This is a genomic window from Mucilaginibacter sp. SG564 (assembly GCF_013149275.1).
Taxonomy (GTDB): Bacteria; Bacteroidota; Bacteroidia; order Sphingobacteriales; family Sphingobacteriaceae; genus Mucilaginibacter.
This window is the reverse complement of sequence record NZ_JABGNA010000007.1, coordinates 128,448-186,118: the sequence shown is the minus strand read 5'-3', so window position 1 is coordinate 186,118 and position 57,671 is coordinate 128,448. Positions and strand designations below refer to the sequence as shown.

51 protein-coding genes (1 of these 51 only partly in view) are annotated in these 57,671 nt (G+C 43.9%); 19 read left to right on the top strand and 32 right to left on the bottom strand.

Features of this window, described 5'->3' with window-relative positions:
* A protein-coding gene (gene gpmI, locus FHW89_RS17345) for a 2,3-bisphosphoglycerate-independent phosphoglycerate mutase (protein WP_172336318.1) crosses the window boundary here: on the bottom strand, positions 1 to 1,444 show its 5' portion. The gene continues 80 nt to the left of window position 1, outside the view; the window shows 1,444 of its 1,524 coding nt (coding positions 1-1,444); it begins with the start codon at positions 1,442 to 1,444; its stop codon lies beyond the left edge, outside the window.
* Between the two features lie 188 nt (positions 1,445 to 1,632).
* Here gpmI and FHW89_RS17340 point away from each other — a divergent pair, with 188 nt between their 5' ends.
* The 5 genes from FHW89_RS17340 (at position 1,633) to FHW89_RS17320 (ending at position 5,368) form a co-directional block, all read left to right on the top strand.
* Positions 1,633 to 2,028, top strand: a complete 396-nt coding sequence (locus FHW89_RS17340) for a DUF4783 domain-containing protein (protein WP_172336317.1) — start codon at positions 1,633 to 1,635, stop codon at positions 2,026 to 2,028.
* Between the two features lie 130 nt (positions 2,029 to 2,158).
* Positions 2,159 to 3,001 carry a carboxylating nicotinate-nucleotide diphosphorylase gene (gene nadC / locus FHW89_RS17335; protein WP_172336316.1) on the top strand — a complete coding sequence of 281 codons (843 nt, stop codon included), beginning with the start codon at positions 2,159 to 2,161 and terminating at the stop codon, positions 2,999 to 3,001.
* Between the two features lie 105 nt (positions 3,002 to 3,106).
* Complete coding sequence (gene plsY / locus FHW89_RS17330) at positions 3,107 to 3,754, top strand: glycerol-3-phosphate 1-O-acyltransferase PlsY (protein WP_076374174.1); 648 nt, start codon at positions 3,107 to 3,109, stop codon at positions 3,752 to 3,754.
* A gap of 5 nt (positions 3,755 to 3,759) precedes the next feature.
* Positions 3,760 to 4,560: a M48 family metallopeptidase gene (locus tag FHW89_RS17325; RefSeq protein ID WP_172336315.1), complete on the top strand. Its 801-nt coding sequence runs from the start codon at positions 3,760 to 3,762 to the stop codon at positions 4,558 to 4,560.
* Positions 4,561 to 4,642: 82 nt separating this feature from the next.
* On the top strand, positions 4,643 to 5,368 hold the full coding sequence (locus tag FHW89_RS17320; protein ID WP_172336314.1) for a YqjF family protein: 726 nt from the start codon (positions 4,643 to 4,645) through the stop codon (positions 5,366 to 5,368).
* Between the two features lie 186 nt (positions 5,369 to 5,554).
* Here the strand turns inward: FHW89_RS17320 and FHW89_RS17315 are convergent, their stop codons facing one another.
* The 4 genes from FHW89_RS17315 to FHW89_RS17300 form a co-directional block, all read right to left on the bottom strand.
* Complete coding sequence (locus FHW89_RS17315) at positions 5,555 to 6,823, bottom strand: anthranilate synthase component I family protein (protein WP_371742463.1); 1,269 nt, start codon at positions 6,821 to 6,823, stop codon at positions 5,555 to 5,557.
* Between the two features lie 68 nt (positions 6,824 to 6,891).
* Positions 6,892 to 8,169, bottom strand: a complete 1,278-nt coding sequence (locus tag FHW89_RS17310; RefSeq protein ID WP_172336312.1) for an adenylosuccinate synthase — start codon at positions 8,167 to 8,169, stop codon at positions 6,892 to 6,894.
* A 43-nt stretch (positions 8,170 to 8,212) separates the two neighbouring features.
* Positions 8,213 to 8,680 (bottom strand): Fur family transcriptional regulator, encoded by a 468-nt coding sequence (locus FHW89_RS17305; RefSeq protein WP_166089835.1) that lies wholly within the window; start codon positions 8,678 to 8,680, stop codon positions 8,213 to 8,215.
* A gap of 152 nt (positions 8,681 to 8,832) precedes the next feature.
* Positions 8,833 to 11,055, bottom strand: coding sequence for a bifunctional (p)ppGpp synthetase/guanosine-3',5'-bis(diphosphate) 3'-pyrophosphohydrolase (locus FHW89_RS17300; protein ID WP_172336311.1), 2,223 nt, complete (start codon positions 11,053 to 11,055; stop codon positions 8,833 to 8,835).
* Between the two features lie 108 nt (positions 11,056 to 11,163).
* On the opposite strand from FHW89_RS17300, the gene FHW89_RS17295 reads away from it, so the two are divergent.
* Genes FHW89_RS17295 through bshB1 form a run of 3 tightly spaced genes read left to right on the top strand, consistent with a single transcriptional unit; the run spans position 11,164 to position 13,024 of the window.
* Positions 11,164 to 11,781: a DUF4294 domain-containing protein gene (locus FHW89_RS17295; protein ID WP_172336310.1), complete on the top strand. Its 618-nt coding sequence runs from the start codon at positions 11,164 to 11,166 to the stop codon at positions 11,779 to 11,781.
* A gap of 2 nt (positions 11,782 to 11,783) precedes the next feature.
* Positions 11,784 to 12,284 (top strand): glutathione peroxidase, encoded by a 501-nt coding sequence (locus FHW89_RS17290; RefSeq protein ID WP_172336309.1) that lies wholly within the window; start codon positions 11,784 to 11,786, stop codon positions 12,282 to 12,284.
* 14 nt (positions 12,285 to 12,298) lie between these two features.
* Complete coding sequence (bshB1, locus tag FHW89_RS17285; protein WP_172336308.1) at positions 12,299 to 13,024, top strand: bacillithiol biosynthesis deacetylase BshB1; 726 nt, start codon at positions 12,299 to 12,301, stop codon at positions 13,022 to 13,024.
* Positions 13,025 to 13,104: 80 nt separating this feature from the next.
* On the opposite strand, the gene FHW89_RS17280 is transcribed toward bshB1, so the two are convergent.
* Together FHW89_RS17280 and lat are read right to left on the bottom strand one after the other, a co-directional pair.
* Positions 13,105 to 13,542, bottom strand: coding sequence for a hypothetical protein (locus FHW89_RS17280; RefSeq protein ID WP_172336307.1), 438 nt, complete (start codon positions 13,540 to 13,542; stop codon positions 13,105 to 13,107).
* A gap of 237 nt (positions 13,543 to 13,779) precedes the next feature.
* A complete protein-coding gene (gene lat / locus FHW89_RS17275; protein ID WP_172336306.1) occupies positions 13,780 to 15,111 on the bottom strand; it encodes an L-lysine 6-transaminase in 1,332 nt (443 codons plus the stop codon).
* Positions 15,112 to 15,412: 301 nt separating this feature from the next.
* On the opposite strand from lat, the gene FHW89_RS17270 reads away from it, so the two are divergent.
* Complete coding sequence (locus FHW89_RS17270) at positions 15,413 to 16,036, top strand: hypothetical protein (protein ID WP_172336305.1); 624 nt, start codon at positions 15,413 to 15,415, stop codon at positions 16,034 to 16,036.
* Positions 16,037 to 16,254: 218 nt separating this feature from the next.
* Here FHW89_RS17270 and FHW89_RS17265 read toward each other — a convergent pair whose 3' ends face one another.
* Positions 16,255 to 17,490, bottom strand: a complete 1,236-nt coding sequence (locus FHW89_RS17265) for a serine hydrolase (RefSeq protein ID WP_172336304.1) — start codon at positions 17,488 to 17,490, stop codon at positions 16,255 to 16,257.
* A gap of 107 nt (positions 17,491 to 17,597) precedes the next feature.
* Here FHW89_RS17265 and FHW89_RS17260 point away from each other — a divergent pair, with 107 nt between their 5' ends.
* Positions 17,598 to 18,179, top strand: a complete 582-nt coding sequence (locus FHW89_RS17260; RefSeq protein WP_172336303.1) for a helix-turn-helix domain-containing protein — start codon at positions 17,598 to 17,600, stop codon at positions 18,177 to 18,179.
* 187 nt (positions 18,180 to 18,366) lie between these two features.
* On the opposite strand, the gene FHW89_RS17255 is transcribed toward FHW89_RS17260, so the two are convergent.
* The 12 genes from FHW89_RS17255 to FHW89_RS17200 all read right to left on the bottom strand — a co-directional run bounded on the left by FHW89_RS17255 (position 18,367) and on the right by FHW89_RS17200 (position 32,884).
* Positions 18,367 to 19,251: an SDR family oxidoreductase gene (locus FHW89_RS17255; protein WP_253952259.1), complete on the bottom strand. Its 885-nt coding sequence runs from the start codon at positions 19,249 to 19,251 to the stop codon at positions 18,367 to 18,369.
* A gap of 116 nt (positions 19,252 to 19,367) precedes the next feature.
* On the bottom strand, positions 19,368 to 20,138 hold the full coding sequence (locus tag FHW89_RS17250; protein WP_172336302.1) for an enoyl-CoA hydratase/isomerase family protein: 771 nt from the start codon (positions 20,136 to 20,138) through the stop codon (positions 19,368 to 19,370).
* Positions 20,139 to 20,265: 127 nt separating this feature from the next.
* Positions 20,266 to 22,077, bottom strand: a complete 1,812-nt coding sequence (locus FHW89_RS17245; protein WP_172336301.1) for a long-chain fatty acid--CoA ligase — start codon at positions 22,075 to 22,077, stop codon at positions 20,266 to 20,268.
* A gap of 134 nt (positions 22,078 to 22,211) precedes the next feature.
* The gene (locus FHW89_RS17240) at positions 22,212 to 23,387 is read right to left on the bottom strand and encodes an acetyl-CoA C-acyltransferase (RefSeq protein WP_172336300.1); all 1,176 of its coding nucleotides are present in this window, start codon (positions 23,385 to 23,387) and stop codon (positions 22,212 to 22,214) included.
* Between the two features lie 103 nt (positions 23,388 to 23,490).
* A complete protein-coding gene (locus FHW89_RS17235; protein WP_172336299.1) occupies positions 23,491 to 25,866 on the bottom strand; it encodes a 3-hydroxyacyl-CoA dehydrogenase/enoyl-CoA hydratase family protein in 2,376 nt (791 codons plus the stop codon).
* A gap of 111 nt (positions 25,867 to 25,977) precedes the next feature.
* Entirely contained in the window at positions 25,978 to 26,430 is a 453-nt protein-coding gene (locus tag FHW89_RS17230; protein WP_172336298.1) for a DUF2147 domain-containing protein, read from the bottom strand.
* A 397-nt stretch (positions 26,431 to 26,827) separates the two neighbouring features.
* Complete coding sequence (locus FHW89_RS17225) at positions 26,828 to 27,088, bottom strand: acyl-CoA-binding protein (RefSeq protein WP_172336297.1); 261 nt, start codon at positions 27,086 to 27,088, stop codon at positions 26,828 to 26,830.
* A 5-nt stretch (positions 27,089 to 27,093) separates the two neighbouring features.
* A complete protein-coding gene (locus tag FHW89_RS17220) occupies positions 27,094 to 27,552 on the bottom strand; it encodes a thioesterase family protein (protein WP_216650606.1) in 459 nt (152 codons plus the stop codon).
* 95 nt (positions 27,553 to 27,647) lie between these two features.
* Complete coding sequence (locus FHW89_RS17215; RefSeq protein WP_172336296.1) at positions 27,648 to 28,625, bottom strand: electron transfer flavoprotein subunit alpha/FixB family protein; 978 nt, start codon at positions 28,623 to 28,625, stop codon at positions 27,648 to 27,650.
* A 203-nt stretch (positions 28,626 to 28,828) separates the two neighbouring features.
* Complete coding sequence (locus FHW89_RS17210) at positions 28,829 to 29,572, bottom strand: electron transfer flavoprotein subunit beta/FixA family protein (protein WP_172336295.1); 744 nt, start codon at positions 29,570 to 29,572, stop codon at positions 28,829 to 28,831.
* 255 nt (positions 29,573 to 29,827) lie between these two features.
* Entirely contained in the window at positions 29,828 to 31,624 is a 1,797-nt protein-coding gene (locus FHW89_RS17205) for an acyl-CoA dehydrogenase family protein (RefSeq protein WP_172336294.1), read from the bottom strand.
* 351 nt (positions 31,625 to 31,975) lie between these two features.
* Positions 31,976 to 32,884 carry an AraC family transcriptional regulator gene (locus tag FHW89_RS17200; protein ID WP_172336293.1) on the bottom strand — a complete coding sequence of 303 codons (909 nt, stop codon included), beginning with the start codon at positions 32,882 to 32,884 and terminating at the stop codon, positions 31,976 to 31,978.
* 241 nt (positions 32,885 to 33,125) lie between these two features.
* Between FHW89_RS17200 and FHW89_RS17195 the strand changes: the two genes are divergently transcribed.
* The 5 genes from FHW89_RS17195 to FHW89_RS17175 all read left to right on the top strand — a co-directional run bounded on the left by FHW89_RS17195 (position 33,126) and on the right by FHW89_RS17175 (position 40,502).
* The gene (locus FHW89_RS17195; RefSeq protein WP_172336292.1) at positions 33,126 to 34,349 is read left to right on the top strand and encodes an OmpP1/FadL family transporter; all 1,224 of its coding nucleotides are present in this window, start codon (positions 33,126 to 33,128) and stop codon (positions 34,347 to 34,349) included.
* A 19-nt stretch (positions 34,350 to 34,368) separates the two neighbouring features.
* On the top strand, positions 34,369 to 35,700 hold the full coding sequence (locus FHW89_RS17190; protein WP_172336291.1) for a G-D-S-L family lipolytic protein: 1,332 nt from the start codon (positions 34,369 to 34,371) through the stop codon (positions 35,698 to 35,700).
* Positions 35,701 to 35,827: 127 nt separating this feature from the next.
* The gene (locus FHW89_RS17185) at positions 35,828 to 36,904 is read left to right on the top strand and encodes a matrixin family metalloprotease (protein ID WP_172336290.1); all 1,077 of its coding nucleotides are present in this window, start codon (positions 35,828 to 35,830) and stop codon (positions 36,902 to 36,904) included.
* A 705-nt stretch (positions 36,905 to 37,609) separates the two neighbouring features.
* Entirely contained in the window at positions 37,610 to 39,025 is a 1,416-nt protein-coding gene (locus tag FHW89_RS17180; protein ID WP_172336289.1) for a glycosyl hydrolase family 18 protein, read from the top strand.
* Positions 39,026 to 39,110: 85 nt separating this feature from the next.
* On the top strand, positions 39,111 to 40,502 hold the full coding sequence (locus tag FHW89_RS17175; protein WP_216650605.1) for a glycosyl hydrolase family 18 protein: 1,392 nt from the start codon (positions 39,111 to 39,113) through the stop codon (positions 40,500 to 40,502).
* A gap of 60 nt (positions 40,503 to 40,562) precedes the next feature.
* On the opposite strand, the gene FHW89_RS17170 is transcribed toward FHW89_RS17175, so the two are convergent.
* Positions 40,563 to 41,450 (bottom strand): 1-aminocyclopropane-1-carboxylate deaminase/D-cysteine desulfhydrase, encoded by an 888-nt coding sequence (locus tag FHW89_RS17170; protein WP_172336288.1) that lies wholly within the window; start codon positions 41,448 to 41,450, stop codon positions 40,563 to 40,565.
* A 248-nt stretch (positions 41,451 to 41,698) separates the two neighbouring features.
* On the opposite strand from FHW89_RS17170, the gene FHW89_RS17165 reads away from it, so the two are divergent.
* Both FHW89_RS17165 and FHW89_RS17160 read left to right on the top strand, forming a co-directional pair.
* Positions 41,699 to 42,757, top strand: coding sequence for an RluA family pseudouridine synthase (locus FHW89_RS17165; protein WP_172336287.1), 1,059 nt, complete (start codon positions 41,699 to 41,701; stop codon positions 42,755 to 42,757).
* 145 nt (positions 42,758 to 42,902) lie between these two features.
* The gene (locus tag FHW89_RS17160) at positions 42,903 to 43,739 is read left to right on the top strand and encodes an aminotransferase class IV (RefSeq protein WP_172336286.1); all 837 of its coding nucleotides are present in this window, start codon (positions 42,903 to 42,905) and stop codon (positions 43,737 to 43,739) included.
* Positions 43,740 to 43,858: 119 nt separating this feature from the next.
* Here FHW89_RS17160 and FHW89_RS17155 read toward each other — a convergent pair whose 3' ends face one another.
* The 4 genes from FHW89_RS17155 to FHW89_RS17140 all read right to left on the bottom strand — a co-directional run bounded on the left by FHW89_RS17155 (position 43,859) and on the right by FHW89_RS17140 (position 48,719).
* Positions 43,859 to 44,692, bottom strand: a complete 834-nt coding sequence (locus FHW89_RS17155) for a DUF3050 domain-containing protein (protein ID WP_253952258.1) — start codon at positions 44,690 to 44,692, stop codon at positions 43,859 to 43,861.
* Positions 44,693 to 45,382: 690 nt separating this feature from the next.
* The gene (gene tnpA, locus FHW89_RS17150) at positions 45,383 to 45,844 is read right to left on the bottom strand and encodes an IS200/IS605 family transposase (RefSeq protein ID WP_172336285.1); all 462 of its coding nucleotides are present in this window, start codon (positions 45,842 to 45,844) and stop codon (positions 45,383 to 45,385) included.
* A gap of 588 nt (positions 45,845 to 46,432) precedes the next feature.
* Positions 46,433 to 47,350, bottom strand: coding sequence for a methionyl-tRNA formyltransferase (fmt, locus tag FHW89_RS17145; RefSeq protein ID WP_172336284.1), 918 nt, complete (start codon positions 47,348 to 47,350; stop codon positions 46,433 to 46,435).
* Positions 47,351 to 47,468: 118 nt separating this feature from the next.
* The gene (locus tag FHW89_RS17140) at positions 47,469 to 48,719 is read right to left on the bottom strand and encodes an exo-beta-N-acetylmuramidase NamZ domain-containing protein (RefSeq protein ID WP_172336283.1); all 1,251 of its coding nucleotides are present in this window, start codon (positions 48,717 to 48,719) and stop codon (positions 47,469 to 47,471) included.
* Positions 48,720 to 48,804: 85 nt separating this feature from the next.
* Here FHW89_RS17140 and FHW89_RS17135 point away from each other — a divergent pair, with 85 nt between their 5' ends.
* Positions 48,805 to 50,025 carry an FtsX-like permease family protein gene (locus FHW89_RS17135; RefSeq protein ID WP_172336282.1) on the top strand — a complete coding sequence of 407 codons (1,221 nt, stop codon included), beginning with the start codon at positions 48,805 to 48,807 and terminating at the stop codon, positions 50,023 to 50,025.
* A 141-nt stretch (positions 50,026 to 50,166) separates the two neighbouring features.
* Here the strand turns inward: FHW89_RS17135 and FHW89_RS17130 are convergent, their stop codons facing one another.
* The 6 genes from FHW89_RS17130 to FHW89_RS17105 all read right to left on the bottom strand — a co-directional run bounded on the left by FHW89_RS17130 (position 50,167) and on the right by FHW89_RS17105 (position 56,082).
* Entirely contained in the window at positions 50,167 to 51,660 is a 1,494-nt protein-coding gene (locus FHW89_RS17130) for an outer membrane beta-barrel protein (protein ID WP_172336281.1), read from the bottom strand.
* Positions 51,653 to 52,207 carry an RNA polymerase sigma factor gene (locus tag FHW89_RS17125; protein WP_172336280.1) on the bottom strand — a complete coding sequence of 185 codons (555 nt, stop codon included), beginning with the start codon at positions 52,205 to 52,207 and terminating at the stop codon, positions 51,653 to 51,655. The genes FHW89_RS17130 and FHW89_RS17125 overlap by 8 nt, the downstream gene beginning before the upstream one ends.
* Before the next feature lie 235 nt (positions 52,208 to 52,442).
* On the bottom strand, positions 52,443 to 52,919 hold the full coding sequence (locus FHW89_RS17120; protein WP_172336279.1) for a hypothetical protein: 477 nt from the start codon (positions 52,917 to 52,919) through the stop codon (positions 52,443 to 52,445).
* A gap of 43 nt (positions 52,920 to 52,962) precedes the next feature.
* On the bottom strand, positions 52,963 to 53,766 hold the full coding sequence (mazG, locus tag FHW89_RS17115) for a nucleoside triphosphate pyrophosphohydrolase (RefSeq protein ID WP_172336278.1): 804 nt from the start codon (positions 53,764 to 53,766) through the stop codon (positions 52,963 to 52,965).
* Between the two features lie 185 nt (positions 53,767 to 53,951).
* Complete coding sequence (mnmD, locus tag FHW89_RS17110; protein ID WP_172336277.1) at positions 53,952 to 54,632, bottom strand: tRNA (5-methylaminomethyl-2-thiouridine)(34)-methyltransferase MnmD; 681 nt, start codon at positions 54,630 to 54,632, stop codon at positions 53,952 to 53,954.
* A 115-nt stretch (positions 54,633 to 54,747) separates the two neighbouring features.
* Positions 54,748 to 56,082: a rhodanese-like domain-containing protein gene (locus tag FHW89_RS17105; RefSeq protein ID WP_172336276.1), complete on the bottom strand. Its 1,335-nt coding sequence runs from the start codon at positions 56,080 to 56,082 to the stop codon at positions 54,748 to 54,750.
* A 196-nt stretch (positions 56,083 to 56,278) separates the two neighbouring features.
* Here FHW89_RS17105 and FHW89_RS17100 point away from each other — a divergent pair, with 196 nt between their 5' ends.
* Positions 56,279 to 56,590, top strand: coding sequence for a hypothetical protein (locus FHW89_RS17100; RefSeq protein WP_172336275.1), 312 nt, complete (start codon positions 56,279 to 56,281; stop codon positions 56,588 to 56,590).
* 190 nt (positions 56,591 to 56,780) lie between these two features.
* Here the strand turns inward: FHW89_RS17100 and FHW89_RS17095 are convergent, their stop codons facing one another.
* On the bottom strand, positions 56,781 to 57,134 hold the full coding sequence (locus FHW89_RS17095) for a DUF2200 domain-containing protein (RefSeq protein WP_172336274.1): 354 nt from the start codon (positions 57,132 to 57,134) through the stop codon (positions 56,781 to 56,783).
* Positions 57,135 to 57,671 lie beyond the last annotated feature (537 nt).

Sequence of the window (57,671 nt, the reverse complement as noted above, 5' to 3'; positions counted from 1 at the left end):
GTTTACCATCCTTTACCTGTTTTACATCTTTATCAATAATAATACAAGGCACCAGGTTGGTGGTATGCGCTGTATTTGGCGAACCATCTTCGTTGATCATATAATCGGCATTGCCATGATCGGCCAGGATGATGAAGGAATAGCCATTGGCCAAACCTGCTTCAACCACCGCTTTGGTGCAGGCATCGGCGGTTTCGGCGGCTTTAACCACAGCGCTGAAAACACCGGTATGGCCCACCATATCGGTATTGGCAAAATTAAGACAAACAAAATCGGGCCAGCCGCTTTCCAGTTCAGGAATGATAGCGTCACGGATACCTGCGGCGTTCATTTCGGGCTGCAGATCATAAGTGGCTACCTTTGGCGATGGGGCCAGTAAGCGCTTTTCGTTATCAAATTCTTTTTCGCGACCGCCAGAAAAGAAGAAGGTTACGTGCGGATATTTCTCCGTTTCGGCTATCCTGATCTGTGTTTTGCCTGCATTTTGCAAAATCTCGCCCAGGGTTTTGGTCAGGTCCTCTTTGTTAAACACCACCTGTACGTTCTTAAAGGTTTCGTCGTACGGGGTCATAGTGATATAACGGATAGCCAGCGGGTGCAGATTATATTCTGGGAACGATTTCTGCGTTAATGCTATACTGATCTCGCGACCCCTGTCTGTACGGAAATTGAAGCAGATCACCACATCACCCTCTTTTATAACGGCCAATGGTTTGCCATCGGCATCAACACGTACAATTGGTTTTATAAATTCATCGGTTACACCTTCTTCGTATGATTTTTTGATCAGGTCTGTAATGTGCTGGGTTGCTTCTCCCTCGCCGTTAACCAGCAGGTCATAGGCCAGTTTTACCCTTTCCCAACGATTATCGCGGTCCATGGCATAATACCTGCCAATAGCAGATGCAATCTTTGCATCAGATCCATCGATATATTGCTCCAGATCGGTAACAAAGCCTAATCCCGATTTAGGATCAGTATCGCGGCCATCTAAAAAAGCATGGATGTATACATTTTTAACATCCAATTGCTTCGCGGCATCGCACAAACCTTTTACATGCCTGATATGGGAGTGAACCCCACCATCAGAAACCAGGCCGATGAAATGTACATCGCGGTTGTTTTGTTTGGCATATTCAAAAGCATCTTTCAGTACCGGGATGGTTGGCAGTTCATTATCGTCAACCGCTTTATGTATGCGCCCCAACTCCTGGTAAACTATGCGACCAGCGCCCAGGTTCATGTGCCCAACTTCTGAGTTGCCCATTTGCCCTGCGGGTAAACCTACAGCGGTTCCGGATGCTTCGAGTTTTGAATTTGGATATTGCTGCAGCAAACTATCAACAAAAGGAGTGTTTGCGGCAAGTATAGCGTTCGACTGGTCGTTACGGCCATAACCCCAGCCATCAAGAATAATTAATGCGAGTTTTTTTTGATTTTCCACATCGCAAATATAAAGGCAACGCTGTACTTTATATGATTATTTTTTTAATTTCGGTTTACGGAATATACTATTCATGATTTGATAATAATTGTCTGTAAAAACAGTTATATCTTATTTGAAGGTCAATAGCCCCGTTGATTCTAATTAATAATCCGTATTGTTTAAAATTCTGTTTATTAAATAATTATATGAAGCTGGTTTGTCTGTCCTCGTTTATTATGCTGTTTCTTTTGCCTGGCTTTACACCAGCCGATCCGATAGATGATGTAGCCAACCTTTTAAAGTTGGGTAATACCAGGGAATTGGCTAAATCATTTGCCTCCAGCGTTGAAATCACATTAATGGCCGAGGAGAATATTTACTCCCAGGCGCAAGCTACCCTAATACTGGATAAATTTTTCTCCAAAAATAAACCCAAAAGCATCAAATTACTGCATAAAGTAAACTCAAGCGCTAATTATCGTTTTGGGGTATTTATTTTAACTACCGATACCGGCTTGTACCGGGTTGCCTTTACCCTGAAGGATGTAGGTGGCAAAATGTCAATCATTGAACTCCGGATTGAGAATGAGAAGGTGAAGTGATTTTTAGTCGATTGTCCATGGTTAACTCATGAACAATAAACATTATTTACTATGGACTATAGACCATCGACCATGGACATCAAAAAAATCTGCAAAATGTTGTTACTTTTGAGGTTTAAATTGAATACTCTTGGATAAGGAACTAATACACCATTTTATAATTGAAGCTTTAAAGGAAGATGTTGGTGATGGCGACCATACTTCTTTATCAACCATACCTGCCGATAGCACCGGTAAAGCAAAACTTTTGGTGAAAGACGAAGGCATACTGGCCGGAGTTGAACTGGCACTGGAGATTTTTAAAATAGTTGATGCCGACCTGAAAGTAAATGTGTTTTTGAATGATGGGGCTGCTATAAAACCCCAGGACGTGGCTTTTGAGGTAGAAGGCAATTCGCAAAGTATTTTAAAAGCCGAACGTTTGGTATTGAACTGTATGCAGCGCATGTCGGGCATCGCCACTAAAACACGGCAGATAGTTGACCTGTTAAAAGATACCAATACCAAAGTACTGGATACCCGTAAAACGACCCCAGGCCTGCGCTATCTTGAAAAGTGGGCGGTACGGATCGGGGGCGGTGTTAACCACCGTTTTGGTTTGTATGATATGATCCTGATCAAAGATAATCACGTTGATTATGCCGGAGGTATAAGACAAGCCATTGAAAGGGCCAATCAATACCTTATCGACAACAACAAAAAACTGGCTATTGAAATAGAAGTGCGTAATCTGGATGAGCTTGGTCAGGTTTTACAAACGGGCCATGTAAACCGTATTTTGTTAGATAACTTTAACTTTGCCAACCTAAAGCAAGCTGTTAATATTATTCAGGGCCGTTTTATTACCGAAGCATCGGGTGGGATAACCATTGATAATATACGTGGTTATGCAGAGTGCGGGGTTGATTATATATCGGTAGGAGCCCTAACTCACTCCATTAAAAGTCTTGACCTGAGTCTTAAAGCTATCTGATTTTCGCATTTAGAAATCAGTATTCGCAATTTAGGGTTTAACGTTAAGCGTTTAAATGATGATAAAAAATTTAGTACCGTATCAATTTCGTAATATTGCAGGGAAATGATAACCGTTTATTCAGTTTCAGCGCTCATTCTGGCTTATCTCTGCGGGTCTATACCTACAGCCGTTTGGATAGGGCTGGCTTTTTATGATATTGATGTTCGTGAGTATGGCAGCGGAAACGCCGGTGCAACCAATACTTTCAGGGTGTTGGGTAAAAAGGCCGGTATACCTGTAATGCTGCTGGATATTTTAAAAGGATGGACAGCAACTAACCTGGCCTACTTTATTGGGGTATCAACCACCGGTCCGTCTAACTCTATAGCTTATACCAATTACGCGCTTGCTTTGGGCATAGCCGCGGTAATGGGCCATCTGTTCCCGATTTTTGCGGGTTTTCGAGGTGGTAAAGGTGTAGCTACCTTATTTGGAATGATTTTGGCTATTCATTTACATGCCGCTTTATTATGTGTTTTGGTATTTGTGATAGTGTTGTTAACTACCAGGTATGTTTCGCTTAGCTCTATTGCCGCTGCGTTTACATATCCTATCGGAGTTTCGTTTATTTTTCCAACGTCAATCCGGTCGGTAGTTATTTATGGTATGTGCATATGCTTGCTCATATTGGTAACGCACCAGAAAAATATCGAACGCTTATTAAAAGGCACAGAGTCGAAAGTTAATTTTTTAAAGAAGAAAACTACCTGATCATCATGAAAAAATTCAGACCTGCCCTTGCTCTGATATTTATCATTGCATTGAATTCCTGTTCAACAGTGCCGTTAACCGGTCGCCGGCAGCTAAGCCTGGTAGGCGATGCCGAAGTAAACCAATCGGCGGCAGCCAGCTACAAACAATTATTAACAGATCCTAAAACCAAGGTTGTTGGCAGTGGTGCCGATGCTCAGCGGGTTAAACGGATTGGCAGCAATCTGGCTGCTTCCATTGAGCAATACCTGCAACAGAATGGTTATGCCAATCAATATAACTTTCAGTGGGAGTTTAACCTCATACAAAGCAGCGAGGTAAATGCCTGGTGTATGCCGGGTGGTAAAGTAGCCGTATATAGCGGTTTATTACCTGTTGCTAATACTGATGCATATCTGGCCGTTGTAATGGGGCATGAGATTGGTCATGCGATAGCCAGGCACTCTGCCGAACGTATATCCCAGCAAACCCTGGCCCAGTTTGGCGGTTCATTGGCCGGTATAGCTGTAGCCAAACAGTCGCAGGTAATGCAGGGGCTTTTTAGCCAGGCGTATGGTGTCGGTACGCAGGTTGTTTTATTAAAATATTCCCGTGATCAGGAATCAGAAGCCGACCGATTAGGACTTACCTTTATGGCCATGGCAGGATATGATCCGCATGAAGCTGTAGGTTTTTGGCAGCGTATGGCTGCTCAGAATAAAGGTGGCGCTCCACCAGAGTTGCTCAGTACACACCCTTCTGATGCTACACGTATAGCTAATATCCAGCGCCTTATACCTGAGGCCATGAAATATTATAAAAAATAATGCAAATAATAAAAGGTCTCATTTTCAATGGGACCTTTTATTATACTACTCTTCGGTTGTATTGGCATTTTACATTCGCAACATGGCTAAACGTCAATTTTTACAGGCACAGTGGAAAAACCTGGTGATGATCAATTACGAGGTTGATCCGCAAATATTAGATGCGTATTTACCGCCTGGTACCGAACTTGACCTTTGGCAGGGAAAGGCACTGGTAAGTATGGTGGGTTTTGTATTTGCCAATACGCGTGTGCTGGGTATCAAATGGCCTGGGCATGTAAATTTTGAAGAGGTAAATCTGCGTTTTTATGTAAGGTATTATAACGGGAGTGAATGGAAGCGCGGTGCTGTTTTTGTAAGCGAGATAGTACCCAAAAATATGATAGCCCTTATTGCCAATAACCTATATAAAGAGCATTACAGCGCGATGCCCATGCGAAGTTCAATTGTTCTTACCGGGGATGGACATACGGAGTTTTTATATGAATGGAAATTCAAAGGCAAGTGGAACAAATTGGGCGCCACTGCGAATAATCAATTAGTGGATATTGCACCCGGCAGCGCCGAAGAATTTATCCTGGAACATTACTGGGGTTACAATAAATTATCCGATTTCAGCACAATGGAATACCAGGTTGAGCATATCTCCTGGCAAACCGGTTCGGTTAAAGATCACGTGTTTGAGGCAGAAGTTGCCGGACTTTATGGGGAGGCCTTTGAACCTTATCTGAAAAAAGAGCCTGTGTCGGTATTTTTTGCAGCAGGGTCTGATATTAAAGTGAGGATGGGGGATAAGATAACTATATAGCCTGGGACTTAATAAAATAAACGCGTCATTGCGAGGAACGAAGCAATCCCTACACAAGCAGGTAAATTATACATATCCACTCTGTATAGCATAGAGATTATTAATGTTGTGTTTGTTTTTATTAGTATTAATGAACTCCGGTCTGTTGTCTTCGTTCCTCGCAATGACGTGAAGATGGACATTATCTTACCTCGTCACTCCCAGAACTTCCATTACCGCCTGTGCTTTGAGCAGGCATTCCTCATATTCTTTTTCCGGATCGGCATGGTAAGTGATCGCGCTACCGGCATGGAACGATAGGTATTGGTTTGCCGAATTGTACAAGAGCGTACGAATAACCACATTCAGATCAAAATCATTATCCGGACTTAAATAACCGATAGCTCCTGAGTATACCCCCCTTTTACTGCGCTCATATTGCTCCATGAGTTGCATGGCGCTTATCTTAGGAGCGCCGGTCATGCTACCCATAGGAAAAGTGTTTTTGATAGCTTGTATGGCCGATAAGCCCTCCTGAAGCTCGCATACCACGGTTGATATCATTTGATGCACATATTCAAAACTATGTATACCAAATAGCTCTTCGGTTTTAACGGTGCCCTGTTTGGCAGATCGGGTCAGATCGTTCCGCACCAGGTCAACTATCATCACGTTTTCCTGGAGTTCTTTGGGGTGGTTGCGTAGTTGTTGTTTGATCTGTTCGTCAACCTGCACATCTATGTGGCGTTTGGCGGTACCTTTTATAGGTTGTGATATTAATTTATTGCCACGTTTGGCCAGGAAACGCTCTGGCGATGCGCCCAATATATAGTTGTCTTTCCACTTGAAAAAGGTGCTGAACGGATTTGGCGAAACCTCGTTAAGCTGTATAAATATACCCAGTGGATCTATCTGTGCATATTCAGCAAAAAACTCCTGGCAAAAATTGGTTACATAAATATCACCACGGCTGATGTGCTCCTGGATACCCTTTACGGCATCAATATATTCTTGCCTGCTAAAGCGGGATTTTAACACTATAGCTAGTTGTTCAGTATACATGATCAATTCCTGTTGATCAATCAGCTTAAAAATCTGTTCAGACTCATCGCTGATGATCTCTGTTTTGCCATCCTTAATGATAATAAGATGTAAGGGCGCGAAAAAATAAAGATCAGGGAATTCTAATCCATCCGGGTTAGCCGACAATAAGCGCTCTGTTTCATTCTTTAAATCATAACCGAAGAATCCGGTTATCCAGCCTGGGTTATTTTGGCGAAAGGTTTCCAGTTGATCAAAAGCGTGCCCGGCATGTGTGGTCACTTCGTCTTTTGTCCCAATAGCTATTAGTGTATCAAATTTGCTGTAAGGATCATTAAAACCGTTGGATTCCAGGTAGCAAACCGCATCAAATGACGAGGCCCATTGCAAGGCCTTTTGTTTAAACAGGGGAAGATTTTTAATTGGGGCAATCACAAGGCAAAAATAAAAACAAAAAGACCGCATAAAGCGGCCTTTTATAAATAATATAAGGCAATGAATTCTTAGTGCATTACCAGGGTTTGTTTCCTGTCGGGCCCTACGGATAGGTATTTAACAGGAACACCTAACTCTGCTTCTAAATAATCAATGTATGATTGCAGTTTGGCAGGAATCTCAGATAGTTCGGTAATACCGGTCAGGTCTTCGTTCCAGCCATCAATTTCTTTCAAAATTGGCTCTGGGCTTACCGAACAGATATCGTAAGGCATGTAGTCAATTTTTTCGCCCAGGTAGTTGTAATGGGTGCAGGCATATATTTTATCAAAACCGCTTAATACATCGGCTTTGGTCATTACCAGTTGGGTAACGCCATTCAGCATGATGGCGTATTTTAAAGCCGGCAGATCAATCCATCCGGTACGGCGTGGCCTTCCAGTGGTCGCGCCAAATTCATGGCCTGTCTGGCGTAATTCTTCGCCTGTTTCATTCTCCAGTTCGGTAGGGAAAGGGCCACCACCAACACGGGTGCAATAAGCTTTAAAAATACCTATTACCTCGCCAATTTGTTGCGGCGCTATACCTAAACCTGTACAGGCCCCGGCGGCGGTTGTATTTGATGAAGTAACAAAAGGATATGAACCAAAGTCGATATCGAGCATAGCTCCCTGCGCGCCTTCGGCCAGTACTTTTTTACCTTGTTTAATGTAGTTGTTTACCAGATGCTCAGAATCAACCAGTGGGAACTGACGCAGCAGATCAAGCGCTTCAAAAAACGCTGCTTCGCGTTCCGAAAAATCGGCCACTTCGCCATATAATGCTTGCAGCATGGATACATGCTTATCAACCAGTTTCTGGTAACGTTCTTTAAAATCGGGCAGGGTGATATCTCCTATACGCAAACCGTTACGACCGGTTTTGTCCATATAAGTAGGGCCAATACCTTTTAAGGTAGAACCAATTTTGCCATCACCCATCTTTTTTTCATTAGCGGCATCAAGCAACTGGTGTGTTGGTAATATAAGGTGAGCCTTTTTAGCTATCAGCAAATTCTTTTTTGCTAAGAGGTCATGCCCGGCATCTTTCAGTTTTTCTAATTCTTTTTTCAGCGTGATCGGGTCGATCACCACACCATTACCTATCAGGTTCATGGTATTCTCAAAAAATATACCTGAAGGAATGGTATTTAAAACGAATTTTTTACCGTCAAATTCCAAAGTATGCCCGGCATTGGGGCCGCCCTGGAAACGTGCTATCAGGTCATAACCTGCACTAAGCACATCAACAATTTTTCCTTTACCTTCATCGCCCCATTGGAGGCCTAATAATACGTCAACAGCCATTTATGTTATGTAAATTCAGAGTATGATATTAAGGGGGGCAAAGTTATGCTTTTCTGTCACAATTACCGTCTCTTAATTTAGTGCAATTGCCATAAAGATTAAGAGAGTGGTGTTTGATATCGAATTTCAGGATGTCGCCCATCATGCTTTGTATCTGCTGTATGCGCGGGTCGCAAAATTCAACCACCTTGCCGCAGTCAATACAAATGATATGATCATGCTGCTTATAGCCGTATGATTTTTCAAATTGGGCCATGTTTTTACCAAACTGGTGTTTGGTCACCAGGTCGCATGATACCAGAAGCTCCAGTGTATTATATACTGTTGCACGGCTTACACGGTATTTTTTATTTTTCATGTGGATGTATAATGACTCCACATCAAAGTGATCGGTACGTGAATAAATTTCTTCTAGTATAGCAAAACGCTCGGGCGTTTTACGCAGGTTTTTGTTTTCAAGATAAGCTTCGAAAATTTTTTTAACCAGCGCTATTGTATCCTGTTGAGGCATAGTTATCTATTAAAGAGTCAAAGTTATTAATAATTTGCAAGTTATTAAGGGAATCAAGAGACAAGAGTCAAGAAACAAGAATAAAAATTGTGAAAAATGTTTCTGTGCTGATAATTAAGCTCTTGTTTCCTGATTCTTATTTCTTACCTCTTTTATGATGCTTTTTCAATGGCCGAATCAAAGCGGTTTACGGCAGTGATACCCTTAACCAGTTTCAGGTTTTTGATCAGGTTATCTAAGTGCTCGGTATCATTTACGTATACCATAAGTGAGCCTTCAAAAATGCCGTTATCGCTATCAACCGTAATAGAGCGGATATTCACTTTAAAGTCTTGCGATATTACTGTAGTGAGTTTATTGATCAAACCCACATCATCAATACCGGTAATACGCAAACCTGTTAAAAATGCCAATTCCTGCTGATTTGTCCAGCGGGCCTTCACTATCCGGTAGCCGTAATTGGCCATCAGTTTGGCGGCATTGGGGCAATTGGTGCGGTGGATTTTGATACCATCACTTACGGTCACAAAACCAAATACATCATCGCCGGGGATAGGGTTGCAGCAATTGGCTAGCTTATAGTCAATTTTTTGCATATCCTCGCCAATAAGCAGTATGTCGCTATCCTTGGCTTTGATGTTGCGTAGCAGGCTGTGTACCTGTTCCTGTTCAATTTTATCCTGTGGTTTGTTTTCGATTACTTTTTCTGATGCCTGGTAATCTTTCAGGTCCTTCATATCAATAATGCCTTTAGCAATATTGTAAAACAGGTCCTGGGTTGTTTGCAGTTTAAAAAAGTAACTCAGCTTATGTATGTTTTCGGAGTTGTAGGTGATCTTGAGCGATTTTAGTTTGCGCTCCAAAATCTCCTTGCCATCTTCGGCGATTTTCCGTTTTTCTTCTTTTAACGCCGATTTTATTTTGGCTTTAGCCTTAGCGGTAACCACAAAGTTAAGCCAGTCTTCCTTAGGTGTCTGCTTGCTTGAGGTAATGATCTCCACCTGGTCGCCGTTTTGCAGTTTATAGCTTAGCGGCACCAGTTTATGGTTCACTTTAGCGCCGATACAACTGGCACCTACGTCGGTATGGATCTCGAAGGCAAAATCAAGTGCGGTTGCGTTTAAAGGTAATTGTATCAAGGCGCCTTTGGGGGTAAAAATGAAGATCTCATCGCTGAAAAGGTTCATTTTAAAATCATCCAGGAAATCTAGCGCGTTGGAGTCGGGGTTTTTAAGCATATCCCTCACCTTTTGTACCCATTGATCAAGCCCGCTATCGGTAGTTGATTCTTTATATTTCCAGTGCGCGGCAAAACCTTTTTCGGCAATCTCATTCATCCGCTTGGTACGGATCTGCACTTCAACCCACTGCCCGCGAGGGCCCATCACCGTGGTGTGTAATGATTCGTAACCATTAGCTTTGGGCGATGATATCCAATCGCGCAGCCTGTCGGGATTAGGGCGATAAAGATCGGTAACAATGGAATAGGCCTTCCAGCAGTCGGCCTTTTCATTTTCGGGGGCGCTATCCAGGATAACCCTGATGGCAAAAAGATCATAAACCTCTTCAAAAGGTATCGACTTTTTCTTCATCTTATTCCAGATGGAGTGGATGGATTTTGGTCGACCAAAAATATCCGCCTCCAGGCCTTGACCTAGTAATACTTTTTTTACCGGCTCAATAAAATCACGGATAAATTTTTCACGTTCGGCCTTTTTCTCGTTGAGCTTAACTTTTAAAAACTGGTAGGTTTCCCGCTCCATGTATTTCATAGAGAGATCTTCCAGTTCGGATTTTATGGTATATAAACCCAAGCGGTGTGCCAGTGGGGCATACAGGTAAACGGTTTCTGATGATAGTTTAAGCTGCTTATCGCGGGGCATAAACTCCATGGTGCGCATATTATGCAGGCGATCGGCCAGTTTGATCAATATCACCCGAACATCATCGGCCAGGGTAAGCAGCATCTTGCGGAAATTCTCGGCCTGTAACGAGCTGTTGGTATCAAATACACCCGATATTTTGGTGAGGCCGTCAATGATCTTGGCTACCTTTTTGCCAAACTCCATCTCAATATCGTCCAGCGTCATGTTGGTATCTTCAACCACGTCATGCAGCAGGGCACACACAATTGAGGTAGTACCCAGGCCTATTTCTTCGGCCGCTATCTGCGCTACGGCAATAGGGTGGTATATATATGGCTCACCGCTTTTGCGGCGCATGTCTTTATGGCTTTCCAGGGCCATATCAAATGCTTTACGGATCATGCGCTTATCGCCCTTTTGCAGGGTTGATTTACAGGCACGCAGCAAAGCCCGATATCTTTTTAATATCTCATTTTTTTCCGCTTCCAGGTCAATCACTAACTCTTTCATATGCTGATATTAATGGTATTACTTGATAAACTTGTAATTATAAATTATTATTACACATTATATGGGAATACCACAAAAAATTGCTTTAATTTTGTATTAAGTAAAATTATGAAATTTATTGGTTTTCTGTTCTTATTTTGTTTCGGCATCGTGGGCGCGCTAAAAGCTCAGACAGATAAACCAGCACCCGTAACTTTAGGCAAAAATGATACCATCAAAACGGCCATGACCGATCTTGACGGTGAACTGGTGCCCTGGATAGTTACTCCCGAAGTAAAAATTGTTGATACACGTATATTTGCCAGTGAAGCCGACCGCATGGCTTATAACCGGTTAAGGTATAATGTGTTCAAAGTGTTGCCTTACGCGCGTTTTGCGGGGCAGCGCTACCGCCAGTTGCAACGCGATCTGGCACTCACAGGTGATAAGCACAAACAAAAGGAATTAGTATCAACCTGTGAAACCGAAATAAAAACATTGTTTAACAAGGAAATAAAAAATCTGACAATTAGTCAGGGTGAGGTTTTGATCAAGCTGATCAACCGTGAATCGGGGCTAACCAGTTATGCTATGGTGAAGGATCTGAAAGGTGGTTTTAAAGCCTTTATGTTTCAATCAGTAGCCAGTATATTTGGCCATAACCTCAAAGAAACCTACGACCCTGAGGAGCAGAAAGATATCGAGGCCATATTGAAACAGGCCGGATATAATTCCACTAACAATTAATAATGGATAACAATAGTATCTACAAGTTTAATGTGGAAACATTAAACGGGGAAGAGATTAGCCTGTCGGCCTATAAAAATAAAGTTCTTTTAGTAGTTAACACCGCCTCTCAATGCGGTTTTACCCCTCAGCTTAAAGATCTTGCCAACCTGAAAGATCAGTTTAAGGACGCAGATTTTGAGATTCTGGCATTCCCGTCGAATGATTTTGGCAGACAGGAGCCCCTGGAAGGGGAAGCAATTGCTTTTTTTTGTGTAGACGCCGGAGCTAATTACCCGGTGTTTGACAAGATCAGGGTGCGTGGGCCATATGCACATCCATTATACCAGTTTTTTGCTAATAAAAAAGATAACGGCAAGCTGAAATCTGTTCCACGGTGGAACTTTCATAAATTTTTGGTCGACCGTGCGGGTCATGTAACCGATTTTTATTATCCGTTTACCAAGCCCACATCTTCAAAGATCAGGAAAAAGATCGAACGCCTTTTACAGGCCTCTATATAATTCAACACATATTTATGCTTAAATTAGATATATTAGTTTTATCGGTTCATCCCGATGATGCCGAACTTGGGTGTTCCGGAACTATTTTAAAACACATTGCCTTGGGTAAAAAAGTGGGTATTGTTGACTTAACCCGTGGCGAACTGGGTACACGCGGCTCTGCCGAGATACGTGACCAGGAAGCAGCAGCTTCAGCAAAAATATTAGGACTAACCATCAGGGAAAACCTGAGCCTGCCCGATGGCTTTTTTGAAAATACCAGGGAGTATCAATTGAAAGTGATAGCCGTTATACGTAAATACCAACCATCCATTGTCATAACCAATGCTTATCACGACAGACATCCGGATCACGGGCGCGCTAATCAATTGGTAGAAACAGCTGCTTTTTTAGCGGGTTTAAGAAAAATTGAAACTCAAGGGGCAGATGATGTTTTGCAGGAAGCCTGGAGACCAGACCTTGTTTTACATTTTATACAGGATAACTATATAAAACCCGATATTTTAATAGATGTTACTGAGTATTGGGATAAAAAGATAGAAAGCATTCATGCGTTTGGATCGCAGTTCCATAACCCGGAGTGGGAGGCAGAGCCGCAAACCTACATCTCTTCACCTGAATTTATTAACGTTGTTGCAGCCCGGGCTATGGAGTTTGGTAAAAGTATTGGTGTTAAATACGCCGAAGGCTTTACAAGTAGAAAAATTTTAGGGGTGGATAATTTATTTTCGTTAAAATAATATCCTTATTAATCTATAATAAATAAGCCGCAGGTTACATAACACTGCGGCTTAATAATAATATGTAAGTAGTTTAATTATTAGGCTTTTATGTATTCGAAGCGGTTGTTTTCGTTGCTTCTTTCTCTTCTCAGCTTGTTTTCGTTGGCCAGTTTTAACAGGATTCCTGAAAGCTCTGATGTTTTGAAATCAGAATCAAACTGATCTTTACAATAGCTCGCGATTGCTGATATAGAACGCGAAATATCAAAAAAGTCAGTACTCAATAATTGGTTGAGTATTTTGGTAGCTCCTGGCTTTTTACGGCCCGGTATACCAAAATTTTCATCATCTGAACGTATCCTGCGTCCTTTTTTAAGGAACAATTCAGCACCATCCGTATCCACTCTGTCAGATTCAATCATTACATCTAATAACCGATCGATAATCCGAACCTGTACAGATTCTGATTGGAATGAATTAACAACTTCCGCTACTTCAACAAGTTGTTTTTTTAGTTTCTCTATGTGTTTGCTCATGACGTAAAAGAATTGATCTGTAGTCTTTTAATAGGGGGATATTACAAAAGTAGCGGAAATAATAATTAAAAATATAGCGTATTTTGTCTAAAAAATAGTATATATTAATATATCCCTCCTTTTTACCATTCAAAAGTATCATTTCGTCCTTCCAAACACATCGTTCACCATATATTAAATACAAAAAGCCTTATTCTGTGGGGTAACTAATTTGCCTGTAACGATATTATTGTAGTATTATAGGGTGCGCGATATTTTCTCGAGCATGTCCAGTCCAAGATCAATGTGCTCTTTTTCAATGATCAGCGCTGGTCTGAAACGTATGCTTTTTTCGCCACAACCCAGGTACATGATATTATTTTGTAATCCTTGTTGTATAAAGGTATCACGCTTATTTTTGCCCGGAAAATCAAATGCAGTCAATAAACCTTTACCGCGTACATTACTGATAATGGGGTTGCGTGAAGCAATGTCGGTTAAGCGGTCTTGTAAATATTCACCCATTTTGGCTGCGTTATTGCACAGGTTATCTTCTTCGATGATCTCCATGATCTTTGATGACCGTACCATATCAACCAGGCTGCCGCCCCAGGTAGAGTTAATGCGCGATGATACCCTGAAAACATTGTTCTCCACTTCATCAACGCGGTTGCTGGCCAGTATGCCGCATACCTGCATCTTTTTGCCAAAGGCTAAAATGTCCGGGCGTGCCTTTTCGCCGAAATGTTCATGACACCAGAATTTGCCGGTGAGGCCAACACCTGTTTGCACTTCGTCATATATCAGCATGGCTTCGTATTCATCAGCCAGCTCACGCAGTTTTTCCAGGAATTCTTTGCGTACATGGTTATCGCCACCTTCTGATTGTATAGGTTCAATAATAATGGCGCATATATCGTCCTTGTTCTCGGCAAAGGCGGTTCTGATCTGCGAAATAGAGAATTGCTCCCTTTGCACCAGGTCGTCATGATTGGCATCGCTGTATGGGAAGTTTATTTTGGGTACCGATACGCGCGGCCAATCAAACTTGGCAAACCATTTTGTTTTGTTAGGCTGGGTATTGGTTAAGCTTAAGGTATAACCCGAGCGGCCATGAAAGGCATGCTCAAAATGTAATACTTTATGCCCTTTTTCTTTTGTATAGCCCCTCGCGAAGTTTTTTTGTACTTTCCAGTCCATAGCAACTTTAATCGCGTTCTCGATGGCTAATGAGCCCCCGGCAATAAAAAATGCATGCGGGAGATAATCAGGTATACCCACGCGCGAAAAAGTTTCAACAAACTGTGCGTATTGCGTGGTATATATATCTGAGTTTGATGGATTGGTTAACGCTGCGAGCATCAGATTTTTTTTAAACTCTTCATCGTTGATCATTTTAGGGTGATTATAGCCTAAAGGAACGGAAGCGAAGCAGGTGAAAAAATCAAGCAGTGTCCGGTTATATTTAGCGTCGTAAATATAAACACCCTTACTTTTTTCCATATCAAACGTAAGATCAAAGCCATCGGCAAGCACATGCTTCTGTAGCGAAGCCTGCACATTTTCGGGAGAAACAAGTAGGTTGTACATATAAATTTGGTTTATACAAATTTACTAAAATGTGCCTAAAAATAAAAATTAGGCGGTTTTTGAACCGATTGGCGAAAAAGTAACTTTAAATTGTTTAAAGTTACTTTTTGTACCAAAGCCCAAAATAGTATACCGGAATGGTGCCCGGATTTTGTTATCCAGAGCTCCGGATTATTCCTGAAAACCATGTATTTGGATGGATGTGAAGTGCCGAAACAAGTCGGGGATGACCTGATTAGGTAATATATCGTAAATTCGGGTAACCCGATAGTGATACCAATGGTGACTAATAAAATAAGTTATGCTGCAAAACCGTGTTGATCCGCAAGGTAATATCATCAAAACCAGTGCCCGTGGTGCCTGGCTGGGCAACCGCGGACAGCTGCATGGAGATACCAAAACTATATTACGCCCTTTTAAACTGAAGGCCTGGCTTATATGCCAGCTGCACTTTAAGGGCAGACACCGGCAGGTGATGGCGCCTAATTTGTATACCGAACTGTTCTTTTTAGATGAAGCTACCGCTTTTGCCGCAGGGCATCGCCCATGCTTTGAATGTAGACGAGATGACGCCAACCGTTTTAAAGCGGACTGGCTTAAAGGTAACCCTGAATACGAATTTGATCATAAGGTGCATATAGAAAAAATAGATGAGATCCTACACCAGGAACGAACTGATAAAAATGGCCGCAAAGTAACGTTTGAAGCTGCTGTCGGGAATCTGCCTGATGGCGTATTTATACAGATGAATGGCGAGCCTTATCTTTTTGCTAATAAAATGATCTGGCACTGGACTCCTTTTGGTTATGAGGGGGGCGTTTCGTTTTCGGAATCAACAAAAGTTGCTGTGCTAACTCCGGGATCTGTAGTGAACGCTTTCCGTTCGGGTTATCGGCCGCAGATAGGGATTCGAGATTTGAAGTAAAAGATAAGGGGAGATTTGTGATAGCTATCGTACAAACCCCTCCCTGCTTTTGCGTGCAAATCAGCCGCACCCCCCGTGGGGAGGGAATTGAAAAATAACTAATCGGGAGTTTGCTATTTAAAAGCGCAATCCGTGCGATTCCTTCCCTGGACGCAGGGGTTTTCTTGATAGGCTTCTGCGCAGGGCCCAAAGGGGACTAAACAAAGCTTTTAGCATATTTAGTTGGTTTTGACAGCGCTATTATAAGGGACATAACCTTGCCACTTCCAGGGGATGCAGGTGTTACCAACCAACTTTTCTATCAGCTCCTGAAATAAAGCTTCACCATTGTCGCTATTGGTCATGATGATAATGGACGTGCCTTTATCTTTAAAATTGATGTTATAATTTCGCCAGGGGCCGCCATTCCCTTCTTTAAAAAAGGCTTTGCCATAGTTGCCACAATCAAGCAAGCCCCAGCCCAAGCCGTACGACAGATGGATCGCGTCGTTCTCAGTAGTTGTTTCACTGGTGATCGGTGGAAATTGGGTCCTGGAATGAATAGCTATCTGTGGCGTAAGCATCTCGTCGTACATTTTTTTGCGCAAACCCTTTTGCTGCATCACATGCTGAATAAATTTGGCATAATCAGCGATAGTGGTAACCAGAGAACCGCCTGCAACGGGCACGGTACGTTTTCTTTTTTTATCTATCGAACCATTGTTCATATGGCCTACGGCAACATTATCGTCGCCAAATGATTCGTGCCAGGTATAGCCAGTACGGGTCATGCCCAATGGTTCAAATATCTTTTCCTGTGCCAACTGCTCCATGCTTTTGTGAGTGATATCTTCTATAACCATCTGTAAAAACTTAAACCCTTCGCCAGAATAGGCATATTTACTGCCCGGTGTAAAATAAATTTTCATCGGGCGCAAAGTATCCATTTCGCTGGTTATGGGATCAAATATTCTTACGTTGGGGAGGCCGCTTGTATGGCTCAGGCACATTCTTGCTGTAATAAGTTTCCAGCGCTCATCAATCTTTAGGTCGGCAAAATAGGGGTAATCAGCTATAGGTTTTTTTAAATACCGGTAAAGGGGTCTGTCCAGGTCAATGATCTTTTCTTCAACCAGTTTCATCACCAGGTAACCAAATACCGCCTTGCTGAATGAAGCAGCATAAACAATGGTCGAGGTGTCTGCCAAGGCATTCTGGGGCTTGTTTCTAAAACCATAAGCCTGCACATAGGCAATCTTATTATTGTTCAGGATAGCCAGTTCGAGGCCTTGTACCTGGGCGGCATCCATAATATGTTTAACAGTCTGGTCAACCTCGGCAATTGATATTGTGCTGCCGTCAAGCTTTTGAATGGATTTGGTTTGCCCTATTGTAACGGTATATATGCATGCCAGGAAAAATAAAAAAAAAGCAGATGCTAACTTATTGCTTAGTGTGGGTTTTAATGTTTTCATGTTTGTTATATTGATAACTCAAAAATCGGGGCAACTGTTAATTTTTACAACGACATCTACCCGTCAGCTGCCCGACATTTTTGTTGAAAATCTGTATATTTAAACCTATGAAGCCTGGCACTGTACATAATTTAGCTGATTATCGCAAACAAAAGGGTCTAACCCAGGAGGAATTGGCTGAGCAGTCGGGCATTACTTCGCGCACTATTCAACGAATTGAAAGCGGTCAGGTTGTGCCGCAAATGCATACATTAAAAGTATTGGCCAATTGCCTGGATACACAACCCGAAAATCTGGTGGGGATGCCCGGATCGCCGTTTGTGTCAAATGATAAGGAAGCCAAACAGCCAACAGGTTTTTTAGCGGTAATGCACATATCACCGCTGGTGGGTATTTACCTGCCGTTCACCAATATACTTATCCCGGTGGTGTTTTGGCTTTTAAAAAAAGATGAACAGGATATCTTTGACCAACAGGGCCGGAAGATCATCAATTTTCAATTGACGATAACGATCATAGGAAGCCTGTCCATGATCGTTATGGTACTCTTTTTTCCCGTTGGGTATCCGTTACTGATGGGCTGTTATATTTTTGCGGTTGTAATGGCTGTTTATAATGTGGTAAGCATATTAAAGCAACGTAGTGTTTACTATCCATTGAGCATTCGCTTGTTAAAAATTAAACATTGAAAATAATCAACCAGGATTAGCCATTTAACAGCCGGGCTCGTGTGATTCCTTTCCCCGGGAAGGGGAGGAAGAAGTTTCTTCACTATGATGTTTGTCCAGTCAAGAGCTTTCGAATAAGCCCTGAACAGGCGAAATGATACTTTCCTTTTTTAGAATTTAGAACTTAGTTTTTAGAGTTTTAAATAATCTACCGCGCTTTACGGGTGGCCTGCTCAATGCTGTCCCACATTTGGTCGGGTACCATTTCCAGGCCGCTGAACTGGCCCGCGCCTTGCAGCCATTCGCCGCCATCAATGGTGATCACTTCGCCGTTGATATAGCCCGAAAAATCGGATACCAGGAATGCCGCCAGATTGGCCAGCTCCTGGTGCTCGCCTACACGTTTCAGCGGTACGCGATTTTTGAAATCAAACTTTTGTGCCATATCGCCGGGTAGCAAACGCTCCCATGCACCCTTGGTAGGGAAGGGTCCCGGGGCTATGGCGTTGGTACGGATGCCATGACGCCCCCATTCTACAGCCAGCGAGCGGGTCATGGCGAGTACACCACCCTTAGCACAGGCAGATGGCACCACATAAGCCGAGCCGGTAAAGGCATAGGTGGTAATAATATTAAGGATGCTGCCGGGTATTTTTTCGGCTATCCAGTATTTACCTAAAGCCAGCGAGCAATTGGCTGAACCTTTCAGCACAATATCGATAACCGCCGAAAAGGCATTTGCCGAAAGGCGTTCTGTAGGTGAAATAAAATTTCCCGCCGCGTTGTTTAGCAAAGCATCAACACGGCCAAATGTGGCGATGCTTTGCTCCAGCATCTTTTGCACATCATCATAATTGCGTACGTCGCAGGCAATGGCTAACACTTTACCTCCAGTCTCGGCGTCCATTTCGGTAGCGGTTTTTTGCAGCACATCCAACTTACGACTGGTAATGACCAAATTGGCACCTAATTTTAAAAAATAAGTGCCCATAGCCTTACCTAAACCCGTACCGCCCCCGGTTACAATAATGGTTTTTCCTTTCAGGGCATCATCCCTTAACATACCTGTGGTTACTGCTGTGCTATTGCTCATGTTTTTTGTTTTTGAGAGGCAAGAATCGAGAGTCAAGAATCAAGACAAAAAGCATCTTGTCTGTTCCATGTTTTTTAACGCGTCTTGATTCTTGGCTCTTATCTCTTGATTCTTTTTTAAGCCGTTGTTTTTGATTTTAAATTCTGGATAAGCATTTGCAGGCCTTTGCGTACTTCGGGGGACCACCATTGGGCCAGCATGTGGTTCAGAGCGGTGCTTTGATCGGCGCTGAGCTTAGTTATGAGCTCATGGCGCAGGTTTAGCTTGCTTTGGCTCCAGGTAACCGGGTTAAGCTGCATGTAGGTCCTGATCTTTCGTTCGGCAGTGGAGAGCAGGTTTTCGGGGGCGCTGATCTCATCTATCAGTCCAACATCCAGTGCTTCGTTTACTTTCAGGAGCTTACCTTCCATCAGATACTGGTAAGCCCTGCGCTGCCCAAGCCAGAAGGAGTAAAGGGTGGCTACGCTGTCGGGTACAATGATGCCTACGGGGATCTCATTTAAACCCATAATAAAAGGGCCTTCGGCCATTACCCGATAATCGGCACAAATGGCCAGTACACAGCCTCCTGCCGGACTATGCCCACTTATAGCCGCTACCATAGGTTTTTTAAAGGCCACCAGTGAGCGTTGTACCGACAGGAAGTCGGTCCACAAACCGCGGCTTTGCTCTTCGTTATATTCATAAGCTTCAATCAGGTCAATACCCGACGAAAAGAAGCCCGGTTTGCCGGTGATGATCAATCCGCCCACGCTGGTATCATTATCCAGCGTTTGTACAGCAGTTATTAGCTCTTTAACCATTTGGTGGTTAATAGCATTGGAGCGGCCCCGGTCAAGGGTCAGTATCGCCAGGCCGTTGTTTATGGTTAATTGAAATGTTGTCATTGCTGTAATGGTTGCAGAGGGCGTCAAGAATCGAGAGTCAAGAATCAAGACAAAAGCACTTTGCCCGTCCCATATTTCTCAACGTAACTTTTTTTCCTGATTCTTGACTCTTATCTCTTGATTCTAATCAATGTACCAACGAAGGGTTTTCGTGTTCTTCGCCGGAGTATATCTTGTCAATTTCGGTCTTGTATTTTTCCATGATCACTTTGCGCTTCATCTTACCGGTAGGAGTAAGCTCACCACTTTCGATCGACCATTCTTCGGGCAGCAAAGTGAGTTTTTTTACCTGCTCCACGTGGTTAAACTCGGGATTGAAACCATCAATGATGGATTGGAAAAGTTCAATAACCCGGGGATTGCTGATCACATCCCGATGTGAGGTAAAGGGGATATCGTTTTTTTCGCACCAGGGTTTTAAGTTGGTGTATGAAGGTACGATAAGCGCGGCGGTGAACTTCCGTTCCGGACCTACCACCATCATTTGCTCAATAAAATGATTTTCCTTCATCTTATTCTCAATAGGCATCGGGGCCACATATTTACCGCCCGATGTTTTGAAGATCTCCTTTTTACGATCGGTTATTTTCAAAAAGCCATCCTTATCCAGCTCGCCAATATCGCCGGTGCTAAACCAGCCATCTTTGATCACTTCGGCTGTCATTTCGGGGTTTTTATAATAGCCCACAGTAATGTTGGGCCCTTTGCAAAGTATCTCGCCGTCTTCGGCAATTTTAACCTGTACACCGCTGATGAGCTTGCCTACGGTGCCAAATTTACGGCCGGTATTATAGCAGTTAACCGCAATTACCGGCGATGTTTCTGTAAGGCCGTAGCCTTCCATTACCGTCATCCCGGCGGCAGTAAATATTTTTTCGAGCTTGATAGGACAGGCGGAGCTGCCGATAACTATGGCCTTTACATTGCCACCCACCGCTTCTCGCCATTTGCTGTACACCAGTTTATCGGCAATGGCCCGTTTTATTTTGTACCAGAGACTCTGATTTTCGATCTCAAACTCCTCGGCTACTTTTATCGACCATAAAAAGATCTTCTTTTTGATCCCGGTAAGTTGTTGCCCGGCTGCCATGATCTTCTCGAATACTTTTTCCAACAGGCGGGGCACGGCTGTGAAAATATATGGTTTAGTCTCTTTCATATTGGCGCCAATAGTATCCATGCTTTCGGCATAGGAAATGGAGAAGCCATAGAAAAGGTATATGTAAGTACACATTTTTTCGAAAATGTGGTTGAGCGGTAAAAAGCTCAGCGCCTGTTTTTGTTCAATGGGGATCTGGCCCAGCACTTCACCGGAAGCTACCACATTACTAACGATGTTTTTGTGGGTAAGCATTACGCCTTTAGGTCTGCCGGTGGTACCCGATGTGTAAATAATAGTGGTTACATCATCTTCGGCAATCGTATTGCTGATGGCCGATAGCCTGTCTCGGTAACCATCTGGGAGGGGCTTTAATAATGCCGACCAGTGAGGGCAATTATCAAGATGATCAAAAGTATAAATAGCCTTGAGCGAGGGTATATTGGCGCATACGGCGTTTACTTTATCATATAGCTCCTGGTTGCTGATGAACAGGTATTTTACTTCGGCTTCGTTCAGGATCTGCTCCAGTTCCTTAGGGTTGCTGTTGGGATACAGGGGCACCAGGATAGCGCCGGTTTGCTGTACAGCCAGGTCGGTGATGAGCCACTCGGGCCGCCCGTTGCTGATAAGACCTATTTTGTCACGACCTTCGGTAGTGCCATCACCGCCAGAAACGCCCAGCTCTAACAAGGCCATGGCTAACTGGTAGATGAGGGTATGCGTTTCCTGGGTGCTGTAAGCGCGCCATAAGCCGTTCTCTTTGGCATTTAACAGATCGGGTCTGGGCTCCCGGGCCTGAATCTCCATGCAATCAAACAATCTTGCCACTTTTTCCATGTCTTTTCAATTAGTATCAAGTAGTTAGTATCAAGTATCAAGACACTCGCTTTATATCTCCAATTTTAATATCAAGATGCTTGTATTATGTATCCAAAATCGTGATACTTGATACTAGCTACTTGATACTAAAACTATAATAATTCAAAAATGCCCGCGGCACCTTGTCCGGTACCTACGCACATGGTAACCATACCGTATTTTTTATCCCTGCGTTTTAACTCGTTAAAAAGCTGCACGGATAGCTTAGCACCTGTACAACCCAGCGGGTGGCCCAGCGCAATAGCGCCGCCATTAACGTTGATGCGATCGATATCCAGGTCAAGCCCTTTGATAACCGCCAGTGATTGTGACGCAAAGGCTTCGTTCAACTCGATAAGGTCGATGTCCTGTTGTTTCATACCAGCCTGTTTCAAAGCTTTGGGTATAGCCACCAACGGCCCGATGCCCATAATGCGCGGTGGTACACCGGCAACCGCGTAATTCACTAGCCGGGCTATAGGTTTTAAGTTATTGGCTTTTAAAAAGCGCTCGCTTACTACCATTACAAAGGCGGCTCCATCACTTGTTTGGGATGAGTTGCCTGCGGTTACCACACCTTTGGCATCAAACACAGGTTTTAGTTTGGCCAATGCCTCCATTGAAGTATCAGCGCGCGGGCCTTCGTCGGTATCAACTTTAAAGTCGCGGTTTTTCTTTTTGCCGGTTTCGTCAACATAGGTTTCGGTTACATTTACGGCCACTATCTCGTCTTTAAATTTACCCTCTTTGATAGCGTTGATCGCCTTTTGGTGTGAGTTATAAGCAAACTGGTCCTGCTCTTCGCGACCAACTTTATACTCTTTAGCTACTGCTTCGGCGGTTAAACCCATGCCCCAGTAATAATCGGGGTGGGCCAAAGCTATATCGGCATTGGGCACTACGCGCCAGCCACCCATAGGCAGCAGGCTCATGCTTTCCACCCCACCGGCGATGATACAATCGGCAATGCCGCTGTGTACTTTGGCCGATGCTATAGCAATAGTTTCCAGGCCCGAAGCACAATAACGGTTCACGGTCATGCCCGGTACTTTATCGGTATCCAGGGCCATAAGCGATATCAGTCTGCCCACGTTTAGGCCCTGCTCGGCCTCAGGTGTAGCGTTGCCTACGATCACATCTTCTATCTGATCCTTATCGACGTTGGGCACCGATGCCATGAGATGCTTGATCACATCTGCCGCAAGGGTGTCCGGCCGGGTAAACCTGAAGCCCCCCCGGGTTGCTTTTCCAACTGCGCTGCGGCTTGCAGCCACTATGTATGCGTCCATATCTTTTCTATTTAGTTATTAGAATCAAGAACCGAGAGTCAAGAACCAAGAAGAAATAGGCGTTTTGATCTTGATTCCTGGCTCTTATTTCTTGCCTCTCCTTTTAATTCCTCAATACTTTACCACCTGTTATGATCGACTGGATACGCTCCAGTGTTTTGCGCTCGGTGCAGAGGGAAATAAAGGCTTCCCGCTCCAGGCCCAGCAAATATTCTTCGCTTACCAGCGAGGGTTGCGACAGATCGCCGCCGGCCAGTACGTAGGCCAGTTTCTGCGAAATTTTTACATCGTGCTCGCTGATATAATTGCCGCTGTACATGGTATTGGCGCCTACATAACCCAGGCCTAAAGCCTGCTTGCCCAGTACCCGGATATCGGTACGCTGCACGGGTTGTACATAACCCTCATTGGCCATTTGCAGGCAATGTTGTTTGGCTTCGGCCAGTAGGCGGTTTTGTGATACTACGACCACATCGCGGCCTTTTTTCAGATAACCAAATTCAAAAGCCTCATAGGCCGAAGTAGAAACTTTAGCCTGGCCGATGGTGAGGAATCTGTCGCGGAAATTGTTGAGTTCGATATCGCCATCCTGCAGCTCGTCCGAAAGGCGCAGAGCAAATTCCTTGGTGCCTCCTCCTCCTGGGATAAGACCTACACCAAATTCCACCAGGCCCATATATAGTTCGGCATGGGCAACTACTTTATCGGCATGCAAACAAAGCTCACAGCCACCACCCAGCGCCATCTGATGCGGCGCCGCTACCACCGGAATGGACGAATAGCGGATGCGCATCATGGCGGTCTGGAAAGCTTTGATCACCATATTCAGTTCGTCAAATTCCTGCTCAACGGCCATCATAAATATCATCCCTACGTTTGCTCCAGCGCTAAAATTGGCGCCTTCGTTGGAGATTACCAGGCCTTTGTAGCTCTTCTCTGCCAGGGTGATGGCTTTATTGATGCCCTCTATCACATCGCCGCCAATGGTGTTCATTTTGGTGTGGAACTCCAGGTTGATGATGCCATCGCCAATGTCGGTAATGGTAGTGCCTGTATTTTTCCAGATGGTATTGGCTTCGCGGATATTGCTCAGCAGTATAAAGTTCTCGGTACCCGGAATTACCTTGTAAGTTTTGGAGGCGATATCATAATACTGACGATTGCCGTCGGCTATTTTATAAAAGCTTTGAGCGCCTGAGGCCAGCATATCATACACCCATTGGGCTGGTTTGCTACCCGCGGCTTCCATGGCTTTCACAGTATCGGCAACGCCCAGGGCGTCCCATTTTTCAAAGGGGCCTATTTCCCAGCCGAAGCCTGCGGTAACGGCAGCGTCTATTTTATAAAGCTCATCGGCAATTTCGGGGATGCGGTTACTGGCGTAGGCAAAAAGCTGATAAAAGGTGCTGCGGTAAAAATCACCAGCTTTATCTTTTGCTGCCAGCAGGATTTTTAGTCGTTCTTTTAAGTTGTCTACCGTTTTGGTAATATCCAATACCGGGAATTTTACTTTTTGCGATGGTTTGTATTCCAGTGTTTTCAGATCGAGCGCGAAGAATTGGTTGGCGCCATCTACTTTTTCTTTTTTATAAAAACCCTGCCCGGTTTTGCTGCCCAGCCAGTTGTTCTTCAACATGCCGTTCACAAATTCGGGAATGACGAATAGCTCTTTCGCCTCGTCATCGGGCGCGTTTTTGCTGAGACCATTGGCTACATGCACCATGGTATCTAAACCCACCACATCATTGGTACGGAAGGTAGCTGATTTGGGATGACCAATAACCGGCCCTGTCAACTTGTCGACTTCTTCCACCGTCATGCCTGTTTTTTCGACATAATGCAGGATGCTCATAATGGCGAACACACCGATGCGGTTGCCGATAAAGGCCGGGGTATCTTTTGCCAATACGGTGGTTTTCCCCAGGAACTTCTCGCCGTACTCCATCAGGAAGTCGACCACCTCTGGCGAGGTATCTTTTGTGGGGATGATCTCCAGCAGTTTTAAATACCGCGGCGGATTAAAAAAGTGGGTACCACAGAAATGCTTTTTAAAATCATCGCTTCGGCCTTCGGTCATCAAGTGGATTGGGATACCCGAGGTATTGGAAGTGATGAGCGTACCGGGCTTGCGGTATTTTTCGACCGTTTCAAATACCTGTTGTTTGATATCCAAACGTTCCACTACTACTTCTATCACCCAGTCGTAATCGGCAATTTTGGCCATATCATCTTCAAAATTACCGGTGCTAATACGACGGGCAAATGATTTGAGATAGATGGGAGATGGATTTGATTTTAAAGCGAAATCAAGCGCGTCGTTAACAATTTTATTGCGGGCTTTTTTATCGCCTGCAGGGGCATCCTTTGGTACAATATCCAATAGCAGCACCTGTACCCCGATATTGGCGAAATGACAGGCAATACGGCTGCCCATTACGCCCGAGCCCAGAACGGCTACTTTTTTTATTATTCGTTTCATAAGATTAGTATCAAGTAGTTAGTATCAAGTATCAAGATATTTGTAGGTCACAAGCATCACTTCTTAAAAGTCGTGATACTTGATACTAGCTACTTGATACTGTATAAAAAATTATTCCGTCCGTTCCCAAACGGTTGTGCGGCCAAACAGGGATACGCCTATGTAGCCGCGGATTGATAATGTTTTGCCTTTATAGGTGATATTGCAGGAGTAAGTTTTACCGTTTTTTGGATCATAGATCTTGCCATCAGTATATTTATCGTCACCATCGGGTACAAAGCCTTCCAGAATGTGTAAACCTATGATGGGGCGGGAGCGCAGCTTTTCGTCCTTGTTCTCTTCGTCGGTTTTGGGTTTACCGTTTTTGAGCGGCTCCTTAAGCCATATTATTTTACCGTTAAACTTGCCATCGGTACCCTTGCTGATCTGTATTTTGGCGCTTTTGATATCATTATACCAAACCCCTTCAATTTTATCGGTCTGGGCCTTGGCGGCTAAGTTTACAGATACTACGGCGAGCAGGATCAATACAAAACGGGCGAAATGCTTTTTAGGTGATGACATGGCTTTTTGATGCTATTGTCGGCTAATTAAATCTGTCTTTTTTAAGCTTTGCCAAATCACAACGTATACAACGGCGAATTGGCACCTCTTTTTGCAGGAGACAAACACAATTAAGCGACAGGGTTAAAAAATAATTTAGTATTGGTTCTTTTTAAAAAGAATCAAGATGTAAGAATCAGGAATCAAGACAATGCAGTAAAACTGGTTATAATGCTTCTCTTGATTCTTAGCTCTTAATTCTTGCTTCTCATCTATAGTAAACAAATATCCTTTTTGGCGAAGCTTAACAAAGGGCCAAATGGCGGAAACATTTGTCAAAATTTCGGAAATTCTATTTGTGCTACTATAAATTGGTTGATTTAAAGATAGGGCTTTTCCTCGATTATTTTATGGCCCTTTACTTTCCTGACAATTCGTTTACCAGATCAATGTATTGCTGGCGGGCATCATGGGCGGTAACACCTTTTAAATTTAACCAGGCATCATATTTAGCCTTAGCCACAAAGTCAAACATCCCCGGTGGGCTATCGGCGTTGATGTCGCCCTCGGTGGCTTGTTTGTATAAACTATATAAGCGCAGCAGCGTTTCGTTATCGGGTTTGGCCGGTAAAGTTTTACTTGTTGCTACTGCATTTTCAAAAAGCTCTTTTTGATCCATATTTATTATTTATTTTGATTTTGTGACTTAGGGAGCTCTTCCACATAATCGTCGCTTTTGGGCGCTTTGATAAATAACTCGCCTAATTCGGCAGGTAATGGGGTTAGTTTGCGTTTTAGGGTATCAATCCAGGCCCCCTGCACTACTATTACAGCGGCTTTAATACCATCACCGCGGTATACCTCCTGCCTGAAAGCCCAGCGAGAGCCGTCGGCCCTGGAACTGATTACTTCGCAGGTTACCTTGATGTTATCGTTAATAGTTATTTCGCGCAAATAGTTAAGCTCTTCCTTAAACAGTACAGGGCCTATTTTAAGTTCAAAAAGCTTGTGGGGCATCGAACCCAGACTTTCGAGCATGTTTAACCTGGCTTGCGCGGCAACATCGGCATATGCCGAGTGCCTCATGTGCTGATTGGCATCTAATTGCGCCCATATGACCTGACCTTCATAATAAACATTCATCTTTTTTAGCTTAAGGCTTAAAGCACAAAGCTTAAAGCGTTTTTAACCTTTTACTCCCTGATAGCTTTTAGCTTTTCGCTTTTGGCTTTCAGCTCTTATTTATGGTTTTGCTTGAAATTCTTCACCGCTTCGGTAAGGCGCGGTAAAATTTCCAGCGCATCGCCCACTACACCATAGTTGGCGGCTTTAAAAAATGGCGCCTCCGGATCTTTGTTGATCACCACAATAGTTTTGGATCCGTTAACCCCTGCCAGATGCTGTATCGCGCCCGAAATACCCACGGCTATATACAGGTTTGGCCTTACGGTGCCCCCGGTTTGGCCCACATGCTCATGGTGTGGTCGCCAGTGCGCGTCGGCAACGGGACGGGAGCAGGCGGTACCCGCACCCAGTTCTTTAGCCAGGTTCTCGATCAGTCCCCAGTTTTCGGGACCTTTCATACCGCGACCGCCAGATACCACCAATTGTGCGTCTGCCAGCGGAATCTCGCCTTTGATCAGGTTTACTTCTTTAACCTTCACTCCAAAATCTTTGTCGCCAAAGCTTACATCCAATTTTTCGATAGTGGCCTTGCCTTCGCCCTTGTTTAACTGGAAAGTGTTTGGCATCAGGGTGATCACTTTTACATCGCTGGTTACATTCACAAAAGCAAACGCTTTACCCGAGAATACCGCTTTTTTGATCACGAAGCCCTTATCCAGATCGGGATAGGAGAGTGCGCCCGCTACCAGGCCAGCTTTTAATTTGGCCGATAAACGTGGTGCAACTGCACGACCATTGATATCATGCAAAGCAATGATGATTTGACTGCCTTCTTTTTGAGCAGCAGCTATTAAGGCGGTGGTATAAGCCCGGGCATGCAGTTCATCCAAACGTGTATCGGCAACATGCAGCACTTTTTGAGCGCCGTATTGACCCAGGCTTTCCATCTCGCTACCAGCCAGGGTACCTAACACCACAGCGCTTACCGTTGTGCCCGTTTTTTGGGCGATGCCGGCAGCATACTGCACAGCTTCCAGACTCTTCTTTTTTATATTTCCTTCGGTATGTTCTACCAATACAATTACAGACATTTTTTATAGGTTTTAGACAGTTTACAGATCCCCTGTTGAGAGGGGGCGCGTAGGGTTTAGTGATGGGTGGGGTGTGTTATTACGCATTTTATCTGCCAATAGAAACACACCCCTCCGCCCCTCTCAAGAGGGGATTCGCACAGACCCTTACTCTTATTTGAAAAAAATCACTAATTCGCTAAATCAATAATTCACTAATTAAATTATATCACCTTCGCTTCGGCATGAAGCAGTTCTACCAGTTCATCCATATTATCCGGACTAACCATTTTTATTCCGGCTTTAGCGGGTGGTAATTCGTAGGATAAAATTTCGGTTACAGAACTAATAGCTGCCGGTGTCACCACTTTAAGTGGGCGGGTGCGAGCGGCCATAATACCACGCATGTTTGGTATCCGGGCTTCGGCAACACCTTTCTGGCAGGCAATCACCACGGGCAGGCTGCAGGTATCGGTTTCCTCGCCGCCTTCTATTTCTCGTTTTACGGTGGCGATTTTGCCATCTGTCTGAAGATCTGTGGCAAAGCCTATGTAGTCGGTATCCAGCAATTCGGCCAACATGGCGCCTACGGCTCCGTTATTATAATCTATGGATTCTTTGCCGCACAGGATCAGGTCGTAACCCACGCTTTTGGCATATTCGGCGATATAATTGGCGGTTTCGTAAGGGTCATGGCTGTCGGCATCTATGCGGATAGCTTCATCACCACCTAATGCCAGCGCTTTGCGGATCACCGGCTCAGTATCTGCCTTGCCAACGGTTACCAGGTGTATATCGCTGGCTATTCCTGCTTCTTTAAGTTCCAGGGCACGCACCAGTGCGTACCATTCGTCGTAAGGGTTTATTACGTAGGTAACACCCTGATTATTGATAGCGGTATTGTTATCCTTTAGTACAATTTTGGTGCTGGTATCAGGCACCTGGCTTATACACACTAATATCTTCATGTTTTTATCTTAGGTTACGTATGATGAGAATCAAGAGGTAAGAATCAAGAGAAAAGAGCGAAGAACCGGGATAAAAACATGCCATATTTTACTGTGACTGTCTTGTTTCCTTGTCTCTTGATTCTTATTTCCTGTTTCTCTTAAAAAGCCCCTGCGAGCCTCCCCACCGGCCTGGTGGGGGAGACTCCTGTGCCTCTTGTCGGGTAGCGTCGAGTGCATAGCACTCCCTTTCCTCTGGAGAGGTCGGGGTTTTCGTTAATAGCAATATTTATTTTCTTCGATCAGTTTGGTCGCTATGTTTCTGCGGGCCTGGGTGGTGTTGATATCTTCGGTTTTGGTGAAGCGTTTCAGGCCCATCAGCATCATACGGCGCTCGTCGCCGTCGGCAAATGAATTGATAGCCTCGCGACCAGCCTTGGCAATATTGCCGGCTGCATCGTTGATGTAAACGCGCATGATGTCCAGCTGCTCTTTAACCGCACCTTCACCTTTTAAGTTTACCAGTTTTTCAACGCGCAGTTGTAGTGATTCGCTTACGTAAAGCTCTATCAGCATATCGGCCAGGTACATCAGTACTTCCTGTTCTTTGCCTAACTGGGTCATCAGTTTTTGTACGGCAGAGCCGGCCACCATTAAAATGGCTTTTTTGAAATTGGCGATATATTTTTTCTCGTGGGTGAACAAACCTTCATCATCTGAGCCGCCAAAATCAGGCACGCTCATCAGTTCGCCTGCTACTTTCTGAGCCGGACCCATCAGGTCAAGCTCACCTTTCATGGCGCGTTTCAGCATCATATCCACGGTAAGCATGCGGTTAATTTCGTTGGTGCCTTCAAAAATTCGGTTGATACGCGAATCGCGATAAGCGCGGTCCATCGGCGCTTCGGCGCTGTAGCCCATACCACCATAAATCTGTACGCCTTCGTCGACCACATAATCCAGTGTTTCTGAAGCATGTACTTTGATGATAGCCGCTTCGATAGCGAACTGTTCGGTACCTTTCAGTTTAGCCTGAATGGCGTCCATTCCCGACGCTTCGTACATTTCGGTAGCTTCTTCCATATTCTGGCTGGCACGATAAATAGCCGACTCAGACGCGTACGTGCGGATAGCCTGCTGTGCGATCTTATAGCGGATAGCGCCATATTTAGAGATGGGGCGGCCAAATTGCTCACGCTCATTGGCGTAGCGAATAGCCGCCGTTATCACTTCTTTACTGGCGCCTACGGTGGCACCCCCCAGTTTAATACGACCCAGGTTGAGTATGTTAACCGCTATTTTAAAACCGTTCTGTCTTTCGGATAGCAGGTTTTCAACGGGTACTTTGCAATCGTTAAAAAATACCTGACGGGTCGAACTGCCTTTGATACCCATTTTGTGTTCTTCGGTGTTGAGGGATAGTCCTTCAAAACCTTTCTCCACGATAAACGCGCTCAGGTTCTCGTCATTATCAATTTTAGCGAACACGGTGAAAATATCAGCAAAGCCAGCGTTGGTGATCCACATTTTTTGACCAGTGAGCAGGTAATGCTTACCATCGGCCGAAAGCTTTGCACGCGCCTTGCCCGAGTTGGCATCAGAGCCCGCGCCCGGTTCGGTAAGGCAATAAGCGCCTTTCCACTCGCCGCTGGCCAGTTTGGGAATGTATTTTTCTTTCTGGGCGTCGGTACCGTAATATAAAATAGGCAGGGTGCCAATACCGGTGTGTGCCGAAAATGCTACGGAAAATGAATTACCCGCGCCCAGTTTTTCGGTAACCAGCATAGATGTTTTAAAATCCTTGCCAAAGCCACCATATTCTTCTGGGATAGAAATGCTCAACAAGCCTAAAGCACCCGCTTCTTCCATAAGGTGGGGCATCAAGCCCTCTTCCTGATCGTCAATACGCGCTAAATTGGGTGCTACGTTCTGCGCCAAAAAATTGGTACAGGTTTCCGCGATCATCAATTGCTCCTCATTCCACTCTTCCGGAATAAAAACGTTATCAGCCTGTGTTTCCCTGATCAGGAACTCACCACCCTTTAAGGCCTTTATTGATTCAGTCTCACTCATAGTTATGAATTTTTTGGTATCAAGTAGCTAGTATCAAGTATCACGATTTTGAATGTTATTCAGATACGCTCAAGTATCTCGATACTTGATACTGGCTACTTGATACTAATTGGTTTTATAATCGAAAGTAAAATTAGAAGCCTTGCCTGCCGAAAAAAAGGGCAGCAATGCGGAGGTATTGGTCAAAAAGTCGGAAAGAGGAAAGTGTACTAATTTTCTCTTGTCATTCTGAACGCAGTGAAGAACTATTTCTTGAACGTAGTGAAAAATCTGTTCTGCGATATGTAAAGTCGATGAATAGATTCTTCGTTCCTCAGAATGACAAACTGTTTTTAATGGTAATAATTCCTATCAATGCCCGGTAACCACCCTATAATCAGACGGCGACATACCCGTATGCTTTTTAAAATACTTGCCAAAAGACGATTGATCGGGAAAATGGATGTTTTCGGCTACGCGGGCAATACTCACATCATGGTTGCGGAGCAGTACTTTGGCTTCGAGCACTACGGCATCATCTATCCATTCGCCGGCAGTGCGCCCGGTTACTTCTTTGATGGTTTCGGTTAGATGTTTGGGCGATACGTACAGCGAATCGGCATAGTATTGCACATTCCGGTGTTCTTTATAATGATGGAAAACCAGATCCTGGAATAGCATATTCAGCTCCTGCTTGCGGGTTTGTTTACCCTTGATCATTACATGCTGCTTTTCGTAGATCGATTCTACCTCGTACAGCATGGTAGTGAGCATACTGCGGGATATTTCCATACGGTAGGGATGATTTTCGCGTTCCAGTTTTTGCTGCATCAGCAGATAAATATCCAGCAGCATTTTAGCGTCCTCATGATCGGGATAAATTACCGGGAGCGAAGCGCTTTTAAAGTAACTGAACGATTCCAGGAAGTGGCTGCTCACATTGTTTTCGGTTAAAAAAGCTTTGGAGAAAACGATGAAGCGGCATAAAAAATCGTCGCTGCTGTTGTAGATCCGTAAAATATGAAAAGGGGTGGCCAGCAGCATAGCATCAGGCTTGGCTTCGTAAACCTGCAAATTGGCCTCCACAAGGGCATGCCCGCGGGTACAGATGCCTATAATATAGCCGTCGGAGCGGTAAGGATATTCGCTTAAACTGAGGAGTTGCTTTTCGTCGGCAATAAAAAATTCAGGGCTTACGAGCTTGTCTGCGTAGAGGTCGGCAAACTTGGAAAGGCTAAGCTGAGCGATCTTTTTGCTCACGTATCTGGCATTCTTATTCATGTACGGAAAGATATAATTTTATTGTCTAAAATTTATGAAAACGGTTAATTAAATGGCAATAATATTTAGCCGTACCGGTATTATTTATACTATCAATTAAGCTTTCTCCGACTTTTTGACCAATACCTCCGCATTATAGCCCTTTTTTTCCTGTAAAACCATCCTAATTTTATTTTTTAAATAAATACCGTATTGTTCTCTCAAAGCAAGCGGCATATTATAAACCAATTATATTTTACTCATGAGAAAACTTATACTATTGCTATTTGCAATAATGCCTGCTATTGCATTTGGCCAGGGTTTCCAGGTTAACCTTCACGGACAGAAACAGATCGGTATGGGCCATACCGGAACCGGCTTGCTGCAGGATGGTGCCTCCATATTATTTAACCCTGGCGCCGTTGCTATGCTGCCGCAAAATTACGTACAGGCAGGTATGAGTCCGCTGCTGTTTAAGTCGGATTTTAATCCGAGCGGTACTACCGATCAGTTTCGTACCAAAAGCAAAGTAGCTACGCCCTTTACTGCTTATGCCGTTTGGGGGCCAAAAGATGCCCGCTGGAAAGTAGGTTTAGGTGTTTATACCCCATTTGGCGGTTTAACCGATTGGGGGCAAGATTGGGTAGGTAAGTATTCGCTTGAAAGCCTTAATCTGAAGGCTATATATTTTCAGCCAACGTTGAGCTATAGAGTAACCGATTTCCTGAGCTTAGGTGCCGGTTTTGTTTACAACCATGGCTCTGTTGACTTGACCAGAGCTATTCCGGTAACCAACGAGTCGGGCCAGGACGGGCAGGCTCAGCTGAAGGGCGGCGGCCACGGATTTGGCTGGAACGCCGGCGCATTTATCAAAACAAACGTTGGTTTAACCATAGGGCTTGATTACCGCTCAAAGGTAAATACAACCGTAAAAAATGGGGATGCTATCTTTAAAGTGGCCAGTTCTATACAACCCAACTTTCCGCAGCCTAATACATTTACTGCGGCAATTCCATTGCCTTCAACATCATCTATCGGTTTAGGCTACAGGCCTTCTGATAAATGGTTAGTTGCCGTTGACGTGAATTATACCAAGTGGGATGTGTATAAAACGCTTGGGTTTGATTATGCCAAAAACACGCCGACTTTGCAGGATACCTATTCGCCGCGTAACTATAAGAACGGATGGAGTTACCGTGCAGGTGCCGAGTATAAAGCAACCAGTAAATTATTTGTACGCGGTGGCGGTGGTTATGTAACTACAGCGGTTAGGGATGGCTATGTTACCCCCGAGGCGCCTGATGCCAACCGTTATTATTTAACAGCCGGTTTAGGTTATAAACTAACTAAAAACCTTGATCTGGATGCTTCATTTGAGTATGAACATATTAATTCGCGCACACAAACAAATATCGAGTCGCAGTTATCGGGAACATTTAAAACCAATGTTTATATCCCCGGTTTATCGCTTGCTTATCACTGGTAATATTTAAAATTCTAATCAAATGAAAACTTACAAATCATATTTACATATACTTTTAGCTGCCGGTTTATTGGGCCTTGGCGCCTGTAAAACCAGTATCAATACACCTGCTCCTTCGCGCGGAACGGCCGATTTTTCACGATACATTTCTGTAGGTAATTCACTTACCGCCGGTTTTGCCGATGGGGGCTTATACCTGGAGGGCCAGCAAAACTCTTATCCAAGTATTATTGCCGCGCAAATGCAAAAAGTGGGCGGTGGCACCTTTACTCAACCATTGTTCAACGCCAATCAGGCTAACGGATCGGGTTATTTAAAACTAACAGGGTTTAATGCCGATGGTACACCTAAAACACAACAGGTTCAACCTGCCGCCGTACGTGATCAAATTACAATTCCAGGATTTGGTAATGTGGTTTTGTTTACCAAATACACCGGCGATTTAAATAACTATGGGGTACCTGGTATTAAGTTACAGCAAATAACCTTTGCTCCTTATGGCAACCTGAATGGTTATTTTGAACGCTTGCTGCCTGGTAATTCACCAACCAATACTACTACTTACCTGGATTTTGTAACAGCTAAGCCCTATACATTTTTTACCGATTGGCTGGGAAATAACGATGCCCTGCTGTATGCCACAAGTGGCGGCGCCGGGGATGTGTTGACCGATAAAGCTGTGTTTTCGCAATTGTATAATCTATCCATCACCAAGTTAACTTCAAGCGGCCAAAAAGGTGCGGTTGCCACTATACCAGATGTTACCTCTGTGCCTTATTTTAATACCGTAACGGTTGGTGCTATTTTAGCCGCGGTACAAAAGGCTAACCCGGCGGCAAAGGCCTTGTATATTAACGCACTTAATTCAGATGGTTCTCATTCAGCTAGGGTAGCTACCGCGGCCGATCTGATCATCCTTACCTTTCCAACCAGTATGATTGGGCAGCCGGTTGCTGCTGCCGGTGGCCTGCCTTATGGCGTAACACCGCTTACCCCCATTGATGATAAATATGTACTTGATCAGGGCGAAGTAGCTCTTACACAAGATTATGTAAACGCCTACAACACTACTATTAAGTCTGTAGCTTCATCAAAAGGTCTGGCTATTTTTGATGCCTATACCTTTTTGAACAATGTAAAAGCCCATGGTCTGGTAGTTGATGGCGTGAACCTGAGTTCGGCTTATATCAGTGGCGGCATATTTTCATTGGATGGGATACATTTAACACCACGTGGTTATGCCGTTGTGGCCAATGAGTTTATTAAAGCCATTAATAAACAATATAACGCGTCTATCCCGCTGGCCAATGTATCCAGCTACAGAGGGGTTAAATTCCCCGGAAATAATAACTAAACTTATACGTGCATCTCTAAAAGCATCCTTTTTTTGTCAGGGTGAAACCGGCATGAATGGATATTTTTAGAGATGTTGTTATGTTTAAACTATTGTATTTAGAGAAACCTGCAAAAATCTATATACTATGAAAAATAAAACAACCTTATCAAAAATTACGCTAATGAGCCTGCTTCTCTTTTTTTCTTTTTCTTGTAAAAAGGAGGCATCACAAAGCGTAAAAGAAAAAACAGATATTTATAAAAACATAGCATTTATAAAAGACTGGATACCAACCAATGAAAATTCACAATCCACTACTGGCCCTAAAACCAACGCAATAAGAAATATTGTACTATCGTGGGTGGCTGAGGGAAGTGTTTATCCTCAGGGAAAAACATTGACAGTAGGTTTCTATAACGGTCCAAGCTCTATGGATGCAAGTGCAGCCAGAGATCAGGTTTTTGCCGGAATAAGTGCCTGGTTTCGTATTAATGTGCCGAATCTTAATATCAGTATACTTTCTACCACTGATGTGAACTCCGCAAATGTAAAAGTTGGATGGTATAAAGGAAATCACGGCGATGGGGCCAATAATGCCTTTGATGGTCCTGGTAAAGTTTTGGCGCATGCTACCGCACCTACAAGCGGTATAATGCATTTTGATGACGATGAAAACTGGTCGGCATCCACCTTTGGTCCCGTACCAGGAACAATTGATCTGGCATCAGTTGCGGCACATGAATTTGGACATATCATCGGTCTGGATCATTCAGAATGCTCAAATGCAACAATGACGGCAATTTATTTTGGATTGGGCATGCGAACTTTAAGTGTTGATGATGTGGTAGGTTCAAGGAGTCTTTATGGAAATAATCCAAACTACCAAAGTAGCATTTATCCGTTTATGGATACCGACAATCTGCGACTCGGAGCTACAGGGGATTTTGTACTTTTTTATGCAGTTGATATTTCATCCTCTCCAATGGGAGGACCGCAACAGATAACTTACAACCCAAGCGCGCAACCGCCGTTTAGGTATAGTGGTACAATAAGGTGGGAAATGCCCCCTGGTATTGAATTAGTTAGCGGTCAGGGTACGGCTAAGGCTACAATTAGGGTCAATGGGCAAAATGTTGGAGGAAAGGTATTTATTAAAGCTTATATTTCAGATTGTAATGCAACAATAGAAATTAAATCACTTGAACTAACCTTAAAATCATAGTAAAAATATTCGATAACTATTACTGATCCTACTTGAGCCGTTCTCTGAAAAGGGAACGGCTTTTTTGTTGGGTGGTATAGAAAACCTCGGCTGTCATCGTGTAGTGCTGGGACAAGCTGGTTTCTCCACGCGTCATTGCGAGCGATAGCGTGGCAATCCCCTACTTACAGAGCGGCTCTGCTTATCGGGGATTGCCACGTCGTTCCTCCTCGCAATGACGCGTGGAGATAAACTTTTCAAATATCCTATTTCCGCAGTAGACGAAGAAGCTGGTCCAGCGAAGCATAGACCAGGTGACTATACGACATGTCTGCTATCCTTCGGTACACATCATCCCCGGGAAGCCATGTTGCTCCTTCATTCCCCATATGATGTGCTTAACTAAAAGGCAAACTGTGAGTTAAGCGTATCAGGAAAAATATTTTTCGATAATATTCATAATATATTTATCGTAATGATACCCTACAAAAGCACTACAATGCTTGTTATTAAAGCGTATTGTGCTGTTTTTAAGCTATTTATAACAAAATATTACACTAGCTTTACTTTTATAAAACATACCCTGAATTACTTATTACTATAACTATTGATATCATGATTTGATATTTATAAGCCTGCAAATGTCTGTTGGGTAGGTGCCTTTTTGTTGACTAAAACTTAACAAACCAATCATAAATACATTATTAACCACTTAACTCTTAACTTATGAAATTAAATTTTAACTCTTTTCTGCTCTTCCTGGTGTGCTCGGTATTATTTGCCTTATCATCGTGTAAAAAAGATAACCGGGCCGACTTTGCACCCGTAAATAATAATGCGGAGGCAAATAATAAACAAGGTACTAACGCGGTAACTGCTGCCACATTTAAAGTAGTAGCTTATTTACCCAGCTGGGAGGGCGATGTAAATGCCGTGCAGTATAGCAAGTTAACCCATATTATTTACGCCTTTATTTCGCCAACAACAAGTGGGGGCTTAACCGCTATCGATAATCCTGGCAAACTGGCCAATATGGTTACGCTGGCGCATAATAATGGTATAAAGGCGCTTATCGCTGTTGGCGGTGGTGGTGGTGGCGATGCTTTTCATACCATAGTAGCAAGCTCCAGCTTACGCACCGCGTTTGTGAATACTATGGTTAACTACGTAAACCAAAATAACCTGGATGGCGTGGATATCGACTGGGAATTCCCTTCGGCAGGTACCGAAGCCAATAACTTTGCCCTGATGATGCAGTCATTGGCTAATGCGATGCACAACATCGGTAAATTAACATCGGCAGCTGTTATTTCAACCGGGGCTACTTATGTAACCAGCACCACCATGACTTCTGTCGATTGGCTGAATATTATGGATTATGATGATAATAACTTTCAGCATTCCACCTATCAATCGGCAGTTGACTGTTTGAACTATTGGAGCGGTAGAGGCCTGGCGCTGGAAAAAACCGTTTTGGGTGTGCCATTCTACGCTCGCGACAACAGGGGAGATTATATCACCAAAAATTATAACGATGTACTGGCCCTCGGTGGTAGTCCAAATTCAGATACTTTTCAAAATTATGGTTATAACGGTATCCCAACTATTACCAATAAAACTAACTTATCATTTGACCGTGGTATAGCCGGTATGATGATATGGGAACTGGCCGGTGATGCTACCGGAGCAAACTCCCTGCTGTCAACCATTCATAACGTGATCGTGGCACATGGTGGTACAACGCCTCCAACAGGCAGCAATCCGCCGATAGGTAGCGTAATTTCATTAAAGGGCTTTAACGGTTTGTATGTGAGCGGCGAGAATGGCACCCAGGCCATGACCTGCACCCATGCCACAGCCGGCGATACCGAACACTTTACCGTAATTGATGCTGGTGGCGGTAAAATCTCCCTGCGCAGCAAAGCCAAATTCGTATCCTCAGAAAACGGTACTATGGCCATTACCTGTAACCGGGCCACTGCAAGTGACTGGGAAAAATTTGACTGGATAACCACTCCAGATGGCAAAGTAACCCTGCGCGGTAATAACGGCAAATTCATCAGCAGCGAAAACGGTACACAGGCCATGACCTGTAACCGGGCTACAGCCTCGGGCTGGGAAGCTTTTACCGTAGGTAACTAAATCACCATATGATCAATAATTAATACCGGCTACTCACCGCCGGTATTAATTAACTATATCCAAATAACCACTAATCTATTTATTTATGAAAACAAAGTTTAACTCGTTCCTGCTACTTTGTGTGGCCGTGGTGCTTCTGGCACTTTCTTCTTGTCGAAAAGACAACAACATGTCACCTTCTGCTCCAACTCCTTCGCCCGATGTGCCTAACAGGCCAGTGGGTACTTCGGCTATCCCTGCCGGCTTCAAGGTAGTGGGTTATATACCCAGCTGGGCCGGTGATCTTAATCAAATTCAGTATACTAAGCTTACCCACCTTATTTACGCGTTTGTATTACCAACCAACTCAGGCGGGCTTACTTCTATAGATGGAGGCAGACTATCAACCCTGGTAGCAAAGGCCCATGCCAATGGCGTAAAGGTATCTATAGCTGTAGGCGGATGGAATGATGGTAACGATAGCGCATTTGAAGCCATGGCGGCCAATTCTGGCTCACGCCAAACATTCACCAACAACATTGTAGGTGTAGTAAACCAGTACGGGCTGGATGGTGTTGACATTGACTGGGAGTATCCGGATAATGGAGCTTCATCAAATAACTACGCGGCTTTAATGCAGCTGTTAAGCACCACTTTGCATAACCAGGGTAAATTGTTATCCTCGGCTGTTGTGTCAGACGGTGGTTCATCCATACCTGCAAGCGTTTTTGGTTATGTTGACTTTTTAAACCTGATGGCCTATGATGGCGGAGGTTCAAATCACTCGCCTTATTCACTGGCTCAAACTTCATTAAATTACTGGATAGGCAGAGGCTTGCCAAAAGCAAAAGCCATTTTAGGCGTACCCTTTTATGGCAGGGAGCCGTACACCTCTTATGCTGATATCCTGGCAGGTGGTGGTAGCCCTAACTCTGATACCTGGAACGGTATAGGTTATAACGGTATCCCTACCATTAAAAGCAAAACAACACTGGCTGTTAATCAGGGTGGGGGTATCATGATCTGGGAATTATCTCAGGATGCTGTCGGCGCCAACTCATTGCTTTCGGCTATTTATGATCAGCTGGGCGGTACCAATCCTCCAACCGGCAGCAATCCACCCATAGGCTCTGTTATATCATTAAAGGGCTTTAACGGTTTGTATGTGAGCGGCGAGAACGGCACCCAGGCCATGACCTGTACCCATGCTACCGCTGGTGACACCGAACATTTTACCGTAATTGACGCGGGAGGCGGTAAAATATCTTTACGCAGCAAAGCCAAATATGTATCATCAGAAAATGGTACTATGGCCATAACCTGTAACCGCGCTACTGCCAGCGACTGGGAAAAATTTGACTGGATAACCACTCCGGATGGCAAAGTAACCCTGCGCGGTAATAACGGTAAATTTATCAGCAGCGAAAACGGAACCCAGGCCATGACCTGCAACCGTGCTACAGCCTCGGGATGGGAAGCCTTTACAGTAGGCAACTAAACAATCCCATATATTAATTCTAAATGGAATGCCTGGTTTCGGAGCCAGGCATTTTTTTGGTCAAAACTTATCTTTCATACCCAACAAACCCCAGATGCCGCCGCTATGAATGGCCAGGATCTTGCTGCCGGATTCAAAATGACCTTTGCCGATGAGATCATAAAGCGCGTACATCATTTTGCCGGTATACACCGGTTCGATCACGATGCCGGTAGATGCTACAAATTCTTTTATAAAACTAATCAGCTGGGCATCCGCCTTGCCATAACCGCCAAAATGGTAATCTGTATGGAGGTCGTAATCCGTAGGAGCGGTCAGAAAACGATTGATCTCCTCCCGGATAAACTCACCGTTTTTAAATACCGGTACCGCATGAAAACAGGTTTTAAGCTGATGATTATTTAAGCCGTTGATAATTCCGGCGGCTGTGGTGCCTGTACCGCAGGCGCAAAAAATATGATCATAGGTTTCGGTCAATTCGTCAACCAATTCGGCGCAACCCTGGGCAGCTTCGGGCGATGCGCCGCCTTCGTCAATAAAAAAAGCGTTGGTGTCATCCCCAAAATGTTGATTAAATAAAGCTGTTTTATCGCGGTAGCTATCACGATCGGTAAATAACAACTGCATGCCGTGCAGCTTGCATAAAAACAAGGTATCGTTATTTACCTCTTCGCCACGTACAATGCCGGTAGTTTTAAAACCGAAACGTGCTGAGGCTGCTGCCGTGGCAAGCAAGTGATTGGAGTATGCGCCGCCAAAGGTTACCAGGTGATTTTTGCCCTGGCTCTGCGTGGTTTTCAGCAGGTATTTTAGTTTACGCCATTTATTGCCCGATATCATGGGATGTATCAGATCGTCGCGTTTCAGAAAAACTTTTATGCCATGCGCATCAAACAGAGGATTGTTGATGGGGTGAACCGGACTGAAAATTTCGAGATCGATATGCATTTTTTAGTATCAAGTAGTTTTTTTAGTATCAAGTAGCTAGTATCAAGTATCAAGATTTTGTGGTTTATGGATTCTTAAACTTTGTTTAAAGAGTCGTGATACTTGATACTAGCTGCTCGATACTAATTAATCATCAAATATGAGGATTTTCTGATAAGCTGCTATATATTAAAGCTGCAGGTAGTCATGATACTTGATACTAGCTACTTGATACTATTAACGTAAAAAACGATTACTTTTGCGCTCAAATGGCAGACGATACCGAGTTTATAGAGCAGGAGGAACAGGACTTATATGAGCACTTGCGCGTTGTGGTTGACAAAGGGCAATCGCTGTTGCGTATTGATAAATTTTTGATGCACCGCGTGGAGAATGCCTCGCGCAACCGCATCCAGAATGCTATTGAGCTGGAAAACGTGCTGGTAAACGACAAGCCTGTAAAATCGAGCTACCGGGTAAAACCGCTTGATGTGATATCGGTGGTATTGCCGCACCCGCCGCGCGATACTGAGGTTTACCCCGAAAATATCCCCATCAATATTGTTTATGAGGATGACGACGTGCTGGTGGTTGATAAAGCCGCCGGCATGGTGGTGCATCCGGGTTATAACAATTATACCGGTACGCTGGTTAACGCGTTGGTTTACCATTTTCAGCAGTTACCTACTTTGCCGGGTAATGATGGACGGCCAGGTTTGGTTCATCGCATTGACAAAGATACCTCGGGTTTGCTGCTCATCAGCAAAAACGAACGCTCCATGAACTGGTTGGCCAAGCAGTTTTTTGATCATACCATTACCCGTAAATACGTGGCCCTGGCCTGGGGCGATCTGCCCGAAGATGGCACTGTGACCGGTTATATCGGTCGTAGTGTGAATGACCGTCGGGTAATGTCGATATATGATGACCCGGAAAAGGGCAAATGGTCGGTAACCCATTATAAGGTTTTGGAACGGATGGGATATGTTACCCTGATTGAATGCCAGTTGGAAACCGGACGTACCCATCAGATCAGGGCGCATATGAAGCATATTGGTCACCCGCTGTTCAGTGATGCTACCTATGGCGGTGATAAGATATTGAAGGGTACCGTGTTCAGCAAATACAAACAGTTTGTTGAAAATTGCTTTGAGCTGATGCCCCGGCAGGCCCTGCATGCGCAAACCCTCGGCTTTTTGCATCCGACACTAAAAAAGCAGATCGCCTTTGAATCGCCCCTGCCACAAGATTTTGAAAGCGTACTGCAAAAATGGCGTAAATATACATCGGCTGCTAATCAAACAAATACAGATTCCGAAGAGTTATAGATAACTTAACGTGTAAACTAAGCATGGTTTTTGTACAACATGCCATGCTATGATTTTACACGAGCATCACATATGAATTACGCTGTAAGTATTTCCGCATCTAAAAAAATCCGCACATTTGCACATCTGATATCTGCACATCTACATGACACCCGTTTTGATCAATTTTAATGGAGATATAATTCCGGCGAACAGCCAGCTGCTTACTGTAGCCAACCGGGCTTTTAAGTATGGCGATGGCTTGTTTGAAAGTATGCGCTTAATGAAAGGACAGCTCAAATTTGCCGATCAGCATGCCGACCGCTTGCAACGGGGGATGAAGGCGCTCAAAATTGATGGCTACTCACAAATGGACGCATGGTTTTTAAAAGACATTGCGGAAGAACTGGCCAAGCGGAATAAGGTGAAACACGGTCGTCTTCGTTTGACCGTTTACCGTGATGCCGAGGGTTTGTATACCCCATCACAAAATAAAATGGGGTATTGCCTGGAGCTTACCGCATCTGAAGAGCCGCGTTATTTTCTGAACGAAAAGGGCCTCATTATGGATGTGTTCAGCGAATTACCCAAACCGTTAAACTACCTGTCGAACATTAAAACCTGCAACTCGCTTATTTATGTGATGGCGGGGATCTACAAAACCCAAAACAAGCTGGATGATGTGTTTTTGCTTAACCAGAACGGTTTTTTATGCGAAGCCAGCAGCTCCAATATATTTATCTATTACCAAAATCACCTGTATACCCCCGCTTTAAGCGAAGGTTGTGTGGAAGGCATAATGCGCCAGGTGGTAATTAAACTAGCCCAGGAAAATAATATCGATATTACCGAGGCCCAGATTAATCCCGATATTTTATACGAGGCCGACGAAGTGTTTTTAACCAATGCCACCCGCGGCATCCAATCGGTAATGGGCTTTGGCGTACGGCGCTATTTTAACCGTATCAGCAAGGTGCTGATGGATGAGTTGAATAAGCTGTAGGGAATAAAACATTAAAAATAGCGCGTCATTGCGAGTGTAGTGTGGCAATCCCCGACTTACAGAGACGTTCTGCCAATCTGGGATTGCCTCCTCGTAATGACGTGGCTGGAATTTATAACTTATAACTCAGAACCTACCGGCGCTTTAATAGCTGCCAAGATACCATCCCAAAGGGCTATGCGGGTTTGCAGGGCTTCTTTTACAGCTTCTGTCGCTTCCTGCCATTGGGTATCATCATCACCGCAAAGCTCCGCGGTCATTTGGTAGGCTAACTGAGAGTGGTGATCACCGTCAACCTCAATGTGGCGTTCCAGGTAATACAGCAAAATATCAACCTTGCCCGGTAGTTGTTGGCTAAGCTCTTTTACTATGCTCACAAACATATCAGGTATCAGATCCTCCCGGCCGAAAGTAAACACGGCGGCCTGCACATAATTTTTAGGACTGTCGATCACTTCAAAAGTATGCTGCACAAAATTGCGTGCCGCTACCGGGATATCGGCAATAATGAGGGCCTCGTCAATATGTTTGCCAAAATTAAGTTCATTGAAAAGGTTGTTGATAGCTACAGCCTCGCTACCGGCCTGCTGCATGGCGCGCAGGTACAACTCAAAATGACTGGTGCGGTTGCCTGCTTCGTCCACATCACTTTCCTCGCCGGTAACAATTTCGTTGATCAGGTAACGGGTGTTGGAGTTACCGGTAGGCATCCATGGCGTAACGGTACAGGTTAATTTTTGCTGTAATGATTTTAGCAGCGACATAAAATCCCACACCGCAAAAACGTGATGATCCATAAAAACGGTAAGCTCCTCTAAAGAATTGATGTTTTTATAAAGCTCGTGCTGTATCAATTGCTCACGCAAAGGCTGGATCTCGGATTTAAGCAGGGCGATTCTGTCGCTGTAATTGGCCATGGATAATAAATTTGTGGCCGCAAAAATAGCAAACATGGTGATTATTAACGAAGTGTTTATTTTATTTTGACTTTAGGTTGATGGGGGAGAACGATTTTGCATTTTAAAAAATAGTAGATGGGTTGAGCACCTACGGAGCTCATTTACCTTTATTTTATTTTCTACAAAGCTTTTGTTCCTCCGGAACAGGGATGTAGTATAATACCAGAGAGATTAAAGCTTTATGGGAAAATAGTTTTTGCAAAGTTTTTGTTCTTTTGGAACAGGGAGGTGCGGTATGCTAACCCTAAGATGGGTTAAAGCTTTGTAGAAAGTTCTCCAAAGCAGGAAGGAATAGTACTGCGCCAATGTTGGTGTTGTGACTAACATTCTACTACTTGGCTGATGGTAATAAGTTGGTGACAACACCAACAATGGCACCGAGGGAAATAGTTTTGTTCTTTTGGAACAGGGAGGCGCAGTATGCTAACCCCAAGATGGGTTAAAGCTTTGTAGAAAGTGTCCGAAGCAGGAATGAATAGTACCGCGCCAATGTTGGTGTTGTGACTAACATTCTACTACTTGGCTGATGGTAATAAGTTGGTGACAACACCAACAATGGCGCCGAGGGAAATAGTTTTGTTCTTTTGGAACAGGGAGGCGCAGTATGCTAATCCCAAGATGGGTTAAAGCTTTGTAGAAGAATAGTATAATTGATTTTTGCTCCATCGGAGCAAAACTTAGCCGTTATTCGGGTAGTTTGAAAATATATTGCTCTTCAAACACAATATCAAAGTTTTTTAAGAGATGCTTATATTCCTCTATAAACGTCTTTTTTTGGTGATGTTCCTCTTGAGTTAATATGTAATTTACCACTTTGTCAACTTGCGATCGACTGTAGCTAAAAGCTCCATATCCTTCCTGCCATTGAAATTTGCCATGGGTTAATTTTTCTTTATTGATCCATTCAGAAGAATCGCTTTTTATGGTTCGTATCAAGTCGGAGATGGCATGTTTTGGATTTAAACCAATAAACAAATGCAAATGATCGGGCATGTTGTTAATAGCTATTACTTTGTGCCCATGATTTTGGGTAATCGCTGTTATATACAATCGTAACCGGTCGTCCCAATCTTTGCTAATTAATGAAGCGCGATATTTAACCGCGAATACAAAATGGATGTATAATTGCGTATAGGTGTTAGGCATAAAAAGGTTGTGCACCTATGGTGCACAATCAAATTTACTATTATTTTCTACAAAGCTTTTGTTCCTCTGGAACAGAATAAATGATTTAAGATAAAATAACCCGGTAGGGGTTAAAGCTTTGTAGAAAAAATAATTCTTTTGTTCCTCCGGAATAGAAATAAATGATTTAAGGTAAAATAACCCGGTATGGGTTAAAGTTTTGTAGGAAAAATAATTCTTTTGTTCCTCCGGAATAGAAATAAATGATTTAAGGTAAAATAACCCGGTAGGGGTTGAAGCTTTGTAGAAAAAATAATTCTTTTGTTCCTCCGGAACAGAATAAATGATTTAAGATAAAATAACCCGGTAGGGGTTAAAGCTTTGTAGAAAAAAAATCTTTTGTTCCTCTGGAACAGAAATAAATGATTTAAGGTAAAATAGCCCAGTAGGGGCTAAAGCTTTGTAGAAAAATAATTCTTTTGTTCCTCCGGAATAGAAATAAATGATTTAAGATAAAATAGCCCAGTAGGGGCTAAAGCTTTGTAGAAAAAAATAATTCAAATCTTTGCTCCATCGGAGCAAAACTTAACCAGTTATAAAATCTCCCTTTTACAACCTCATCCCCCTCAAAAAATCTTCAATACCCATGCGTTTTTTGCCTTCCATCTGAATATCGGTAACACTGATAAAGCCATCTTTTGCGGCAAATTTCAGGTAGGTTTTATTATCGGTAAGAAAACCGCCCGGTTGTATGGCGGGTTCTTGCTCTTGTAGTTCGGAACCGTATATCTTTAAAACTTTGCCGTTAAGCTCGGTATAAGCGGTAGGGATAGGACTGAGCCCGCGTATCTTGTTATAGATGCTTTGAGCTGGTTGTGTCCAGTCGATAAGGCAATCTTCTTTGAAAATTTTTGGCGCATGCTTCAGCTCTTCGCCGGTGAGCAAGGCGGTTTGCGGGTGCTCGTGGTAACGACCGCTTTCCACCGCTTTTACGGTTTTTACCAGCAAACCTGCGCCCTTGTTCATGAGCCAGTCGTGCAGCATACCGGCCGTTTCGTGACCGTTCAGGGTTACCTTTTCGGTAAACAGCACATCGCCGGTATCAATTTCATGCTTGAGGAAAAATGTGGTGGCGCCGCTTTCCTTTTCGCCGTTGATGAGCACCCAGTTGATAGGGGCCGCACCGCGGTATTGGGGTAGAAGTGATGCATGTAAATTAATAGTACCTTTTGGTGGCATGGCCCAAACTACCTCGGGTAGCATCCGGAAGGCTACAACCACTTGCAAATCGGCGTTGAGCGCTTTCAGCTCGGCCAAAAACTCAGGGTTTTTCAATTTTTCAGGTTGCAATACTTTCAGTCCGTTGGCTACCGCATATTGTTTCACTGCCGATTCGCTTACCTTTTGTCCGCGACCCGATGGTTTATCCGGTGCGGTAACTACACCAACAATATTGCTGCCTGCCTTAATCAACTCATCTAACGATGCAACGGCAAACTCGGGGGTACCCATAAATACAATTCTCATGCTATTCTTTTTTTGGGGTATCAAGTAGTTAGTATCAAGTATCAAGATTTTGCCAGTATGGTTATTGAACTTTGTTTTAAAAAGTCTTGATACTTGATACTAATTACTCGATACTATCTTATTCGTATAATAAATATTTGCGCCTTACGGTTTTAAATTTGTTTAGTCCGGGTTCCCAGCTTTTGCGGATCTCCTCTTCACTTTTCCCTGCCTCAATCTGCTTCCGTAATTCGGGAGTGCCGGCCAGTTTGGTAAAATAGGCGTTAAAAAAATGTGCTTTATCCGGAAACGCTTTGTATAGCTCCATCAGTAACGATAGATCAAGCCGCCCTTTCTTGCGGATCATATCTGTACTCCGTTCTTTTAAGTCCACCCCAAAACATTCTTTGTCTTTCTGCGGCGGATCTTCGCTCATGCCCTTAATACTTACCGGGGTGAACGAAAATGTATATTTCCCTTTTAACAAAGGATGACCTACCTCCAGGAAAGGAAAAAATGTACCGCGACCCAGGCTAAATGTAGTGCCTTCAAACAAACATACGCTTGGATACAGGATGATGGATTGATCGGTATTTAAATTTGGCGACGGATTTACCGGTAACCTGTAAGGTAAAGCGTGTTTGTAATTGGCTACCTTAATGACCTTTAATTTGCACTTGATGCCATCCTTTAACCAGCCTTCGCCATTGATCATTTGGGCATATTCGGCAATGGTCATGCCGTGACTGATGGGGATGGGGTGCATGGCTACAAAGGCGCGGGGCACATTGGCTGTATCCAGTATGGGGCCATCAATCAGGTAGCCGTTAGGATTGGGCCTGTCCAGAATCATGAGCTCGATATTGTTTTCGGCACAGGCCTCCATTACGTAGTGCAGGGTTGATATGTAGGTGTAGAAACGAACGCCCACATCTTGAAGGTCAAATATCATCAGGTCGATACCCTTTAGGTCCTCCGCTGTAGGTTTATAGTGTTTGTTGCCATAAAGGGATATCACCGGCAAACCTGTTTTTGTATCAACATCATCGCTTACGCTGGCGCCGTTGCTGGCATTCCCCCTAAAACCATGTTCGGGGCCGAATACCTTTTTTATGGTAATACCGGCATGCAGCAAACTATCTACGCTCGACTTTAAATTTTTGCCAATAACAGAAGTTTGATTTACTACCATCCCAATATTTTTTCCTTTAAGATAGTTAATATACAGCGGAACCTGGTCGGCGCCAGTGATTATTCCAGTGATTATTTCTTCGTTGGGTTTAGTTTTTGCAGAGTCGCAGCCGGTGCAGGCAGCTGGGCTACCGCATGCCGTATTTGCCCATAAAACCATTATAAAAGCACATTGCAGTAAAATACGTGTTCGTAGCATAAAATATTATGTTTAAACAATTTTTAAAGTAGCAGGTTTAGCAGCAAAACCGCATATTTGCGAAGGTACAAAAAATCATTCTGCATTGAGTTTCGCCTCTTTTATATCAGCCCGGATAACTTTTAAGTCAAAACGCACCTTTTCAAAGCTGATTGTGCGCATTGCCATTATTGGTATTATGCTGGGTTTGGGAGTGATGATACTATCGCTGGCCATTGTGAAAGGCTTTAAACGCGAGATCCGTGAAAAGATCCGTGGTTTTGCCGGCGACATCAGGGTAGTGAAATTTGATCTGAACAGCTCGTACGAAAGCTCCCCTTTCCTTGCCGACCCTAAATTTGAAGGTCGGGCGATGAAAAGCCCGTTCATCACCAGGATAATGCCTTTTGCTACCAAACCGGGTATTATTAAGGCGAATAATGAAATAGAAGGGGTAGTACTGAAAGGCGTGGATAAAAACTACGATTGGAGCTATTTTAAGAAAACCATGATAGCCGGTGATGTGATCAACTTTACCGACTCGGTAGAAGCTCAAAAAGAGATCATGCTATCGCAAACTACGGCAAACCGCCTCAAATTAAAGGTGGGCGATAAACTGCTGATGTATTTTGTGCAGGAGCCATTGCGTAAGCGACAGTTTAAAATAAAGGGGATATTTAGTATCGGGGTGGAAGAGGTGGATAAAACTTTTGTCATCGGCTCCTTATCACTGATCAATAGACTTAACGACTGGAAGCCCGGCGAAATTGGAGAGTATGAATTGCACGTATCAGATTTTAACCAGGTTGACTATGCCGCCAACCGCCTGGATGAGATACTGCCTGTAAAACTACGCTCCTACACGGTAGGCGAGGATTATCCTGCCATATTTGAATGGCTCAACCTGCTGGATGTAAACTCTGTAGTGATGCTGGTGCTGATGGTGATTGTAGCGGTGATCAATATGATATCGGCATTGCTTATCATGATCCTGGAACGCACCTCTATGATAGGCATGTTTAAGGCCATGGGTGCCACCAACTGGAATATACAAAAGGTGTTTTTGTTTAATGCCACTTATCTTATTGGCTTAGGGTTGTTACTGGGTAACGCGCTGGGCCTGGGCCTGGGTTTCTTTCAGCAGCAAACCCACTTTTTTAAGCTCGACCAGGCATCATATTACATGACCTTTGTACCCGTGGAGTTTACTTTCGGCGATATTTTCCTGCTCAATTTAGGTACGCTGGTTATTTGCCTGTTAGTGCTCATCATCCCATCTATGCTGGTAAGCAAAATATCACCGGTAAAAGCTATCAGGTTTAAGTAGGAATTTTAAGATTAGTATCAAGTATCAAGTATCAAGTATCACGACTTTTTAATAGCAGTATTCGATAACCAACCCAGTAAAATCAATCTTGATACTTGATACTAGCTACTTGATACCACCTCTGCTACTTGATACTAAATCTTACTTCTTCCCTGTAAAATTAAATTTCAAATTTAAACCTGCCGAACCGAATTGGATCTGTTGTGAACCGAGGCCATCAATAGGGTATTTTAAGAATGGCTCGATGATCAAACGGTTGCCTTTACCCACAGGGGTACCTATACCGAAAGATACGTTGAGCATTTTGGCAAAATAGAAACTGTTGAAGCTTTTGCGACTTACATCTTCTGTTGTTTGGGTAGAAGCCCCGGCCGAATAACCATACACCGAAGTATAAGCCTCGTTGATAAATGTACCCGAGCTTAAGCCTGCCGAAATATAGGCGTCGGTTTTTTGCGGGTTAAATTCATATTTGAGGTTTACCGGGATATCCAAACCAACCAAGCTGGCATTGTAGTTTTTAAGCACCGGGAACGACGAGTTGGCGGTAAATAAACTTTCCTTATCATAAGGCGCAAAGGCCTGCGGTGTCTTAGCCAGGGCATCAAGGCTTGAAGTGGGCGGCGTACTTCCATTATAACTTAACGTATTTTGAGCCAGCATCACCCCTGTTGACAGTTTTAAATTTTTACTCAGCCTGATATCAGAAGTAACACCCGCGCCCGCGTTCACCTGGTTACGGCTGCCTTTAGCGTAGTTAAAAAATGTTGCTGCGTATACGCCAAAACGTACTTTTTTATCTACCTCATAATCCTGTTTGTTTTTTTGCGGTTGTTGGGCCTGTTCCTGGGCAAACAGCGCTTCCATACCTTTTTTAGGTGACTGTGTGGGTTGCTGATTAAGCATGATAGAACCTTTGGTCGCAGCCGGAGACGTTACAGGAGGCTGTTGCGTGTTGGCTTTGGCTATCACCGTTTTTACACTGTCAGCCGGCTTTGCTTTTTTAATTGGATCGGTAATAATTGTATTTGAGCTTTTGGCGGCGGCTGCGTATTGCTGCGCGTTTGCTTTGCTGATGACGTTTTTAGTGCTGTCAACAGTTGGTTTGGATTTGATAACAGGAGCAACCTGAGTATAAGTGGTAGCCGGCAAAGGCTGGTTTGTAGTAGTAGTTTTAGCATAAGCAGGCACCTGATTTGTTTGCGCTCCCGGTATGGCAGGAGTTGGTTTATTAATCGTTGCTTCGTGGGCAGGTTTTTTTGTTGCGGCTAAAGGGGCTGCACCAGCATCAGGAGTGTTATGTTTATCAGCCGGAGCTTTTGTTGTAGCTAATGATACAGCGCTATCTGCGGTTGTAATTTGTTCTGTTGATTTTTTTACAGGTTTTACGGCCAGCGTAGTATCCGCAGGCTGTTTTTTACCGATCATCCAAAAACCAATGCTTAAAAATAGCAGCATACCAGCCGCCGCGCTTGCCCACCATAACCTGGCAACCGGACGTTTCTTTTCCATTTCAGGAAATTTTTCCCTGAGCAGTAACCAACCTTCATCAGCAGAAGGAAACGAGGCGTCGTCAAAATTATCAAACACCTCCCTGATGCGGTTGGTTAAGTCGTTATCCAACTGCTCATCCATGGTTTTGTGTCTCTTTTCTTAACATTTTTCTTAATCTTTCTTTTGCCCGGCTCAGATAAACCCTTGATGAGCTTACCGGAATAGCGAGCATGTTTGCAATTTCGTCGTGATTGTATCCGTCTATCTCGTATAAATTAAAGATGGTAAGCTGAATTGCAGGCAGCTCATTCATCAGTTTTAAAATATCCTGCACATTTAAATTATCAACTGTGCCCACATTGCTGCTAAGGGGAGCAGCATTATCCAGATCAACATTAAGCTGAAATTTAAGGTCTTTACGCCTGCGGTCAATAGCGGTATTAACCACTATGGTGCGTAACCAGGCTTTAAAGGGTTTATCAACGTAATAACTGTGTATGGCATTGAAAACCTTTATAAAGGCGTCATTTACAGCTTCTAATGCATCGTCCCGGTTTAAACTGTAACGCAAACTTATACCCATAGCATAGCCATAGAATTGCTTATACAGCATTTCCTGGTATTTTAAGCTGCCTGTTTTGCATTGGCTGATGATCTCTTCTTCAGTAATGCGAGGGGGTGAATGCATTAAATATATTTAATTCCGCCTATAAATTTTTGTTGTTGATCTATAGTACCTTACGTAATAAGATGCCTTATTGATACATGTAAAAATAATATTTTTTAAATGATCAATTTTTGCCCTCAATAGCTAAAAGATCAGTAGTGTTCTGAATACTACTGATCTTTACTATCCATATAGGCAGATGTTAATAATAAAAGGCTACCTCTGTAATGAGGTAACCTTGAAATTAAAACAATAATTAGTTTGCGGCTTTATAAAGATCATAAAACCAGACAGAATCCTGTGTTGAATTGTTATTTGGGCGTATAAACTGAAGTCGTGTCGCATTAACCCCCACTTGATATACACCGATCAAACGGGTTAATGGTTGAGGCCCCGGCACATAAGTACTATCAGTAAAACCTATAAGCTGACCATTATATTGAAAGCTTCCTCTGCTTAGCGCATGTATGGTAGAAGTGGACCTGGTTACAACAAATTTGTTTGGCTGGCTTAGAGTTACAGAAAACAATGGGTCTTTTTTTACTGTATCATAAGCAGAGCTGTTTGCTTTTCTTACAAGTAGCTTGAAAGTTCCGCTAAAAGTGCCAAATGGTGGTGTCGGCGCAGGGATTGGATCGTTTTTAGTTGAACAGGCTTCGCCTAAAACTATCAATGCAAATAATGGCAATAATAAAAATAAATTTCGCTTCATAATCTTCATCTTTTTTACCATTACGGGGCGATTTATTAAAACGATACACCAGGGTTAAAAGTTTTTATAACTTTTTTGCCTCATCCCAAAATACATCCATCTCGGCCAGGGTCATGTCCTGTAGTTGTTTGCCGTTTTCTTTGGCTTTAAGTTCCAGATACTGAAAGCGTTTGATGAATTTTTTATTTGTTTTTTCCAGCGCGTTCTCTGGGTTGATATTGATAAAACGGGCATAATTGATGAGCGAGAATAGCAAGTCGCCAAATTCGCCTTCGGCTTTTTCATGGTCGATAGTACTTTCATCCTCGGCGTTAAATTCGTTACGGAACTCCTGCATCTCTTCTTCCACCTTGGCCCATACCTGGCTTTTCTCTTCCCAATCAAACCCTACACCGCGTGCTTTTTCCTGTATGCGCGATGCTTTTACCAGGGCCGGTAACGAAGCGGGTACGCCACCCAGTACCGATTTGTTGCCTTCTTTCAGTTTAATCTGTTCCCAGTTGCGTTTTACGTCCTCTTCGTTTTGCACCTCTACATCACCATAAATGTGCGGGTGCCGGTTAATGAGCTTTTCGCATACACTGTTGAGCACATCGGTAATGGTAAAATCATTGGTTTCGGAAGCTATTTTGGCATAAAAAACCAGGTGAAGCATAATATCGCCCAGCTCTTTTTTTATTTCGGGCATGTCTGCACTTAAAATGGCATCGCTCAGTTCGTAGGTTTCTTCTATGGTAAGGTGCCGCAGGCTTTCCAGCGTTTGCTTTTTGTCCCAGGGGCAGTTGGCCCTCAGATCGTCCATAATATGGAGCAGGCGTTCAAATCCGGTGGCAGGGGTATTGGCGGTAGCTGGTGCTTGTAAAGGCATATGTTTAGTTTTTTATGCCGCAAAGATAAGGGTTTTGGGAAGCAAGAAATAAGAATCAGGAATCAAGATAAGAAAGTAAATTAATATGCTGTTCGAAGTCAGAGATTTCGGACAGCGCGTTAAGCAAATTCTGAAAATTTTAAAATTATGTTAATTCTGATTCAGACAAACTCACTACTCATCACTCACAACTCCCTAATCGCCCTCAACATTTCGCGTTTGCCGGGGGCGCCGGGTATTTTTTGGATACTGAAACCCAAACTTTTGAGCATCCTTTTGAGGTTACCGGTGATGGCGTAGGTTACAAATACACCGCCGGGTTTTAAAAAGCTGCTTACATGACTTATGGCAGGCAGTTCCCACATTTCGGGCTGATGCACGGCTGCAAAGGCATCAAAGTATATGATGTCGTATAGTTGGATCGTGGTAAAATCCATCAGTTGGCAATGCGCTACCTGCAATTTAGTATGGGCATCTGTATTTACCTCATTTTTTAAGGCATCGGGGTATTGTTGCAGATAGGTATCCCATAAAGCGGTGGGAATGTATTGCTCATAACCTGTTTGCGACATCATTTCGGCTGTAAGCGGGTAAGCTTCGATTCCGGTATATTGAAGCTTAATTTGATGATTAGTACAGTAAGCCGCACTCAGTAAAAAATTAAGTCCGGTACCAAAGCCAACTTCCAGGATGCTGGCTTCCTGGGCTCCGCTTTGGGCTAAAAAATAATCCAGACCGGCATTTACAAACACATGTAAACTCTCCTGCAAAGCACCATGCCGCGAGTGGTAATGCTCGCCTACCTGTGCGTTGTAGATGGTTTTAGAGCCATCGGCAGTAGTTACTATTTGTAGTTCATGGTTCATAGTTGATAGATCATGGGTTTGGGTTTTGCAGCTATTAGTTTCTATGTGATGAATGATCATTAGCTATAACGACGTTCGAAAGCCATGATCTATGAACCATCAACTATGAACTCCTCTATGCAAACTCCACAATCACCTCGCCCAGGTCATAAACCGGTACCTTGCGTATTTGAGCGGCAACAATGCTGGCTGCCGCGGCAGAGCGGTAACCGGCAGCGCAATGGATCACGATGGGTTTGTCGGTTGGTATTTCGCTAATGCGCTCGCGCAGTTCGGGCAGGGGTATGGTGATGGAGTCTTTAAATACCTTGCCATCATTTACCTCGCCGTAGTTACGTACATCCACAATATGATAGTTTTGGGGATTGGTCCTGAAATCGTCCAGGTCAAGCGTGGCCGATATTTCAGAAGCACGGGCCGGAGCCAGTAATGCTGCTTTGATATTTTTTTCGTAGCCTATTTTGGCCGCTTTTTTAATGAGGATATTCAGACTGTCTTCGCTTTCAGCTATCAGGTAAAAAGCTTCATTGGGGCTTAATATCGAACCCAGCCAGGTTTCAAATTTTTCGCCATCCTGCAGGTTAATAGCGCCCTGGAGATGACCGCTCCTGAACTGTTGTTTCGGGCGCGCGTCAATCACCAGTATATCTTTTCCAAGAGCGGTTTCGGCATTGATCCTGGCAATAGCATCGATGCTTTGCTGTAACAGCGGGGCACCGTTCTTATTCAGATCAACATCATAACCAAAATATTTGGGCGTAAAAGGCTGATCGGTTGTGAGGGTTTTAACAAAGGTCAGTTCGTCCATCAGTTGCAGCGCATAGTTTTCGCGCAGTTCGCGACCGATAGTGCTTTCCAGATCCGGACTCATGTTTTTACCGCATAACGAGCCAGGGCCATGCGCCGGATAAACCACCACGCTTTTAGGCAGCGTCATGAGTTTATGGCGGGTGCTCTGGTACATTTGTTTAGCCAGTTCTTCTTTCTTGGCGGTAATGTTGCCCACGTTCTCACGCAGGTCTGGTCGGCCTACATCGCCTACAAACAGCGTATCGCCGGTAAAAATCGCGGTGTCCTTACCATTTTCGTCTTCCAGCAAAATACAAATGGAATCGGGCGAGTGACCAGGGGTATTGATGGCTTTTAATTTGATATCGTTAAGCTTTATAACATCGCCATCGTCAAAAGTTTCATGCGGATAAATGGCGCCGGTGAGTTTGCTGCAATAAATTACGGCATTGGTGGCCTGGTGAATTTCCAGATGCGAGCTCACAAAATCGGCATGTGGGTGCGTTTCAATAACGCCCACAATATCGGCATCATGCTGACGGGCAAAGTCGTAATAGGGTTGGGGATTACGTGCCGGATCAATAACGATCATTTTACCTGTACGGATCACGGCGTATGATGCATGCGCCAGACCCTTATCATAGAACTGTTGGATAATCATATTATACTACAAAGATAATGCTTTCGGTGGGTTGTAATGTTTGCACCTTGTAAATATTAATACTATGAAAACGATGGAATATGCAGTATTTCAGATGTTTTAAGCCTTTTCCGGGTAAAATAGAAGGTTTAAAAAAGCGTGGGCCCGGTGCGATTCCCTCCCTCGGGGAGGGTAGGGAGGGGTTTATTCGTGGGGCATGGTGTATAACCGCTCTTGGCCGCGGGAAGGCCAGTCACGTTTTTCGTTGTGGTTTGTTTTTTTTGGTACTCAAGAAGGCTTCGCCGTATGTCGCCACAAAAGTAACCAAAAAGGCTTCAGCAGAAATGCTTTTTTGCCGCACAAGGCCTTAGCCCTGCAAACCGGGCAGAACCACGGGCTGCTAAACCTTACCGCTACTTCGTTCGCCGCGCTTCAGGTAAGGTTCGCAATGCCCTTACAGGCGTACTACCCACCATCGTTCTACCCGCTTTCGCCCGAAGCTTATCTGCTGGCGGGGAAAAGAAGATAAAGAATTTCTTACAATATGTTTGTCATGCTGAACGGAGTGAAGCATCTTTTAAACGATATGCGTGTTTAAGAGTAGATCCTTCGTTCCTCAGGATGACAAACCTGTTAGATGGTGTGTGCATAAATCATGGTAATCCTTTAATCCTAAAAATCATGGTTCAGAAATCAATAATTCAATAATTGGCAAAACCCTACTTCCTCAAGATCTTCTCCATTGCTTTCCCCTTCGCCAGTTCATCAACTAACTTATCTAAATACCTGACCTGCTGCATCAGTTTGTCTTCAATTTCTTCTACCCGGTACCCGCAGATCATACCTGTAATCTTGGATACATTCGGATTAATTTGCGGTGCCTGGGCAAAAAAGTTTTCAAAATCGGTTTTGTTGTCCAGGTGTTGCTGCAGTGTTTGTTGATTGTACCCGGTGAGCCAGAATATGATCTCATCTACCTCGGCCTTGGTGCGGCCTTTTCTTTCGGCTTTTTGGATGTAGTGCGGATAAACGCCCGCAAATGACATTCTGTAAACTCTTGTAAGGTTGTCCATAATATGGGTGACTTGGTATGTTAAAGTTACAAAACAGAGCTTAAAATTGACAACAAGCTGAAAGCGTGGCCAGGTGTGATTCCCTCCCCCGGGAGGGTAGGGAGGGGCTTATTCGTGAGGCATGTCGTAGAGCGCTCAATTGCCGCTAAGGCTGTTACTTTGTAGCCACAAAGTAACCAAAAGGCTTTCAGCAGAAATGCTTCTTTGCGCTCATAGCCTTTGCCCTGCAAATCAGCCAGAACCAGGGCTGCAATTATTTTGCCCTACTTCGTTCCCGCATCTCCCCGCGCTTAAGCAAAAACTTGCTATGCCCCGCAGCTGCACGGGCAACCATTGTTCTGCCCGCTTTCGCCCGAAGCTTATCTGCTGACGGAGAAAAGGAAAAGGTGATATAAAACAAAAAGTCCGGTTTTACCGGACTTTTTGTTTTATATCACTACTCACTACTCACTACTCACTACTCACTACTCACTACTCACTACTCACTACTCACTACTCACTACTCACTACTCACTACTCACTACTCACTACTCACTC

Excerpts from the sequence above, each read along its gene's own strand:
- bshB1 (WP_172336308.1), top strand. The coding sequence starts at position 12,299 with ATGCTTAAATTAGATATATTAGTTTTATCGGTTCATCCCGATGATGCC.
- FHW89_RS17280 (WP_172336307.1), bottom strand. The coding sequence starts at position 13,542 with ATGAGCAAACACATAGAGAAACTAAAAAAACAACTTGTTGAAGTAGCG.
- FHW89_RS17245 (WP_172336301.1), bottom strand. The coding sequence starts at position 22,077 with ATGGAAAAAGTGGCAAGATTGTTTGATTGCATGGAGATTCAGGCCCGG.
- mnmD (WP_172336277.1), bottom strand. The coding sequence starts at position 54,632 with ATGAACCATGAACTACAAATAGTAACTACTGCCGATGGCTCTAAAACC.
- FHW89_RS17215 (WP_172336296.1), bottom strand. The coding sequence starts at position 28,625 with ATGTCTGTAATTGTATTGGTAGAACATACCGAAGGAAATATAAAAAAG.
- FHW89_RS17310 (WP_172336312.1), bottom strand. The coding sequence starts at position 8,169 with ATGGCTGTTGACGTATTATTAGGCCTCCAATGGGGCGATGAAGGTAAA.
- FHW89_RS17255 (WP_253952259.1), bottom strand. The coding sequence starts at position 19,251 with ATGAGCAATAGCACAGCAGTAACCACAGGTATGTTAAGGGATGATGCC.
- FHW89_RS17320 (WP_172336314.1), top strand. The coding sequence starts at position 4,643 with ATGGCTAAACGTCAATTTTTACAGGCACAGTGGAAAAACCTGGTGATG.
- FHW89_RS17265 (WP_172336304.1), bottom strand. The coding sequence starts at position 17,490 with ATGAAAACATTAAAACCCACACTAAGCAATAAGTTAGCATCTGCTTTT.
- FHW89_RS17200 (WP_172336293.1), bottom strand. The coding sequence starts at position 32,884 with ATGAATAAGAATGCCAGATACGTGAGCAAAAAGATCGCTCAGCTTAGC.
- FHW89_RS17290 (WP_172336309.1), top strand. The coding sequence starts at position 11,784 with ATGGATAACAATAGTATCTACAAGTTTAATGTGGAAACATTAAACGGG.
- FHW89_RS17235 (WP_172336299.1), bottom strand. The coding sequence starts at position 25,866 with ATGAAACGAATAATAAAAAAAGTAGCCGTTCTGGGCTCGGGCGTAATG.
- FHW89_RS17220 (WP_216650606.1), bottom strand. The coding sequence starts at position 27,552 with ATGAATGTTTATTATGAAGGTCAGGTCATATGGGCGCAATTAGATGCC.
- FHW89_RS17100 (WP_172336275.1), top strand. The coding sequence starts at position 56,279 with ATGGTGTATAACCGCTCTTGGCCGCGGGAAGGCCAGTCACGTTTTTCG.
- FHW89_RS17105 (WP_172336276.1), bottom strand. The coding sequence starts at position 56,082 with ATGATTATCCAACAGTTCTATGATAAGGGTCTGGCGCATGCATCATAC.
- FHW89_RS17240 (WP_172336300.1), bottom strand. The coding sequence starts at position 23,387 with ATGGACGCATACATAGTGGCTGCAAGCCGCAGCGCAGTTGGAAAAGCA.
- FHW89_RS17195 (WP_172336292.1), top strand. The coding sequence starts at position 33,126 with ATGAGAAAACTTATACTATTGCTATTTGCAATAATGCCTGCTATTGCA.
- FHW89_RS17305 (WP_166089835.1), bottom strand. The coding sequence starts at position 8,680 with ATGCCTCAACAGGATACAATAGCGCTGGTTAAAAAAATTTTCGAAGCT.
- FHW89_RS17170 (WP_172336288.1), bottom strand. The coding sequence starts at position 41,450 with ATGCATATCGATCTCGAAATTTTCAGTCCGGTTCACCCCATCAACAAT.
- FHW89_RS17340 (WP_172336317.1), top strand. The coding sequence starts at position 1,633 with ATGAAGCTGGTTTGTCTGTCCTCGTTTATTATGCTGTTTCTTTTGCCT.
- FHW89_RS17125 (WP_172336280.1), bottom strand. The coding sequence starts at position 52,207 with ATGCATTCACCCCCTCGCATTACTGAAGAAGAGATCATCAGCCAATGC.
- mazG (WP_172336278.1), bottom strand. The coding sequence starts at position 53,766 with ATGCCTTTACAAGCACCAGCTACCGCCAATACCCCTGCCACCGGATTT.
- FHW89_RS17210 (WP_172336295.1), bottom strand. The coding sequence starts at position 29,572 with ATGAAGATATTAGTGTGTATAAGCCAGGTGCCTGATACCAGCACCAAA.
- lat (WP_172336306.1), bottom strand. The coding sequence starts at position 15,111 with ATGTACAACCTACTTGTTTCTCCCGAAAATGTGCAGGCTTCGCTACAG.
- FHW89_RS17325 (WP_172336315.1), top strand. The coding sequence starts at position 3,760 with ATGAAAAAATTCAGACCTGCCCTTGCTCTGATATTTATCATTGCATTG.
- FHW89_RS17160 (WP_172336286.1), top strand. The coding sequence starts at position 42,903 with ATGACACCCGTTTTGATCAATTTTAATGGAGATATAATTCCGGCGAAC.
- tnpA (WP_172336285.1), bottom strand. The coding sequence starts at position 45,844 with ATGCCTAACACCTATACGCAATTATACATCCATTTTGTATTCGCGGTT.
- FHW89_RS17295 (WP_172336310.1), top strand. The coding sequence starts at position 11,164 with ATGAAATTTATTGGTTTTCTGTTCTTATTTTGTTTCGGCATCGTGGGC.
- FHW89_RS17175 (WP_216650605.1), top strand. The coding sequence starts at position 39,111 with ATGAAAACAAAGTTTAACTCGTTCCTGCTACTTTGTGTGGCCGTGGTG.
- FHW89_RS17225 (WP_172336297.1), bottom strand. The coding sequence starts at position 27,088 with ATGGATCAAAAAGAGCTTTTTGAAAATGCAGTAGCAACAAGTAAAACT.
- plsY (WP_076374174.1), top strand. The coding sequence starts at position 3,107 with ATGATAACCGTTTATTCAGTTTCAGCGCTCATTCTGGCTTATCTCTGC.
- FHW89_RS17095 (WP_172336274.1), bottom strand. The coding sequence starts at position 57,134 with ATGGACAACCTTACAAGAGTTTACAGAATGTCATTTGCGGGCGTTTAT.
- FHW89_RS17260 (WP_172336303.1), top strand. The coding sequence starts at position 17,598 with ATGAAGCCTGGCACTGTACATAATTTAGCTGATTATCGCAAACAAAAG.
- FHW89_RS17185 (WP_172336290.1), top strand. The coding sequence starts at position 35,828 with ATGAAAAATAAAACAACCTTATCAAAAATTACGCTAATGAGCCTGCTT.
- FHW89_RS17120 (WP_172336279.1), bottom strand. The coding sequence starts at position 52,919 with ATGGTAAAAAAGATGAAGATTATGAAGCGAAATTTATTTTTATTATTG.
- FHW89_RS17300 (WP_172336311.1), bottom strand. The coding sequence starts at position 11,055 with ATGAAAGAGTTAGTGATTGACCTGGAAGCGGAAAAAAATGAGATATTA.
- FHW89_RS17270 (WP_172336305.1), top strand. The coding sequence starts at position 15,413 with ATGCTGCAAAACCGTGTTGATCCGCAAGGTAATATCATCAAAACCAGT.
- FHW89_RS17165 (WP_172336287.1), top strand. The coding sequence starts at position 41,699 with ATGGCAGACGATACCGAGTTTATAGAGCAGGAGGAACAGGACTTATAT.
- FHW89_RS17230 (WP_172336298.1), bottom strand. The coding sequence starts at position 26,430 with ATGTCATCACCTAAAAAGCATTTCGCCCGTTTTGTATTGATCCTGCTC.
- FHW89_RS17250 (WP_172336302.1), bottom strand. The coding sequence starts at position 20,138 with ATGACAACATTTCAATTAACCATAAACAACGGCCTGGCGATACTGACC.
- FHW89_RS17190 (WP_172336291.1), top strand. The coding sequence starts at position 34,369 with ATGAAAACTTACAAATCATATTTACATATACTTTTAGCTGCCGGTTTA.
- fmt (WP_172336284.1), bottom strand. The coding sequence starts at position 47,350 with ATGAGAATTGTATTTATGGGTACCCCCGAGTTTGCCGTTGCATCGTTA.
- FHW89_RS17140 (WP_172336283.1), bottom strand. The coding sequence starts at position 48,719 with ATGCTACGAACACGTATTTTACTGCAATGTGCTTTTATAATGGTTTTA.
- FHW89_RS17205 (WP_172336294.1), bottom strand. The coding sequence starts at position 31,624 with ATGAGTGAGACTGAATCAATAAAGGCCTTAAAGGGTGGTGAGTTCCTG.
- FHW89_RS17130 (WP_172336281.1), bottom strand. The coding sequence starts at position 51,660 with ATGGATGAGCAGTTGGATAACGACTTAACCAACCGCATCAGGGAGGTG.
- FHW89_RS17180 (WP_172336289.1), top strand. The coding sequence starts at position 37,610 with ATGAAATTAAATTTTAACTCTTTTCTGCTCTTCCTGGTGTGCTCGGTA.
- FHW89_RS17155 (WP_253952258.1), bottom strand. The coding sequence starts at position 44,692 with ATGTTTGCTATTTTTGCGGCCACAAATTTATTATCCATGGCCAATTAC.